This window comes from Aeromonas sp. MTB (assembly GCF_056632455.1).
The window spans coordinates 817,501-875,171 of the sequence record NZ_CP147026.1 but is presented as its reverse complement, the minus strand read 5'-3'; the positions used below and the strand labels follow the sequence as shown (position 1 = coordinate 875,171).

50 protein-coding genes and 2 rRNA genes (2 of these 52 only partly in view) are annotated in these 57,671 nt (G+C 60.0%); 14 read left to right on the top strand and 38 right to left on the bottom strand.

The features are described 5' to 3' along the window. The 3 genes from WBR25_RS04180 to trhA all read right to left on the bottom strand — a co-directional run. A protein-coding gene (locus WBR25_RS04180) for a retention module-containing protein (protein ID WP_479749453.1) crosses the window boundary here: on the bottom strand, positions 1 to 1,684 show its 5' portion. The gene continues 731 nt to the left of window position 1, outside the view; only the first 1,684 of its 2,415 coding nucleotides appear in the window; it begins with the start codon at positions 1,682 to 1,684; the stop codon falls past the left edge of the window. Positions 1,685 to 1,915: 231 nt separating this feature from the next. Next, positions 1,916 to 3,577: a putative transporter gene (locus WBR25_RS04175; protein ID WP_479749452.1), complete on the bottom strand. Its 1,662-nt coding sequence runs from the start codon at positions 3,575 to 3,577 to the stop codon at positions 1,916 to 1,918. Between the two features lie 127 nt (positions 3,578 to 3,704). Next, positions 3,705 to 4,340: a PAQR family membrane homeostasis protein TrhA gene (gene trhA, locus WBR25_RS04170; protein WP_479749451.1), complete on the bottom strand. Its 636-nt coding sequence runs from the start codon at positions 4,338 to 4,340 to the stop codon at positions 3,705 to 3,707. A 174-nt stretch (positions 4,341 to 4,514) separates the two neighbouring features. On the opposite strand from trhA, the gene WBR25_RS04165 reads away from it, so the two are divergent. The 3 genes from WBR25_RS04165 (at position 4,515) to WBR25_RS04155 (ending at position 7,013) form a co-directional block, all read left to right on the top strand. After that, a complete protein-coding gene (locus WBR25_RS04165; protein WP_479749450.1) occupies positions 4,515 to 6,038 on the top strand; it encodes an aminotransferase class V-fold PLP-dependent enzyme in 1,524 nt (507 codons plus the stop codon). A gap of 90 nt (positions 6,039 to 6,128) precedes the next feature. Then, positions 6,129 to 6,692: a septation protein A gene (locus tag WBR25_RS04160; protein ID WP_064335576.1), complete on the top strand. Its 564-nt coding sequence runs from the start codon at positions 6,129 to 6,131 to the stop codon at positions 6,690 to 6,692. A gap of 24 nt (positions 6,693 to 6,716) precedes the next feature. Continuing rightward, positions 6,717 to 7,013: a YciI family protein gene (locus tag WBR25_RS04155; RefSeq protein ID WP_257691798.1), complete on the top strand. Its 297-nt coding sequence runs from the start codon at positions 6,717 to 6,719 to the stop codon at positions 7,011 to 7,013. A 79-nt stretch (positions 7,014 to 7,092) separates the two neighbouring features. Here WBR25_RS04155 and cysQ read toward each other — a convergent pair whose 3' ends face one another. The 11 genes from cysQ to rpoE all read right to left on the bottom strand — a co-directional run bounded on the left by cysQ (position 7,093) and on the right by rpoE (position 16,753). After that, a complete protein-coding gene (cysQ, locus tag WBR25_RS04150; RefSeq protein ID WP_372587415.1) occupies positions 7,093 to 7,860 on the bottom strand; it encodes a 3'(2'),5'-bisphosphate nucleotidase CysQ in 768 nt (255 codons plus the stop codon). A 191-nt stretch (positions 7,861 to 8,051) separates the two neighbouring features. Next, complete coding sequence (gene pdxJ / locus WBR25_RS04145; RefSeq protein WP_479749449.1) at positions 8,052 to 8,789, bottom strand: pyridoxine 5'-phosphate synthase; 738 nt, start codon at positions 8,787 to 8,789, stop codon at positions 8,052 to 8,054. 84 nt (positions 8,790 to 8,873) lie between these two features. Next, on the bottom strand, positions 8,874 to 9,584 hold the full coding sequence (gene recO, locus WBR25_RS04140; protein ID WP_005335391.1) for a DNA repair protein RecO: 711 nt from the start codon (positions 9,582 to 9,584) through the stop codon (positions 8,874 to 8,876). Continuing rightward, positions 9,585 to 10,484, bottom strand: a complete 900-nt coding sequence (gene era, locus WBR25_RS04135) for a GTPase Era (protein ID WP_005335393.1) — start codon at positions 10,482 to 10,484, stop codon at positions 9,585 to 9,587. Continuing rightward, positions 10,481 to 11,152: a ribonuclease III gene (gene rnc, locus WBR25_RS04130; RefSeq protein WP_005335394.1), complete on the bottom strand. Its 672-nt coding sequence runs from the start codon at positions 11,150 to 11,152 to the stop codon at positions 10,481 to 10,483. The genes era and rnc overlap by 4 nt, the downstream gene beginning before the upstream one ends. Next, complete coding sequence (gene lepB, locus WBR25_RS04125) at positions 11,153 to 12,076, bottom strand: signal peptidase I (protein WP_005335395.1); 924 nt, start codon at positions 12,074 to 12,076, stop codon at positions 11,153 to 11,155. Between the two features lie 3 nt (positions 12,077 to 12,079). Continuing rightward, positions 12,080 to 13,873 carry a translation elongation factor 4 gene (lepA, locus tag WBR25_RS04120; protein WP_479749448.1) on the bottom strand — a complete coding sequence of 598 codons (1,794 nt, stop codon included), beginning with the start codon at positions 13,871 to 13,873 and terminating at the stop codon, positions 12,080 to 12,082. 116 nt (positions 13,874 to 13,989) lie between these two features. Continuing rightward, complete coding sequence (locus WBR25_RS04115; protein WP_040068038.1) at positions 13,990 to 14,451, bottom strand: SoxR reducing system RseC family protein; 462 nt, start codon at positions 14,449 to 14,451, stop codon at positions 13,990 to 13,992. Positions 14,452 to 14,544: 93 nt separating this feature from the next. Then, positions 14,545 to 15,525, bottom strand: a complete 981-nt coding sequence (locus WBR25_RS04110; protein ID WP_005335407.1) for a MucB/RseB C-terminal domain-containing protein — start codon at positions 15,523 to 15,525, stop codon at positions 14,545 to 14,547. A gap of 21 nt (positions 15,526 to 15,546) precedes the next feature. Then, a complete protein-coding gene (locus WBR25_RS04105; RefSeq protein WP_257691800.1) occupies positions 15,547 to 16,149 on the bottom strand; it encodes an RseA family anti-sigma factor in 603 nt (200 codons plus the stop codon). Between the two features lie 22 nt (positions 16,150 to 16,171). Then, positions 16,172 to 16,753: an RNA polymerase sigma factor RpoE gene (gene rpoE, locus WBR25_RS04100; RefSeq protein ID WP_005335411.1), complete on the bottom strand. Its 582-nt coding sequence runs from the start codon at positions 16,751 to 16,753 to the stop codon at positions 16,172 to 16,174. 182 nt (positions 16,754 to 16,935) lie between these two features. On the opposite strand from rpoE, the gene nadB reads away from it, so the two are divergent. Further along, positions 16,936 to 18,543, top strand: a complete 1,608-nt coding sequence (gene nadB / locus WBR25_RS04095; protein WP_005354382.1) for an L-aspartate oxidase — start codon at positions 16,936 to 16,938, stop codon at positions 18,541 to 18,543. 155 nt (positions 18,544 to 18,698) lie between these two features. Here the strand turns inward: nadB and WBR25_RS04090 are convergent, their stop codons facing one another. Together WBR25_RS04090 and WBR25_RS04085 are read right to left on the bottom strand one after the other, a co-directional pair. Next, a complete protein-coding gene (locus WBR25_RS04090) occupies positions 18,699 to 19,091 on the bottom strand; it encodes a protein YgfX (RefSeq protein WP_167557014.1) in 393 nt (130 codons plus the stop codon). 19 nt (positions 19,092 to 19,110) lie between these two features. After that, entirely contained in the window at positions 19,111 to 19,380 is a 270-nt protein-coding gene (locus tag WBR25_RS04085; RefSeq protein WP_005335417.1) for an FAD assembly factor SdhE, read from the bottom strand. A 111-nt stretch (positions 19,381 to 19,491) separates the two neighbouring features. On the opposite strand from WBR25_RS04085, the gene ygfZ reads away from it, so the two are divergent. Then, positions 19,492 to 20,400 (top strand): tRNA-modifying protein YgfZ, encoded by a 909-nt coding sequence (ygfZ, locus tag WBR25_RS04080; RefSeq protein WP_479749447.1) that lies wholly within the window; start codon positions 19,492 to 19,494, stop codon positions 20,398 to 20,400. A gap of 6 nt (positions 20,401 to 20,406) precedes the next feature. Here the strand turns inward: ygfZ and WBR25_RS04075 are convergent, their stop codons facing one another. Next, complete coding sequence (locus tag WBR25_RS04075) at positions 20,407 to 21,288, bottom strand: LysR family transcriptional regulator (RefSeq protein WP_479749446.1); 882 nt, start codon at positions 21,286 to 21,288, stop codon at positions 20,407 to 20,409. A gap of 125 nt (positions 21,289 to 21,413) precedes the next feature. Between WBR25_RS04075 and WBR25_RS04070 the strand changes: the two genes are divergently transcribed. Next, positions 21,414 to 21,860, top strand: a complete 447-nt coding sequence (locus tag WBR25_RS04070; protein WP_047436069.1) for a PACE efflux transporter — start codon at positions 21,414 to 21,416, stop codon at positions 21,858 to 21,860. Between the two features lie 162 nt (positions 21,861 to 22,022). Here the strand turns inward: WBR25_RS04070 and WBR25_RS04065 are convergent, their stop codons facing one another. Beyond that, positions 22,023 to 22,379, bottom strand: a complete 357-nt coding sequence (locus WBR25_RS04065; protein ID WP_069529227.1) for a hypothetical protein — start codon at positions 22,377 to 22,379, stop codon at positions 22,023 to 22,025. A gap of 244 nt (positions 22,380 to 22,623) precedes the next feature. On the opposite strand from WBR25_RS04065, the gene cutA reads away from it, so the two are divergent. The 4 genes from cutA to WBR25_RS04045 all read left to right on the top strand — a co-directional run bounded on the left by cutA (position 22,624) and on the right by WBR25_RS04045 (position 25,702). After that, positions 22,624 to 22,941 (top strand): divalent-cation tolerance protein CutA, encoded by a 318-nt coding sequence (gene cutA, locus WBR25_RS04060; protein ID WP_139733334.1) that lies wholly within the window; start codon positions 22,624 to 22,626, stop codon positions 22,939 to 22,941. Continuing rightward, positions 22,938 to 24,737, top strand: coding sequence for a protein-disulfide reductase DsbD (locus tag WBR25_RS04055; protein WP_479749445.1), 1,800 nt, complete (start codon positions 22,938 to 22,940; stop codon positions 24,735 to 24,737). Before cutA ends, WBR25_RS04055 begins: the two co-directional genes overlap by 4 nt. Next, positions 24,727 to 25,218 (top strand): GNAT family N-acetyltransferase, encoded by a 492-nt coding sequence (locus WBR25_RS04050; protein WP_149152276.1) that lies wholly within the window; start codon positions 24,727 to 24,729, stop codon positions 25,216 to 25,218. Before WBR25_RS04055 ends, WBR25_RS04050 begins: the two co-directional genes overlap by 11 nt. Positions 25,219 to 25,288: 70 nt before the next feature. Then, positions 25,289 to 25,702, top strand: coding sequence for a hypothetical protein (locus tag WBR25_RS04045; protein WP_042080037.1), 414 nt, complete (start codon positions 25,289 to 25,291; stop codon positions 25,700 to 25,702). A gap of 54 nt (positions 25,703 to 25,756) precedes the next feature. Here WBR25_RS04045 and WBR25_RS04040 read toward each other — a convergent pair whose 3' ends face one another. The 11 genes from WBR25_RS04040 to WBR25_RS03990 form a co-directional block, all read right to left on the bottom strand. Continuing rightward, on the bottom strand, positions 25,757 to 26,344 hold the full coding sequence (locus WBR25_RS04040; RefSeq protein WP_479749444.1) for a hypothetical protein: 588 nt from the start codon (positions 26,342 to 26,344) through the stop codon (positions 25,757 to 25,759). 236 nt (positions 26,345 to 26,580) lie between these two features. Continuing rightward, the gene (locus WBR25_RS04035; RefSeq protein WP_479749443.1) at positions 26,581 to 27,885 is read right to left on the bottom strand and encodes an NAD(P)/FAD-dependent oxidoreductase; all 1,305 of its coding nucleotides are present in this window, start codon (positions 27,883 to 27,885) and stop codon (positions 26,581 to 26,583) included. Positions 27,886 to 28,043: 158 nt separating this feature from the next. Further along, positions 28,044 to 29,123, bottom strand: a complete 1,080-nt coding sequence (gene fbaA / locus WBR25_RS04030; protein WP_479749442.1) for a class II fructose-bisphosphate aldolase — start codon at positions 29,121 to 29,123, stop codon at positions 28,044 to 28,046. A 115-nt stretch (positions 29,124 to 29,238) separates the two neighbouring features. Continuing rightward, positions 29,239 to 30,402 carry a phosphoglycerate kinase gene (locus WBR25_RS04025; RefSeq protein WP_429028220.1) on the bottom strand — a complete coding sequence of 388 codons (1,164 nt, stop codon included), beginning with the start codon at positions 30,400 to 30,402 and terminating at the stop codon, positions 29,239 to 29,241. A gap of 61 nt (positions 30,403 to 30,463) precedes the next feature. Further along, positions 30,464 to 31,474 (bottom strand): erythrose-4-phosphate dehydrogenase, encoded by a 1,011-nt coding sequence (gene epd / locus WBR25_RS04020; protein ID WP_042080032.1) that lies wholly within the window; start codon positions 31,472 to 31,474, stop codon positions 30,464 to 30,466. Between the two features lie 60 nt (positions 31,475 to 31,534). Then, positions 31,535 to 32,464, bottom strand: a complete 930-nt coding sequence (locus WBR25_RS04015; protein ID WP_421265493.1) for an ROK family protein — start codon at positions 32,462 to 32,464, stop codon at positions 31,535 to 31,537. Positions 32,465 to 32,575: 111 nt separating this feature from the next. After that, positions 32,576 to 33,643: a uroporphyrinogen decarboxylase gene (gene hemE / locus WBR25_RS04010; protein ID WP_005335440.1), complete on the bottom strand. Its 1,068-nt coding sequence runs from the start codon at positions 33,641 to 33,643 to the stop codon at positions 32,576 to 32,578. 180 nt (positions 33,644 to 33,823) lie between these two features. Continuing rightward, positions 33,824 to 34,612 carry an NAD(+) diphosphatase gene (nudC, locus tag WBR25_RS04005; RefSeq protein ID WP_479749441.1) on the bottom strand — a complete coding sequence of 263 codons (789 nt, stop codon included), beginning with the start codon at positions 34,610 to 34,612 and terminating at the stop codon, positions 33,824 to 33,826. 221 nt (positions 34,613 to 34,833) lie between these two features. Then, positions 34,834 to 37,998, bottom strand: coding sequence for a bifunctional proline dehydrogenase/L-glutamate gamma-semialdehyde dehydrogenase PutA (gene putA / locus WBR25_RS04000; RefSeq protein ID WP_479749440.1), 3,165 nt, complete (start codon positions 37,996 to 37,998; stop codon positions 34,834 to 34,836). A gap of 314 nt (positions 37,999 to 38,312) precedes the next feature. Further along, positions 38,313 to 38,918, bottom strand: a complete 606-nt coding sequence (locus tag WBR25_RS03995; protein WP_255912634.1) for a TIGR04211 family SH3 domain-containing protein — start codon at positions 38,916 to 38,918, stop codon at positions 38,313 to 38,315. 146 nt (positions 38,919 to 39,064) lie between these two features. Next, entirely contained in the window at positions 39,065 to 39,817 is a 753-nt protein-coding gene (locus WBR25_RS03990) for a potassium channel family protein (RefSeq protein WP_005354446.1), read from the bottom strand. A 101-nt stretch (positions 39,818 to 39,918) separates the two neighbouring features. On the opposite strand from WBR25_RS03990, the gene WBR25_RS03985 reads away from it, so the two are divergent. The 4 genes from WBR25_RS03985 to WBR25_RS03970 all read left to right on the top strand — a co-directional run bounded on the left by WBR25_RS03985 (position 39,919) and on the right by WBR25_RS03970 (position 46,062). Next, positions 39,919 to 41,169, top strand: coding sequence for a methyl-accepting chemotaxis protein (locus WBR25_RS03985; protein WP_005335445.1), 1,251 nt, complete (start codon positions 39,919 to 39,921; stop codon positions 41,167 to 41,169). An 82-nt stretch (positions 41,170 to 41,251) separates the two neighbouring features. Beyond that, a complete protein-coding gene (locus WBR25_RS03980; protein WP_374996468.1) occupies positions 41,252 to 41,698 on the top strand; it encodes a GNAT family N-acetyltransferase in 447 nt (148 codons plus the stop codon). Between the two features lie 130 nt (positions 41,699 to 41,828). After that, positions 41,829 to 44,702, top strand: coding sequence for a bifunctional [glutamate--ammonia ligase]-adenylyl-L-tyrosine phosphorylase/[glutamate--ammonia-ligase] adenylyltransferase (glnE, locus tag WBR25_RS03975; protein ID WP_479749439.1), 2,874 nt, complete (start codon positions 41,829 to 41,831; stop codon positions 44,700 to 44,702). 265 nt (positions 44,703 to 44,967) lie between these two features. Continuing rightward, entirely contained in the window at positions 44,968 to 46,062 is a 1,095-nt protein-coding gene (locus WBR25_RS03970) for a type I restriction endonuclease (protein WP_021229484.1), read from the top strand. 30 nt (positions 46,063 to 46,092) lie between these two features. On the opposite strand, the gene WBR25_RS03965 is transcribed toward WBR25_RS03970, so the two are convergent. The 9 genes from WBR25_RS03965 to WBR25_RS03925 form a co-directional block, all read right to left on the bottom strand. Then, positions 46,093 to 46,608, bottom strand: a complete 516-nt coding sequence (locus WBR25_RS03965; RefSeq protein ID WP_479749872.1) for a GNAT family N-acetyltransferase — start codon at positions 46,606 to 46,608, stop codon at positions 46,093 to 46,095. A gap of 143 nt (positions 46,609 to 46,751) precedes the next feature. After that, positions 46,752 to 48,953: a glycoside hydrolase gene (locus WBR25_RS03960; RefSeq protein ID WP_479749438.1), complete on the bottom strand. Its 2,202-nt coding sequence runs from the start codon at positions 48,951 to 48,953 to the stop codon at positions 46,752 to 46,754. A gap of 108 nt (positions 48,954 to 49,061) precedes the next feature. Continuing rightward, the gene (locus WBR25_RS03955) at positions 49,062 to 49,826 is read right to left on the bottom strand and encodes a DUF2861 family protein (RefSeq protein WP_429194004.1); all 765 of its coding nucleotides are present in this window, start codon (positions 49,824 to 49,826) and stop codon (positions 49,062 to 49,064) included. An 80-nt stretch (positions 49,827 to 49,906) separates the two neighbouring features. Next, complete coding sequence (locus WBR25_RS03950; protein WP_307896294.1) at positions 49,907 to 50,554, bottom strand: response regulator transcription factor; 648 nt, start codon at positions 50,552 to 50,554, stop codon at positions 49,907 to 49,909. Beyond that, entirely contained in the window at positions 50,551 to 51,933 is a 1,383-nt protein-coding gene (locus WBR25_RS03945) for an ATP-binding protein (protein ID WP_307896293.1), read from the bottom strand. Before WBR25_RS03945 ends, WBR25_RS03950 begins: the two co-directional genes overlap by 4 nt. Positions 51,934 to 52,078: 145 nt before the next feature. Next, positions 52,079 to 54,241: an AsmA family protein gene (locus WBR25_RS03940; RefSeq protein WP_307896292.1), complete on the bottom strand. Its 2,163-nt coding sequence runs from the start codon at positions 54,239 to 54,241 to the stop codon at positions 52,079 to 52,081. 132 nt (positions 54,242 to 54,373) lie between these two features. Further along, positions 54,374 to 54,880, bottom strand: coding sequence for an NUDIX domain-containing protein (locus tag WBR25_RS03935; protein ID WP_201933939.1), 507 nt, complete (start codon positions 54,878 to 54,880; stop codon positions 54,374 to 54,376). 183 nt (positions 54,881 to 55,063) lie between these two features. Next, a 5S ribosomal RNA gene (gene rrf, locus WBR25_RS03930) occupies positions 55,064 to 55,178 on the bottom strand. A 122-nt stretch (positions 55,179 to 55,300) separates the two neighbouring features. After that, positions 55,301 to 57,671 (bottom strand): 23S ribosomal RNA (locus WBR25_RS03925); it runs 518 nt beyond the window's last position.

Here is a 57,671-nt window from a genome sequence, read left to right as displayed (position 1 = left end):
TGCTGGTGTCCAGCTGCTCGTAGTTGCCACCGCTGCTGCCGGTGATGCTCACCGTCAGGCTGCTGCCATCTTTGTAAACGTCGTCACTCGGGGCATCGACCGTCACGCTGCCGCTCAGCTCGCCCGCCTTGATGGTGATGCTGGCGCCGTTGGACAGGGTCAGCACCAGGTCACTCTGCGGGGCGTTGTTGACACTGGCGCTGTAGGTGATCTGCCCACCTTCGTTGACCTGCGCCGGTGCGCTCAGGGTCACCGTGGTGGTGTCCACGGTGTCGGCCACCTCGGTGGTTACCTTGCTGCTGGTGTCCAGCTGCTCGTAGTTGCCACCGCTGCTGCCGGTGATGCTCACCGTCAGGCTGCTGCCATCTTTGTAAACGTCGTCACTCGGGGCATCGACCGTCACGCTGCCGCTCAGCTCGCCCGCCTTGATGGTGATGCTGGCGCCGTTGGACAGGGTCAGCACCAGGTCACTCTGCGGGGCGTTGTTGACACTGGCGCTGTAGGTGATCTGCCCACCTTCGTTGACCTGCGCCGGTGCGCTCAGGGTCACCGTGGTGGTGTCCACGGTGTCGGCCACCTCGGTGGTCACCTTGCTGCTGGTGTCCAGCTGCTCGTAGTTGCCACCGCTGCTGCCGGTGATGCTCACCGTCAGGCTGCTGCCATCTTTGTAAACGTCGTCACTCGGGGCATCGACCGTCACGCTGCCGCTCAGCTCGCCCGCCTTGATGGTGATGCTGGCGCCGTTGGACAGGGTCAGCACCAGGTCACTCTGCGGGGCGTTGTTGACACTGGCGCTGTAGGTGATCTGCCCACCTTCGTTGACCTGCGCCGGTGCGCTCAGGGTCACCGTGGTGGTGTCCACGGTGTCGTTAATCTGGGTAGTCGTTGAAGGTCCAGTGATAATCTGGTTGAAACCACCGCCCTGAGTACCGGTAATCGAAACGGTGATCGTTGACGGGTCGACATAAGGGCTGTCCGCTGGAGCAGCAACAGTGACTGAACCGGAACTCTGGCCGACGGGAATGGTGATCACTACACCATTTGACAGCTGAATAACCAAGTCAGAACCAAAAACAGGTTCATCTAATGTCGCAGTAAAGGTGATAAACCCACCTTCATTCACCTGTGCATCTGCACTCAAGACAAGGTCGGCGGAGGTAAAAAGAGGATCATCTTCACCAACTGCTTCAAGCAGTGGCTCACCATTGGCGTTGTAGGTGGTATCGAAGGTAGCTTCGGCAATGGTTGCGGAACCGGTACGGTCGATGGTGACAAAACCGCCGTTGCCACTGGCACCGGCGACGCCCCCAATACCGCCACCACCGGCGGCAGGTGCACCACCTGCTGCAGAGGCTTCAAAGGCCTGGGTCGGGTCAGCGCCCCCCAAGATCGCCTGTTGCAGGGCATTGATATCATCAGGAGTACCTGCAGCGCCGTTTTGCGCCAGCTGGGGAGCATCTCCCTCTTCGGCAGGCTCACTCTGTTCGCTGGCTGGTTGCACATTGAACGACTGTCCGCCGCCCATGAAACTGGCGCCATCCGGCGACATGATCACCGCCCCTTTCGGCAGCACATCACCTTCAGCCAACAGCTTCCGGCTGCCATCTGCGGCAACCAGATAAATTTGTCCTTTAAGTTGGGTTACGGTTACGCCCAGTTCCAAGGTAACGGCATTGGTGATCATGTTCTCTCCTGAATCCTGATTTGAATGCAATAAGCCACAGCCTACTTTGCAGACTGAGGGGAAAAATAACCAGCTCGAAAATTCGAAAGGATAGACCGATTTGAGGCTGAACTATTCAGCCAGACAGAAGTGTGTAAAACGAGGTTGCGAGAATGGTAAAAACCAAAATTATCAATAAATTACAGAATGATGACGGGAGCATGACAAGGCCTGCTCCCGTCAGGATTAACCCTAGGCTCCCGCCCAGAGGATGATAGCCAGCAGTTGTGGCGAGATGATCCGCAGGAACATCACCAGCGGGTAGACAGTCGCGTATGAGAGCGCACTGGCGCCACTGGTCGGGTGCATGGCGTTGGCAAAGGCCAGCGCGGGAGGATCTGTCATGGAGCCGGCCAGTAAGCCGCACAGGGTCAGATAGTTCATCTTGCCGTAGAGGCGTGCCAGCACACCGACCACCACCAGCGGGATCAGGGTGATCGCCATACCGTAGAGCATCCAGGCTGGGCCATCACCATTGATCAGGGTATCGACGAAACCGGCACCGGACTTGAAGCCGACCACAGCCAGAAACAGCACGATGCCGATCTCCCGCAGCGCCAGGTTGGCACTGGGGGGCATGAACCAGTAGAGCTTGCCGATGCTGCCGATCCGCGACAGGATCAGCGCCACCACCAGCGGCCCACCCGCCAGACCCAATTTGAGGGCGGCCGGAAAACCGGGCAGATAGAAGGGGATGGAGCCGAGCAATACGCCAAGGCCAATCCCGATAAATACTGGCAACATCTGCACCTGTTGCAGCTTTTGCTGCACGTTGCCGACCACATTGGTCACCGCTTCGATGGCGTCGAGACGGCCAACAAGGTTGAGGATGTCACCAAACTGCAGGCTGGTCTGGCTGGTCGGCACCAGCTCGATACCGGCACGGTTGAGACGGGAGATCACCACGTCATAGCGCTGTTTGATGTCAAGATCGCGGATCTTCTTGCCAAGAACCTGCTCGTTGGTCACCACTACCCGCTCGACGCGCAGATCGGTGCCACGGGTCGAGAGCGAGGTCTCCACCTCCTCCCCCAACACCAACAACACCTTGTGCAGCGCGTGACGCTCACCCACCAGATGCAGCAAGTCACCCAGTTCGATACGGGATTCCGGCCGTGGCACCATCAGCTCGTCGCCCCGTTTGAGCCGTGAACAGATGACATCAGACTCGTCGAGACTCGGGATCTCGCTCAGCATCAGGCCGTGCATGTTGGGGTTGCGCACCGCGATGTTGATGGTCTGCAAGCTCTCCTTGGTTTTACCGGTTTGTAGCTCGAACTGGGCGGCTTCATCGTCGATCTTGATGCGAAAGAAAACCCTGACCAGCCACATGGTGAGCAAAATGCCACAGATGCCAAACGGATAGGCAACCGCATAGCCCATCCCCATCAGGCCGGTAGAACCGGGCGCGGCGCCCAGCTCGGCCAGGATCTGCTGGCCCGCACCGAGGGATGGCGTATTGGTGACAGCACCGGAGAAGACCCCCAGAATGACCGGCAACGGCACATCGAAAAATTGATGCAAGCCAGCGGCCACCACGCAGCCAAGGATGACCAGCAAAGCGGCAAAGGCGTTGAGTTTGAGACCTGAACTGCGCAATGACGAGAAGAAACCCGGCCCGACCTGGATGCCGATGGTATAGACAAACAGGATCAGGCCAAATTCTTGAATAAAGTGAAGCGTTTGTGCATCCAGCGCGAGATCGGAGGCGCCTGCAAAGTGACCCACTATGATGCCGCCGAACAGCACCCCCCCTATTCCCAAGCCAACGCCATAGACTCGCCAGTTTCCCAGCCAGAGTCCCAGCACTGCCACCAGCGACAACATGCTGATGGAAAGCGCGATTTCACTCATTTCGTGCATCCTTTGCGAATTGAACTGGCCCTAGCTTGTCAGCAAACGCTGATGCCAACTGTGTGATACCGCACGAATTTATCCTTTTACGCGCCCAAAATACCAATTAAGGGCTAGTTGCAAGACGTTAGGCGACGTAGCCGTAAATGGCCATAAAGTGACAAACGCTGCCACCCAGCACAAAGAGATGCCAGATGGCGTGGTTATAGGGGATCTGCTTGGCCACATAGAAGATGACCCCGAGGCTGTAGATAAGGCCGCCAAGCCCGAGCAGCAGCAGCCCCTCACCGGCCAGATGGATATAGAGCTGATAGATGACCACCAGCGACAGCCAGCCCAACATCAGGTAGGTAAAGAGCGACAACTTCTTGAAGCGGTTGATAAACACCAGCTTGAACACCACACCAGCCAGCGCCAGGGCCCAGATCACCACCATCAAGCCCTTCGCCAGCGGCGTGTCGAGCGCCACCAGCAGGAAGGGGGTATAGGTGCCGGCAATCAGCAGATAGATGGCGCAGTGATCAAACACCTTGCACCAACGTCTGGCCCGCCCTTCCGCCATGCTGTGATAGAGGGTCGAGGCGAGATAGAGCAGCACCAGACTGCCGCCATAAAGGCTGTAACTCACCAGCGCCTGCGTACCCTGCCCCCATCCTTTGATGAGCAACAACACCAGCCCGACAATCCCCAGCAACAATCCCGCACCGTGACTCAGCCGGTTTGCCAGCTCCTCCCGGGGGGAGTAATCAATCACACCACTCATAACATCGACTCCACAATAACTGCGGCTCACTCTACCCAGCACCATTTCAGAGTACAAGTGTTCACTTAAAAATGGGGTGGCTGTCACCCGCCCCCCTTTGGTGTATGCTCTGCCGCCGATGCCCGAGACAAGCGGCATAGACACCTAACCCGGTGACCTGGTCTGGAGAACCTGATGAAGTTGACTGAGTTGTTTGCACAAGCGGATCCCGCCTTTGGCGAGGCGATGAACACCTTGCTGGAGAGCTTCCACCACTCCGACGACAGTCAGGCCCCCTATCAGCGCGACCTGTTCACCCACCAGCTCGATCAATCCCGCATGCCTGCAGTCGGCCAACCTATCGAGGAGTATCTGGCGCGGCTGGCTACTCTGGTGCCCGGCGCCTCGCACCTCACCTCGCCACGCTATATGGGCCACATGACGGCACCACTGCCGGCCTATACTGCCGAGCTGTCGCGCCTGCTGGTGATGCTGAACCAGAATCCGATGAAGATGGAGTCCTCCCGTCTGCTCAGCTTTCTGGAGCGGGAGGTGCTGGCCAAGCTGCACCGCCTCATCTATGGCAGGGATGATGCCTTCTACGGCGAGCAGATGCATGCCAAGGATGCCGCCCTCGGCGTCATGACCAGCGGCGGTACCATCGCCAACGTCACCGCCCTCTGGCTGGCCCGCAACCGCGCCTGCGGCGACAACCTGTTCGCCCTCTATGAGCAGGGCTATCGCGGCGCCGTCATTCTGGGCTCCCGGCTGATGCACTACTCCTTCGACAAGGGGATGGATCTGCTGGGACTGGGCGCCCGCAGCGTCTGGCGCCTTGAGACTGACGAACAGAACCGGCTCAGTCTGGCTGCGCTGGAGCAGGCGCTGATCCAGTGCAAAGAGCAGAAATTGAAAATACTGGCATTGGTCGGCGTGGCTGGCAGTACCGACTTTGGCTCCATCGACCCCCTGCCTGAGCTGGCCGCCATCGCCGAGCGCGAGCAGATCCACTTCCACGTGGATGCCGCCTGGGGTGGCCCGACCCTCTTCTCCCCCCGCTATCAAGGTCTGCTGGCCGGAATAGAGCACGCCGACACCGTCACCCTCGATGGTCACAAGCAACTGCTGGTGCCGCTCGGTACCGGCATGCTGCTCTGCCGCCAGCCAGACTTGATGATGGCGGTCAAGCGAGAGGCGCCCTACGCTATTCGCGCCACCTCGTTTGATCAGGGTCGCTTTACCCTGGAGGGCACCCGCCCGGCCAATGCACTCTATCTGGACGCCGCCTTCCAGGTCTTCGGCCAGCAAGGCTATGCCGAGCTTATCGAAGCCAACTACGACCGAGCCAGATTGATGGCCGAGCTCATCGAAAGCGACCCCGCCTTCGAGCTGATGTCGGCACCGGTGATGAATCTGCTCTCCTATCGCTGCATCCCACCCCATCTGCAGGGCAAGGTGCTGGATGAGACGGCCAATGCGCAGATCAACGACTTCAACGTGTCTCTGCAAAAAGCCCAACGGGCCGAGGGGCACAGCTTTGTCTCCCGCACCCAACGAGCGGTGGTACGCTACGGTGCCCAACCGCTCACCCTGCTGCGCGCCGTGCTGCTCAACCCTCTGATTGAAGAGCGCCATATCCGCGACCTGCTGGCCGATCAGCAGCGACTGGGGATCTCTATTGCACGCCAACTGTTTGGCGACGGCGCGGAACCGGCGTAAAAATGAGCGGTCTTATTCATTTGCCGTTGTCTGCTGTACAGGTAGACTGGGCGAAATTTGCAGGCCATCTTTGAGGACTAGGCGCCAACAATGAAGCAATTTATTGAATTTATTCCACTTATCGTTTTCTTCGCGGTCTACAAGTTCTACGACATCTACATGGCTACCGGTGCACTGGTGGTGGTCACCGGTCTGCAGCTCGCCTATAGCTGGATCCGCTATCGCAAAGTCGAGAAAATGCAGCTGTTCACCTTCCTGCTGGTCGGCTTCTTTGGCGGTCTCACCGTGTTCTTCCACGATGACACCTTCATCAAGTGGAAAGTGACTGTCATCAACGTGCTGTTCGCACTGGGCCTGCTCATCAGCCGCTACGGCTTTGGCAAAAATTTGATCAAACAGATGCTGGCCAAAGAGCTGCAAGCACCCGATAAGGTCTGGGACACAGTCAATCTCGGCTGGGTCGGCTTCTTTACCGTCTGTGGCCTGCTCAACCTCTACGTGGCGTTCAACCTGCCGCAAGAGATGTGGGTCAACTTCAAGGTGTTCGGTCTGCTGGGGATGACGCTGGTCTTTACCCTGCTGAGCGGCGTCTATCTCTATCGCCACATCCCTGCCGAGCAGTTGTCCCAGCAAAAAGACGAACCAAAAAAATAACCCTCATCAGAAAAGGATTGTCTCATGTGGTATCTCATCTACTCCGAAGATGTCCCCGATAGCCTGCCACTGCGTAAGCAGGTTCGCCCTGCCCATCTGGCTCGCCTGCAAGCCCTGCAGGGTGAAGGGCGCCTGCTGACCGCCGGTCCCAACCCGGCCATCGATGCCGAGGATCCAGCAGATGCAGGCTTTACCGGCAGCACCGTTATCGCCGAGTTTGCCTCGCAAGCTGACGCCAAAGCCTGGGCTGATGCCGACCCTTATGTGACCGCCGGTGTTTACGCCAAGGTCACCATCAAGCCGTTCAAAAAGGTCTTCTGACCCGAAGCGAATAGCGAAATAAAAAAGGCCGGACTGGAAGTTCATTCCAGTCCGGCCTTTTTGCATCCCGATATCTCGTTTATGCCTTGGCGACAAACCAGGGATTGAGGATATCGGGCTTGTTGTAGGCAAGGGATGAGCCATCGAGTTGGGTGACGCTGCCACCGGCCCCCTCCAGCAAAGCCTGCGCCGCACCGGTGTCCCACTCGCAAGTAGGAGCAAGGCGCGGATAGAGCTCGGCGCCCCCCTCGGCAATGATGCAGAACTTGAGGGAGCTGCCCATGGAGACCAGCTCGAGCTCGCCAAAAGGAGCCAAGAAATCGAGGGTCTCCTGCGACAGGTGGTTGCGACTGCCCACCACTCGCCACGCCTCGCCTTCACGATGAGGCCGGGTCTGGATAGGCTCGCGCTTGCCATCGGCGATGCGCCAGGCACCGAGACCCTTTCCGCCATACCAGAGCTTGTCCAGCACAGGGGCATAGACCAGCCCCCAGCGCGGTGCCCCCTCTTCAATCAGCGCGATATTGACGGTGAACTCGCCGTTGCGGGAGACAAACTCCTTGGTGCCGTCGAGGGGATCCACCAGCCAGTAGCGGGACCAGCCGTGGCGCGCCGCCATCACCTCGGGCCCCGACTCCTCAGACAGTACGGGAATATCCGGAGTCAGCCGTGCCAACGCCTGAACGATCACCGCATGAGCCCCCTTGTCGGCTGCGGTCAGCGGACTCTCGTCACTCTTGTACTCCACCGCGAAGGGCTGGCTGTAGATGGCCATGATGGCCGCTCCCGCCGCGCGGGCGACAGGCTCAAGTTCGGTGATATCGGGGTGGTACAAGGGATGATCCATAACAATCTCGTCCAGCTCACAGGGTCAACCAGTGTAACCCTTTTGACATCAACTGCTTATAGCCGATTGTGCTGGGTTATTACGGCGCGGGAGTCGCCATTGTTTGAACAGGGCCAAAAACAACAAGGGACGCCACGGCGTCCTTTGTTATTTCTAGCGGCCGGTCTCAGGCCGCGGGCCTATTTTGCAACTCAGATCCCCTGACGGGCTTCCTTCATCAGCAGGCGCATGTCGCTCACGGCTTTGGCCAGACCATCGAAGGCGGCGCGGCCGATGATGGCGTGGCCGATGTTGAGCTCATAGAGCTCGGGGATAGCTGCGATAGCCTTGACGTTGTGGTAGTGCAGGCCGTGGCCGGCATTGACCTTCAAGCCCTTGCCAGCGGCATAGGAGGCGCCGGCGGCGATACGCTTGAACTCGGCGTTGCGCTCGGCATCTGTGGTGGCATCGGCATAGCGACCGGTGTGGATCTCGATAAAAGGGGCGCCACTCTCGGCAGCCGCATCGATCTGGATGGGATCGGCGTCGATAAAGAGGGATACCTGCGCCCCCACCGCGGAGAGGCGGGCAACGGCATCAGTCACCTTGTCCAACTGGCCGGCCACGTCCAGACCGCCCTCGGTGGTCACTTCGGTGCGCTTCTCCGGCACCAGACAGACGAAGTGGGGCTTGATGCGGCAGGCGATGCCGATCATCTCTTCGGTCACTGCCATCTCCAGGTTCATCCTCGTCTGGATAGTCTGGCGCAGGATCTCCACATCACGGTCGGTGATATGGCGGCGATCTTCTCGCAGATGCACGGTAATGCCATCAGCCCCGGCCTGTTCGGCCACGAACGCGGCCTGTACCGGATCCGGATACTGGGTGCCACGGGCGTTGCGCAGGGTGGCGATATGGTCGATGTTCACACCCAGATAGATTTCACTCATTGAGAACTCCTTGAAAGGCTTCATCTGTTGACTGCGCGGTCAGCGAATCACACCGCGCCAATATCCGTATGTCTGTAATCTGTGTCAGCCTTGCATACTGGCTTTGCGTTTTAAAAACAGCTCCCGGCTCTTTAGCTGGCGCTTGCCCAGATAGGGTTGCAGTGCCAGTCGGCTGAAACGTTTGGCCGCCTGCAGCAAGGGAGGGGTATCGAAACGTCCCTCGGCAAAGGCGAGCAGGTGGGCACCGAGAAACAGGGTACGGGGATCCGGCGCCCGCTCGCAAGCAACAAAGCCCAATTCACGCTCGAAGCCATAGAGCAGGGTCGGCTCGATGGGCGACTCGTCGTCCGCCGTGTATTCGAAATCCACCGCATAACCGAGCGCCTGCAACAGCAGGAACTCGAAGCGACGCAGCGGCAGCTCCGGCGTCTCGCCGTCGGCCAGCGCCATGATGGCACGAGCATAGGCGTCGAATACTTCGGGGAACGGGGTGTGCGCTTCCAGCAGGTAGTAGACCAACTCGTTGAGATAGAGGCCGTAGAAGAGGCGATCGCCACCGAGACGCAGGGAGTGATCCGGGCATTCGACCTGGGTGAGGTTCTTGAGATCCCCCTTGCCGCGCCAGGCGATGGTGAGCAGGGTAAAGGGTTGCAGCAGCCCCTTGAGAGGGGAGCGTGGCCCGCGAGAACCGCGAGCCACCAGAGTAAATCGGCCACTATCCTGGGTGAAGACCTCGACCAGCTGGCTGGTCTCCCGATAGGGCCGACTGTGGATGACGAAAGCCGGGGTCAGCAATCAGTCGTCGCCATACCCGAGGCTGCGCAGGGCGCGCTCATCGTCAGCCCAACCGGATTTGACCTTGACCCACAGCTCGAGGTGCACCTTGTTCTGGAACAGACGTTCCATATCGAGGCGCGCTTCGGTGCCGATGGTCTTGATCTTCTCGCCCTTGTTGCCGATGACCATCTTCTTCTGGCCATCGCGCTCGACCAGGATCAGGCCGTGGATGTGGTAGAGGCCGTTCTCTTCCACCTTGAAGCGCTCGATCTCCACCGTCACCGAGTAGGGCAGCTCCTCACCGGTAAAGCGCATCAGCTTCTCGCGGATGATTTCGGAGGCCATAAAGCGGGAGGAGCGGTCGGTCACGTAATCTTCCGGGAAGAAGTGGACGTTTTCCGGCAGCAGATCCTTGGCCCACTCGCGGATCTTCTCCACGTTGGTGCCCTTTTCGGCACTGATGGGCAGGATATGGGCGAAGTTCATCTGTTGGCCCAGCCACTCGAGGTGGGGCAGCAGATCTTCTTTCTCTTTGACGTTGTCAATCTTGTTGACCGCCAGCACCACCGGGCACTTGAGATTGCGCAGCTTGCCCAGCACCATCTCGTCGTCTTTGGTCCAGTGGGTACCGTCGACCATGAACACCACCATGGCCACATCACCCAGCGAACTGGTGGCGGCACGGTTCATCAGGCGGTTGATGGCCCGTTTCTCTTCAATGTGCAGACCCGGGGTATCTACATAGATGGTCTGGTAGTTATCCTCGGTGTCGATCCCCAAAATCCGGTGACGGGTTGTCTGGGGCTTCTTCGAGGTGATGCTGACCTTCTGGCCAAGCAGCTTGTTGAGCAGGGTGGACTTGCCCACGTTGGGGCGGCCCACGATGGCGACAAAGCCGCAGTAGGTGGTATCTGTCATGACAGTTTTTCCAATGCTTGCTGCGCCGCGGCCTGTTCGGCCTTGCGACGGCTGGTGCCGACCCCGACGAGGGGACCATCCAGACCTTCCACGTCACACTGGACGGTGAACTCCTGGTTGTGGGCCTCGCCCTTGACGTTGGTCACGGTGTAGGTCGGCAGGGATTTGCGGCTTCCCTGCAAAATTTCTTGCAGACGGGTCTTGGGATCTTTCTGCTCGATGCCCGGCTTGATCTCTTCCAGGCGGCTGGCATACCAGCTCAGCAGCAGTGTCCGCACCGTCTCAAGATTGGTATCCAGATAGACGGCACCGATCACCGCCTCGACCGTGTCGGCCAGAATAGATTCGCGGCGAAAACCGCCGCTCTTGAGTTCGCCGGGGCCGAGGATCAGGTGATCCCCGAGGTCAAACTCCCGGCCCAGTTCGGCCAGGGTCTTCTCGCGCACCAAGGTGGCGCGCATCCGGCTGAGATCCCCTTCCGCCGCTTGCGGGAAACGGTGGAACAGATCATCGGCAATCACCAGACTCAAAATGGAGTCCCCCAGAAATTCCAGTCGTTCATTGTGACGGGAACCGGCGCTGCGGTGAGTCAGCGCCCGGGTCAGCAGTTCCAGATCCGCAAAAACATGCCCGAGACGGGACTGCAGTCTGTTCATCTTGATATTCATTTACTTGATTCCGCCAATGCGGTTGAAGCGCACACCTGTCGGTACCCAACTTGGCAGCAGGGAGCCTTCTTCGCGCTCGAATTCAAAACTTATCCAGATAGCGACCGCCTTGCCGACCAGATTCTGTTCGGGCACAAAGCCCCAGAAGCGGCTGTCGGTGCTGTTGTCGCGGTTGTCGCCCATCACGAAATACTGACCTTCCGGTACCACCCACTCGTCGGGGTAGGTGCCGGGCTGGCGATAGTAACGGCCAACCATGTCGGGCATCAGCGGATTGCGCAGGGTCTCGTGGGAGACATCACCCAACTGCTCGGTATAGCGGTCAAGGGGGATCCCCATCTGGGTAAATTCGCCTCTTTGTTCAAACTTGACGTCGAGCTTCTTGAAGCCCGGGCACGTTTTCCCTTCCTGCTCTTCGCACTTGGGCCGGATCATCAGCTCCTTGTTGCGATAGATGACCCGATCACCCGGCATGCCGACCACCCGCTTGATGTAGTCAACGCGCGGTTCAAGGGGATACTTGAACACCACCACGTCGCCACGCTTGGGCTCGCCAGTCTCGAGGAACTTGGTGTTGGTCACCGGGTCCCGCAGACCATAGGCAAATTTTTCCACCAGGATGAAGTCGCCCACCAGCAGGGTGGGCATCATGGAACCTGACGGGATCTGGAACGGTTCAAAAATGAACGAACGCAGGATCAGCACAAAGGTGATGACCGGGAAGACCCCGGCGGTCTGCTCAATCCAGACCGGCACGGGGGCCACCTTGGCCAGGGTCTTCTCATCCAGGTGGGCACCGCCATGGGCACGAGCCACGGCAATCTTGGCGGCGCGCTGCTTGGACCAAATCATCTTGTCCAGACACCAGATAACACCGGTGATCGCGCAGACCACCACCAGGATCAGGGAAAACGTGCTTGCCATCTATTAATCCTTTCCGACGTGGAGAATCGCGAGGAAGGCTTCCTGCGGCACGTCGACACGGCCGAGGGACTTCATCCGCTTCTTACCTTCTTTCTGCTTGTTCAGCAGTTTCTTCTTACGACTCACGTCACCACCGTAGCACTTGGCGGTTACGTCTTTACGCAGAGCCTTGACGGTGCTGCGAGCGATGATCTGGTTGCCGATGGCCGCCTGAATGGCGATATCGAACATCTGGCGCGGGATCAGCTCGCGCATCTTCTCCACCACCTGACGACCGCGATACTGGGCGTTGTCTTTGTGGGTGATGATTGCCAGGGCATCGACGCGCTCACCGTTGATCATGATGTCCAGACGGACCATGTCGGAGGTTTCGAAACGCTTGAAGCCGTAGTCCAGCGAGGCGTAACCGCGACTGGTGGATTTCAGACGGTCGAAGAAGTCGAGCACCACTTCCGCCATCGGGATTTCATAGGTCAGTGCCACCTGCTTGCCGTGGTAGACCATGTTGGTCTGCACGCCACGCTTCTCGATACAGAGGGTGATCACGTTGCCCATGTACTCCTGCGGCAGCAGGATATGACACTCGGCGATCGGCTCGCGCATCTCCTTGATGCTGGTGATGGCAGGCATCTGGGCCGGGCTGTCGATGTGGATGGTGGAACCGTCAGTCAGCTCGATCTCGTAGACTACGGTCGGCGCCGTGGTGATCAGATCCAGATCGTATTCACGCTCCAGACGCTCCTGAATGATCTCCATGTGCAGCATGCCGAGGAAGCCGCAACGGAAGCCGAAGCCCAGTGCAGTAGAGCTCTCCGGTTCGAAGAACAGGGAGGCATCGTTCAGGGAGAGCTTGTCGAGGGCGTCACGGAACGACTCGTAGTCATCGCTGGAGATAGGGAACAGACCCGCATAAACCTGCGGCTTCACCTTCTTGAAGCCGGCCAGCGCCTTGTCGGCACCGTTCTTGGCCTGAGTCAGGGTATCGCCCACCGGCGCGCCGTGGATGTCCTTGATACCGCAGACAACCCAACCTACCTCGCCACAGCCCAGACTCTGGGTATCCACCTGCTTGGGCGTGAAGATACCGATACGATCGACACCCCACACCTGACCGGTGCTCATCACCTTGATCTTGTCGTTCTTCTTCAGGGAACCGTTCTTGATCCGCACCAGAGAGACAACACCCAGATAGGAGTCGAACCAGGAGTCGATGATCAGCGCCTGCAGCGGGGCATCCGGATCACCTTCCGGCGCCGGGATCTTGGCGACGATCTCTTCCAGCACCAGATCAACACCCAGACCGGTCTTGGCGGAGCAGCGCACCGCATCGACCGCATCGATACCGACGATGTCTTCGATCTCCTCGGCAACCCGCTCGGGTTCTGCGGCCGGCAGGTCAATCTTGTTCAGCACCGGCACCACTTCCAGATCCATTTCCATGGCGGTGTAGCAGTTGGCCAGAGTCTGTGCCTCAACCCCCTGGCCGGCATCCACCACCAGCAGCGCCCCTTCACAGGCCGCCAAAGAGCGGGAGACCTCGTAGGAGAAATCCACGTGGCCCGGGGTGTCGATAAAGTTCAGCTGGTAGGTGTTACCGTCTTGTGCCTGGTAGTTCAGGGTCACACTCTGTGCTTTGATGGTAATGCCGCGCTCGCGCTCCAGATCCATGGAGTCAAGCACCTGAGCCTGCATCTCGCGGTCGGACAAGCCACCGCAAGTCTGGATCAGACGGTCCGACAGGGTCGATTTACCGTGGTCGATGTGCGCAATAATCGAAAAGTTACGAATGTGTTTCATCGAGCAAGAGTCACTCAAAATTAGTTAAGGTCAGTTATGGAGGCGAGATTTTACTGGATAACCCGGCTGACGGCCATTCTTTAGTCGCCAGCGCCAGTGAAATAGCGCCTGTTCAGTCAGGGGAGAATGCGGACAGGGACGACCACGCCGAGCATCTGCGGGCCGTAGCGCCCCTGATCCAGGCGGTTGGAAAAGTAACGAACCAGTAAAAAGCCCAGCACGCCCCCCAGCAGGCAGCAGAGAATGGTAATTCCCTCCCCGCCCGAGAGCAGCGGTGCCAGCCAGAGCTGCCCCAGCAAGGCGCCGGCCAACAGGCAGAAAAGCGGCAGCACATAGACCAGCGCCGCCCCGCGCAGCAGACTCTCCTGCGGGATACCGAGCCTCACTTGCTGGCCAACCCGCACCTCGGCGGTCAGCCTGACCCGCAAGCGGGGAGCTTTCAGGGGAAACGCCTTGGCCACGGTGCCGGTACCGCAGTTGGATTGCTGCTGACAACCACTGCAGGCGGAGCGACGCTCACACTCCACCCAGGCATGGTCACCCTCAATGGCCACCACGGTCGCCAGCTCTTCACTCATCTCATTCACGGCAACACCTCGGGTTCACACAATCAGGGGATCTGACCACGACTCGCCACGCTCGGCAAGCGGTGAAGAACCCCGCATCCCCCGTTACTGCACCGCTTCGTTGCGGGCCAGCGGCTGGACCGACTCGGCGATGCGCTTGGCGGTTTCGGCAGGCACCTCACCGACCACGGTGATCTCGACCCCCACCTCGTTGACATAGCTCACCAGCGAGGTCGCCCCCTGGCGGATCAGCTGCTGGCGCACCGCCTGCTTGGGATCCACCCGGGAGACGTAGACCGAGAGATCCACCAGCCCGTCGGAGAGCATCATGTAGTCCACCGGCATACTGGTGGTCACCAGCTGGTGCCGGTCTTGCGACAGCACCTTGAAGCCATCGGGCAGCCAGGTGATCTGCCAGTTCAACTGCTGTTGTGGCGCCGGATAGGCATCCTCCAGCGCCAGCGCCGGAGGCTGCTTGCTGTTGGCCAGCTTCACCAGCCAGGGGGCCGGTTTGCTCTGCAGATCCAGTTCGACACCGAGCACCTGCTCCACCAGATTGCCTTCCCGCTCGACCATGTCGATCCGCAGCAGCAAGTGGCTCTGCTCATCAATCCAGAGCACGAAACCATATTTGTCGGCCTCTTTAGGCACCAGCCTTACCACCTGCGCCACCACACCGGCAACCCGGCTGCGGCCGGCCAGCACAGGATCATAGCTCTCCAGCACCTGTGCCAGCGGCATCTTCACCAGGGTCGACCAGATGCCGGGGAAGCGGGCATCCTTCAGGGTGTAGGGATCGTGGCTGTTTTCAAAGAAGGTGTATTCGTTCTGGCGCTGGAGATACTCGATCGCCTTGCCGTCGAGGTAACTGAGGTGGGCCACTTCCTTGCCGTTGATCACGGCATGGCTGATCCGGATCGGTTCAAGACGCCCCTGACGGGCCTTGACCATGGACAACTCGAAATTCTGTTGCTGCACGGCACTCTGCATCTGCTGCAACAAGGCCTCGGCCGACTTATCGTCGGCCGAGGCCTTGGCACTGATCAGCAGGAGAGAGGCCAGCAAAATACGGCTGGACTGGCGCACGTTTGTATCCCTGACAATTCGTTATTGTTGGATCTGTCTGTCTTGCAACAGGCGCTGCTGCAACTGGTGGTCACGCAGGAAGGCGTTGATCCGCTCCCGCTGCTCCTGCATCTGCTGTTCGGTCAGCCCCTGCTGACGGGCACGGGCGCCATCCTGTTGCGGATAGTGAACACTCACAGGTGCAGCACTGCCACCGATTGGAATGGTATTGAGCACCGGATTGGCCGGAACGCCATCCTGTCCCTGATACTGCTGCACCCCGAAGATAACGGCAGCGGCCACGGATGCCGCAATGGCATATTGACCCAGTTGCTGACCGACCCGGCGGAACAACGGAACCACATTGGCATCTGTCTTGACCGGTGCAACGACAGGTTGCAGCACAGGCAGAACCTCAACCGGCTTGGGTGCCAGTATGGTGGGCTCATCCTCCAGCGCAGCCATGATGCTGTCACTGAGATCCAGTTGCAGATTGACCGGCAGGTCACCCCGCATGGCATCGCCGATCAGGTGGTAACGACCCCAGGTATCTTGCAAGTCGGAGTCCATCTCCAGCTCGTTCAGTACCTCTGCGTCACTCAGGTCACCATCCATCAGGGCAGAGATTTGCTCTTTATTTGCCATAAGTTAACCCGTCTTTCCCCAGTTAATTCTCGATCAGAGGTTGCAGCTTTTTATCGATTGCTTCCCTCGCCCGGAAGATACGGGATCTGACCGTACCCACGGGGCAATCCATGATTTCGGCAATCTCTTCGTAGCTCAGCCCTTCCAGTTCGCGAAGGGTGATAGCTGTCCTCAGGTCTTCCGGCAATGCCTCTATGGCTGAAAACACGGTGCGTTTGATCTCGTCAGTCAGCGCCAGGTTTTCGGGGGTTGAGACCTCTTGCAAGGCTTCACCACCGCCATAAGACTCCGCTTCGTCAGCCTCCACATCACTGCTGGGCGGCCTGCGCCCCTGGGAGGTGAGATAATTCTTCGCCGTGTTCACGGCAATTCGGTACAACCAGGTGTAAAAAGCACTTTCGCCACGGAATGTCGGCAATGCACGGTAGGCTTTTATAAAGGCCTCTTGCGCCACATCGGGCACATCACCGGGATTGTTGACATACCTGGCAACCAGGTTGACCACCTTATGCTGGTATTTTTTTACCAACAGGTTGAAAGCTGCTTTATCGCCGCGCTGGACCCGTTCAACCAGCTGTTCGTCCAGTAGATTCTGGTCGCTCATCAGAGCCGTAAAACCCCCATCAGGTTATCGTTTTTCTTTTCCGGCCCTTCCTAAGCGCACAAGTTCAGACAGGGAGAATCAAAGAAAGTTCGCTTCAATTGAAAAAAATGTGATGCAGGCTGCATCCTCGCCCTCGCTTGGGCTACCATGGTGCCAGTTCTTAATCCAGGCCAATGATACTTATGAAAGCAAGTGTTGAATACCTTTGCGATGTACTGATCATTGGCAGCGGTGCCGCTGGTTTGTCCCTCGCGTTGCGATTGGCAGACCACGCCAAAGTCCTGGTTCTGAGCAAGGGGCCCATCAGTGAAGGGGCCACTTTCTATGCGCAAGGAGGCATCGCTGCCGTTTTCGACGAAACCGACAGCATCGAATCCCACGTGAGCGACACGCTCAACGCGGGCGCCGGGTTGTGTGACCCGGCAGTGGTGGAGTTCACCGCCCGCCACGCCCGCGAGTCCATCCAGTGGCTCATTCAGCAAGGGGTCCCCTTCGATCAGGAGGAGAACGCCGACGGCGAGTCTCAGTACCACCTCACCCGGGAAGGGGGCCACAGCCATCGCCGCATCTTCCACGCGGCCGACGCCACCGGCAAGGCGGTGCAACTGACCCTGATCGATCAGGTGCGCGCTCACCCCAATATCCAGCTGATGGAGCGCTTCAACGCGGTCGACCTCATCACCACCCGCAAGCTCAACCTGCCGGGCAACAAGGTACTGGGCGCCTACGTCTGGAACCGCAATGCCGAGCAGGTCGAGGTGATCCGTGCCCGTTTCGTGGCACTGGCCACCGGAGGTGCTTCCAAGGTCTACCAGTACACCTCCAACCCGGATGTGAGCTCTGGCGATGGCATCGCCATGGCATGGCGGGCCGGCTGCCGGGTGGCGAACCTGGAGTTCAACCAGTTCCACCCCACCAGCCTGTTCCACCCGGACGACCCCAACTTCCTGCTGACCGAAGCACTGCGTGGCGAGGGGGCCTATCTACGCCGCCCGGACGGCAGCCGCTTTATGCCGGAGTTTGACGAGCGGGCCGAGCTGGCGCCGCGCGACATCGTCGCCCGCGCCATCGACCACGAGATGAAGCGGCTCGGGGCGGATTGCATGTATCTGGATATCAGCCACAAACCGGCCGACTTCATCATCAAGCACTTCCCGACCATTTATGAGCGCTGCCTTGCGGTCGGTATCGATATCACCAAGGAGCCGATGCCCATAGTGCCGGCCGCCCACTACACCTGTGGCGGCGTGATGATCGACAACAACGGCCAGACCGATATCCCCGGCCTCTACGCCATCGGTGAAGTGACCTACACCGGTCTGCACGGCGCCAACCGCATGGCCTCCAACTCCCTGCTGGAATGCGTGGTCTATGCCCATCAGGCGGGGGCCGACATTCTGGCCAAGCTGCCGATGAGCGTGGAGCCACCGCGCCTGCCGGTGTGGGACGAGAGCAAGGTGGAAGATTCCGACGAACTGGTGGTGATCCAGCACAACTGGCACGAGCTGCGGTTGATGATGTGGGATTACGTGGGGATAGTGCGTACCAACAAGCGCCTCGCCCGCGCCAAGCGCCGCATCGACCTGCTCAAGCAGGAGGTGCAGGAGTACTACGCCAACTTCCGCGTCTCCAACAACCTGCTGGAGCTGCGCAACCTGCTGCAGGTGGCCGAACTTATCGTCAACTGCGCCCTGCAGCGCAAGGAGTCGCGCGGCCTGCACTACAACCTGGATTATCCGGATATGCTGCCGGACTCCAAGCCGACCGTACTGACCCCGGAGCGGGATTAATCCCCCTTCCTGTCAAACGTTACAGCAATCAGTGACCCCGCCCCGGCGGGGTCACTTGTTTTCAACCGCTTTTCAGCCACAAAAAGAGTGCCGCCAGCCACATTGCAGCAGCTTATCGCGATAAATCAGCGCATGGTCATCACGGAAAGCAGGCGTCAGCGCCGGGACGGCAGAAAGTGGATGGCTCGCGCCAGCAGGCGGTAATGTTCGGGGGGAAGGGCATCGGAGAAGAGCCACAGTTGCCGTGGCGACACGGCTCCACTCTCTTGCGGATCGGGACAAAGCGCCAGCCTGAGCACACCGGGCAGAATGCGGCTTTTCTTGTCAAGCTGATAGCGACGACCTTGCCACTGTAGCCACTGGCCATCCCAGACGAGCTCGCACGGGGGCGCGGCGAGCGCACGCCAGCTCAGCCAGAGCGACACCAACCAGACGGGCAGCCACAGTGCCCACTGCCAACCGGCAATCAGGCCAGCCACCGGCCAGAGCAGCAACAAAAAGAGGGCCACCAGCAAATATTGCTGATGGCGGGAGGGGTGAACCGTCATGATCACCCGCTCCACGGTATTACCCCTGGCGGTCGTGGCGCGCCTGATTGCGCTCCAGGATCATCGGGATCATGGCGGCAAATGCGGGATCGGCAGGGACACCATGACCCATGCACCATTTGAACAGATCCGGATCGTCGCTCGCCAGCAGGCGGATAAAGGTCTGCTGATCGGCTTCGCTCAGGGAGTCGAACTCGTGTTCGAAAAAGGGCATAAAGATCACATCCAGCTCGAGCATACCGCGACGGCAGGCCCACTTCAGGCGGGATTTTTCAACTGGGCTCAACATGGCACTCTCCTTACAAAGACCGGGGGATGGTACCAGCTGGATTTTCCGGCTGACAAACATTAGTTACGTCTTTACCATGCAGCTCACATACTTTCTCTCTGGAATACCATCGTGAGCCTGCAACCACCTGTTTTTCCTGCCGAGCCGACCCGCTTCCCCCTGACCAAGCTGGCCATCACCCGTATCAGCGGCCAGGATCGCGCCAAATATCTGCAAGGTCAGGTCACCTGTGATGTCAACGCCCTGCAACCGGGGCAACAGACCCCGGGCGGCCACTGTGATCCCAAGGGCAAGCTGTGGAGCAATTTCCGCCTGCTCTGCCTCGACGACAGTCTGCTGCTGCTGACCAGCCCCTCTGTACTGGAGCGTCAGTTGCCGGAGCTGAAGAAATTTGCCGTCTTCTCCAAGGTCGAGATCGCCGCCGATGAACGCCACGCCACCGGGATCGCCGGTGCGGGCAGCGATGAGTGGATCGCCGAGCAGTTTGGCCTTCTGCAGAGCGGTCTGATCGACGGCGGCATGGCGGTGAAGATTGAGCAGGATCGCTGGCTGCTGGTGAGCAATCAGCAAGCCGACGCCTTGCCGCAAGGTGACGAATCACTCTGGTGGGGGCTCGAGATCAAGGCGGGCCTGCCGCACATGGAGGCGGTGCATCAGGGGGAGTTCATCCCGCAGATGCTCAACCTGCAGGCACTGGACGGCATCAGCTTCAACAAGGGCTGCTACATGGGGCAAGAGACGGTGGCCCGCGCCAAGTATCGCGGCGCCAACAACCGCGCCCTGTTCCTTCTGGCGGGGACTACCGGCGAGCCGGTCGCCAGCGGCGATACCCTGGAGCTGCAACTGGGTGACAACTGGCGCCGCAGCGGCATGGTGCTCAACGCCTGGCAACAGGCCGGGCAGGTGTGGCTCACCGCCGTGCTACCAAAAGATACCGAGGCTGACGCCCAATTCCGCCTCAAGCAGGACGAAGGCTCCCGCCTCACCCTGCAACCCCTGCCTTACGCCCTGACCGAGTAAGGTCGGCTAGCGAGGCACGCGCGCCAGCAGTGCCTCCTTCAGCCAGCGCCCCGCCTGCCCCAGCGGGCGGGCGCGATGCCACTGCAGCTCCAGCGCCAGCGCGTGGCTGGCGATAAAGTCCGGCTCCAACACAACAACCTCGCCCCGCTTCAGCGGTTGATGCAGCAGAAATTCCGGGATGGCGGACCAGCCAAGGCCCCGCTTGACCAGCTCCAGCACCCCGAGATCCCCCTCGACCCACCACACCTGAGCCGAGATGCGAAAACGCTGGCGCTCGCTCCCTTCCCGTCGGCCGGTCACCATCAGCTGGCGTGCCCCCTGCAGATCGACCTCCCGCAGCGGCTGCTTGCGGGCCAGCGGATGATCCGGTGACACCACCAGCGGCATGGTCACCTCCCCCAGCGAATGGGCGACAATCTCTCGCTGGGGATGCACCTTCTGATAACTGATGCCGAGCTGGGCCCGGCCGGTCACCAGCATCTCGGTCACATCCTCCATCAGCGGGAAGAGCAGCTCCAGCTCCACGGTCGGGTAACGAGTGGCGAAATCCTCCAGCAGGGTGCCGAGCCAGGGGAGGTGGGAATCATCATCGATGGCCAGGGTGAGGCGCGTCTCCACCCCGGCCGCCAGCTCTCCGGCAATGGATTGCAACCGTTCACTCTGCGCCAGCAGGATCCCCGCCTCCTGCACCATGCGTGCCCCCGCCTCCGTCAGCTGCGGATAGCGGCCGCTGCGGTCAAACAGGGTGAGCGCCAGATCGATCTCCAGATTGGCGATGGCGCTGCTCACTACCGACTGCGCCTTGCCCAGCTTGCGGGCGGCAGCGGAAAACGAGCCGGTTTCGGCGGCCGCCAGCAAGATCCTCAGTTGTTCCAGTGATGGCGTCATCTTATGGCCCTCCGGCAAGCCCTCTCATCAATCTATTTTAGCGATGGATACCAACATGAATCTATCGCTAAAGATCTATAGATTAACCTGCAATTCGTGAATGAACCTGATTGAGAGAGTGACTTATGCGTACCCGTAACGATCGCCTGCGCCATGCCATTGGCTTTGAATTCATTGGCCTGCTGATTGCCGCCCCGCTGGCCAGCTGGGTTACCGGGGTAGGGCTCAACCATATGGGCCCGCTGGCACTGTTCTTCTCGGTGCTGGCCACCGTCTGGAACTACATCTACAACATCGGGGTCGACAAGCTGCTGCTCAAATATCAGGGCCATACCCACAAAACCCTGTGGCAACGGGTGCTGCATACCTTCGGCTTTGAGGGCGGTCTGCTGATCGTCGCGCTGCCGGTCATGTCCTGGTGGCTGAGCGTCAGCCTGCTGGAAGCGCTGGTGCTGGATCTGGGCTTCGTCGTCTTCTATCTGATCTATGCCTTCGTCTACAACTGGGGCTATGACAAGGTGTTCCCCATCCCCCGCGAAGTGCCGCACGGCATGCCACAAGAGGCGCGCTAAGGCACGAATCAGTTGGATTGAAACCGAGAAGTGAAGGTCAACAAGGAAAGACTACAGAAGAAACGACACGGCCCCATCATGACAGACATGATGGGGCCGCAACAGGGATCAGCGCTGGCAGGCCGGCTGATTCAGAGGTAAGGATTCAGGCCTGCCCGTCGCTCAAGCCTGGGCCTTGAGCTCTTCGCCGCTCTCGTCAGTTGCGACAGCCTCTTCAGGCTGCGCCTGAGCGGCCTGCAGCGCTTCCAGCTCGCTCTGATAATCGCTCAGGATCTGCTGGGCAACCGCCATATCTCCCTTGTGTTTGCGCTCGAACAGATGGTGCTGCACCACGCCGTTGAGATACTCCACTGTAATGGGCTGCTCCAGGGTGGCCATCAGCTCCTCTTTCTCCAGCTCGGCATTGATTTCATCGGCGGTCGTGCGCAGCAGCCCGGCCAATTGAACCAACATGCGGCGCTCACCTTCGCGCAGCAGGCTCAACATGCGGTTTCTCTGCTGCTCATTCTGTTGGGTCATACATTTCCTTACGTCAATTGGGAACAAGCCCGCTCATTCTGCCCTGTCCCCATGACAGCGTCTATCTCATGCCCCCCACAAATTTTTGGCGCTGGCTCACAAATGGCTACAGATGCTATTTGAAGCGCCTCTGGGGTATAGTAGCCCCTGATTTTCAGGCGCTTTTTTCACCTTCATCCACAGACAGGGATGAGACGGCAAGGGCGCCTGCCCGGTTTACCCCAACGAGGTGAAGATCCGCTTTATGACCGACGCCATTGTGGTGCTCTGCACCTGCCCAGATCAAACCAGTGCCGACCTTCTCTGCGAGCAGCTGCTGAACCAGCGGCTGGCCGCCTGCATCAATCAACTGCCGGGCGTCACCTCCGTCTATCGCTGGCAAGGCAAGGTGGAGCGCGCCACCGAGATTCAGCTCATCATCAAATCCCGCCAGCCACTCTTTGCCGAGTTGCAGGCATGTATTCAAGCCAATCACCCCTATGAGGTGCCCGAGCTGCTGGCCCTGCCGGTGAGTGCCGGACTACCTGCCTATCTCGACTGGCTCAATGGGGAGACCTCATGACGTTCAATCGCTTGCTCTTTCCCCTGTTGCTGCTCTGTGCCCTGTTGATGACAACAGTGGGCAGCTCCCCTGCCCGCGCCAGCGGCGCCGATCTGCTCAGCTCGCTGGGTATTGAGGCCAACGCCAAGCCCAAATTTTTGCAGGTCGATGAGGCCTTTCAGATCGAGAGCGAACAGCGTGGCGATCAGCTGCTGCTGACCCTCCATATCGCCGACGACTACTACCTCTATCGCCACAGCCTGCGCTTCAAGGGAAGCAATCTCACCTTCAGCGAGCCGACCCTGCCAGAAGGCACCGAGCACGAGGATGACTTCTTCGGCAAGACCCGGGTCTACTACCAGCAGGTGAGCATCGCGGTGCCGCTCAAAGACGTGGGTGACGGCGCCACCCTGCGGGTGCGCTATCAGGGCTGTACCGACGGCCTCTGCTACCCGCCGACCGACAAACTGATCGACGTGGCCCCGCTGGTCACGGCAACCACAGCGTCCACTGCTGAAACGGCACAAAGCGTCGCACCGGTTAGCCAGCAGGATCAGCTGGCCGCCGCCCTCGGCCATCAGGGGTTCTGGCTCAGCATCGTCGCCTTCTTCGCCCTGGGATTGGGGCTCGCCTTCACCCCCTGCGTCTTCCCCATGTATCCCATTCTGACCGGCATCATCGCCGGTGCCGGCCATCGCCTTTCTACCGGTCGTGCCTTCCTGCTCTCCATGGTCTATGTGCAGGGGATGGCGGTCACCTACACCCTGCTGGGTCTGGTAGTGGCCTCGGCGGGTTTGAAATTCCAGGCGGCGCTGCAACACCCCTATGTGCTGATCGGCCTCTCGGTGATGTTCGTGCTGCTGGCCCTCTCCATGTTCGGACTCTATACCCTGCAACTGCCGAGCAGTTTGCAAACCCGTCTCTCCGGCCTCTCCAACCGCCAGCAGGGCGGCTCGGTAGTCGGGGTCGCCATCATGGGGATGATCTCCGGGCTGGTCTGCTCCCCCTGCACCACGGCGCCGCTCTCGGGGGCGCTGATCTACGTGGCCCAGAGCGGTGATCTCTGGCTTGGCGGGGCGGCGCTCTATGCGCTGTCACTGGGGATGGGGCTGCCGCTGCTGCTGCTCGGCACCTCGGGTGGCAAGCTACTGCCCAAGGCGGGCGCCTGGATGGATGTGATCAAGCAGCTGTTTGGTTTTGCCCTGCTGGCAGTGCCGATCCTGCTGCTGTCACGGCTCTGGAGCGATCAGATTGCTACTCTCGCCTGGCTCGGCTGGGGGCTGCTGCTGTGCGGCTATCTCTATCACCACAACCAGCACCAGCCCCACTCGGTGGCCAAAAGCGTGCGCGGCTTCGTGCTGTTGCTGGCGATGATCAGCGCCGTGGTAGTGGGCAAGGATCTGCTGCAACCGGCCCCCCCTGCTGCCGTCACGGCGGATGCCAGTCAAACGGCGCCGCAGTTTATCCGCATCAAGACCCTGGATGATCTCAAGGTGCAGCTAGCCGCCGCCCGCGGCAAGCCGGTGCTGCTTGACCTCTACGCCGACTGGTGCGTCGCCTGCAAGGAGTTCGAGCACAAGACCTTCAGCGACCCGGCAGTGCGCGAGCGCTTCGGCCAGATGGTGCTGCTGCAGGCGGATGTCACCGCCAACGACGATGCCGATGTCGAGCTGCTCAACGGTCTCAATGTGCTGGGGCTGCCGACCCTCATCTTCTTCGACCGCGAGGGCAAGGAGCTGACAGGCCAGCGGGTCACCGGTTTTATGGCGCCTATTCCCTTTGCCAAACACCTCGAGATGGTAAGTGATGCACACTGAGTTGCGTCGGCTGCAGACAAGCGATGCACCTGCCTTGCAGCGGCTGTTCGAGCAGACCCCCTCCTATCAGGCGGCGGTGAGCAATGACCCTCTCTCTGCACAGGCAGGAGAAGAGGAACTTGTCGCCTGCCCATCCGGCCTGCCTCTCTCCGACAAACATCTCATCGGCCGCTGGGAGCAGGGAGAACTCACCGCTGTCATTGATCTGCTGCGCGGCTACCCCAATCCAGACACCGCCTATCTGGGTCTGTTACTGGTGGGGGAACCCTGGCAAGGGAGTGGCCGTGGTCAGTCGCTCTATCTTCACGCCTGCACGCTGGCAAGCTCATGGGGGGCTACCCGGCTTCGCCTCTCAGTGATTGCCAGCAATGAGAGTGCTCTATCCTTCTGGCTGCGCAGAGGCTTCACCGAGTGCTATCGCCGCGAGCTGGCTGGTTATCGGGCCGAGGCCATCGTGCTGGAACGTTCACTGGAACCGTGAGCCGAGGTTTGCCGCCGCGCATTCGCGTGGCACAATCGCCCCTCTCGTTTTGCACTTGTCCGGAGTTTTGATGAAAAAGTGGTTCATCCCCCTGCTAGCCCTCTGGCTTTATGGCTGCAGTGCAGGGCCCGGTGAAGAGGATATCCGCCAGCAGGTCACCGCCAAGCTACTGGCCGAGACAGACGCCAACCTGTTCGATATCAGCGACTTCACCATCCTCGGCAAGGAGGAGCGGATGGAGGGGGTCTATCTGGTCAAGGTGAGTTACCAGCTCCACTTCAAGCAGGGGCTCGATCAGTTGCAGGTGTTGCACGACGAGGACCTGGTCTACGACCGGGTTGGCCCCTTCCAGCAGGAGATGGGGCTGATGGAGCTCGAGCGAAAATATGGCGAGTTCGAGGCGGGCCAGGTGCTGCCACAAGAGGCCGAGGTGTGGATGATGAAGGACGAACAGGGATGGCGGCTGGCGGAACCGGCCCAATAAAGGGCTGCCCACCCCTTACGCACTGCAACGACTGGACTGCCGTTGCCAACCAGCTCAAACCTGGGTATCGACCCGATACCCTTTTCGCTCGGCGGTTTCGCTCGGCAACTTGCTGGCCAACCCTGACAGCACCTCCTTGAGGGTGACCCCTCTCTCTGCCGCACCACTGCTCTCCAGCAGCTTGGTCAGCTGGTTCTGCAAGGGGTTCAACGCTTCGCTTTCGGCTCCTTGCTCGCTCTCTTTTCCCTGTCCGCCCTGCTGATCCAGCGTCTCCAGCAGGCGCTCCAGATCCCGTTTGAGCGGGTTTTCGCTGCTGTCGGCGATGGCGAGTTTGCGCTGTTCCTGCTCTTGCCGCTGTTGTTGCTGCAATGCCAACTGCTGCTCCTGCTGCTGTTGCAGGGAGCCCATCATGGTGTTGATGAACGCTTCCAGCGAATCCCTGATTGAAACAGTGCCACCGCCGCTGCTCTCCCCTTGCGGTGACAGCCCCAGCTCATCCAGCACAGCGCCAAGGTCGCGCACCAGGCTGTCACTGCCCGTTGATGGTGAAGTCACAGCCCGCTCCTGTGCCTGCACGGCGGGAGAACCCTGCCGTTGCGCCAGCGGGGTGAGCCCGCCTGACGCGACCACATTTATCTCCATCTTGGCCCTCCTCTCCCCGTCCTCGGCCCTTTCTCGGCAAATATTCCGGCAATCTGACAACCCCTTGCCCCTTGGCAGATAACCGCTCTCACACCTAAAAGATAGCGCCAATCGGACGAGATTGGCGCGAATGCATCTTTTGGTCTATCGGGCGGAACGATAGTGCTAACCCGCTATAAACAAGGGCTGGCAAGGGGGCTTAGTTCAGCCATCACTGCACAGGCTGACAATGGGGGTCAGAAGATATCCTTCATCCGGTGCCACAGCATACCCAGTGCCAACAGCGGGGAGCGCAACGCCGGGCCGCCGGGGAAGGTGATATGGGGCACGCTGGCAAAGAGATCGAAACCCCGGCTTTCGCCGCGGATCGCCTCGGCCACCAGCTTGCCCGCCATATGGGTAGAGTTGAGGCCGTGACCCGAGTAGGCCTGGGCGTAGAACACGTTGGGGTGTTCCTTGAGACGGCCAATCTGCGGCAGCCGGTTGGCGCCAATCCCGATCATGCCCCCCCACTGAAACTCGATGGCAGTGCCAGCCAGCTCGGGGAATACCCGCAATAACTTGGGTAGCATGAAGGCCTTGATATCGCGGGGATCCCTTCCCGAGTAGTTGCAGGCCCCACCAAACAGCAGACGACCGTCGGCGGAGAGACGGTAGTAGTCGAGCGCCACATTTTGATCGCACACCGCCATGTTTTGCGGCAGCAAGCGCTGGCGCAAGCGGCGATCCAGCACCTCGGTGGCGAGGATATAGGAGCCCGCGGGCAGCACCCGCCCTCCCAGCTCTGGGTTGAGGTCGTTGAGATAGGCGTTGCAGCCGATCACCAGATAATCGGCGGTGACCCGCCCATGAGCCGTGGTCACCTCCACCTGCTTGCCGTAATCGATATGGGTCACTCGGGAGTGTTCAAACAGGGAGACCCCGAGGCTGGCGGCGGCACGTGCCTCGCCGAGCGCCAGATTGAGGGGATGGAGATGGCCGGAGCCCATGTCGATGAGGCCGCCAATATAGCGATCAGACCCCACCACGCTATGGATATCTTCCCGCGGCACCAGTTTGAGTTCGTGCTCATAGCCAAGGCTCGCCAGATGGTCGAGATCCTCCTCGAAGCCGGCCAGATGGCGCTGACGGGTGGCCAGATCGCAGTAACCCCAGGTGAGGTCACACTCGATATTGAAACGCTCAACCCGCTCACGCACCAGCTGCACCGCCTCCAGCCCCATCAGGTCGAGCTCGCGTACCCCTTCCTCACCAATCCAGCGGGCGAACTGGCTGGTATCGTGGCCGATACCGCGAATAAGCTGGCCGCCGTTGCGCCCGGAGGCGCCCCAACCGATGCGGTTAGCCTCCAGCAGCACCACCTTGTAGCCTGCGTCAGCCAGGTTGATGGCGGTGTTGAGACCGGTAAAACCGCCGCCGATAATGCAGACATCCGCTTTCAGCTCGGCCTCGAGTTCCGGCCACTGCTGCGGATCGTTGCGGGTCGCGGCGTAGTAGGAGGCCGCGTGCTCCTGATATCCGATGTGCTTTCCTGCCTGCATGTTCAGCATCCTGCCTTGTTGCAAATTGTTTAATAAAATAAGCAAACTTGTTTCGATAATACCCAGCAACGGCACGGCAAACCAGCTACCACGGATCACAGAAATGCAAAAGGCGCCCCGAAGGGCGCCTTTTCATGCAATCAAGGTGCTGTAACGAATTACAGTACGTCGATGGCGTTCAGGTCGGAGAAAGCCTGTTCCAGACGCTTGATCATGGAAGTCTGACCTTCACGCAGCCATACGCGCGGATCGTAGAACTTCTTGTTCGGCTTGTCGGCGCCTTCCGGGTTACCCAGCTGGCCTTGCAGGTAAGCTTCGTTCTTCTTGTAGAAGTTCAGCAGACCTTCCCAAGTTGCCCACTGGGTGTCGGTGTCGATGTTCATCTTCACTACGCCGTAGGAGATGGACTCGCGGATCTCTTCCAGAGTGGAACCTGAACCACCGTGGAATACGAAGTCCAGAGACTTGGCTGGAACGCCAAACTTCTCGGAAACGTACTTCTGGGAAGCGTCCAGGATGGACGGGGTCAGCTTGACGTTACCCGGCTTGTATACACCGTGTACGTTACCGAAGGAGGCAGCGATGGTGAAACGCGGGCTGATTTTGGACAGACGCTCGTAAGCGTAAGCAACATCTTCCGGCTGGGTGTACAGAGCGGACTGATCCATGTGGCTGTTGTCGACGCCGTCTTCTTCGCCACCGGTGCAACCCAGTTCCAGCTCCAGAGTCATGTTCATCTTGGCCATGCGGGTCAGGTACTCGCAGCAGATGTCGATGTTCTCTTCCAGAGACTCTTCGGACAGATCCAGCATGTGGGAGGAGAACAGCGGCTTGCCGGTTTCAGCAAAGTGCTTCTCGCCCGCTTCCAGCAGACCGTCGATCCACGGCAGCAGCTTCTTGGCAGCGTGGTCGGTGTGCAGGATTACCGGCACGCCGTAGGCTTCGGCAACAGCGTGAACGTGCTTGGCACCAGAGATGGCACCCAGGATGGCAGCTTTCTGACCTTCCAGCTTCAGACCCTTACCGGCGGTGAACACGGCACCACCGTTGGAGAACTGAACGATAACCGGCGCTTTAACCTTGGCGGCAGCTTCCAGTACGGCGTTCACGGAGTCGGTACCAACGCAGTTTACGGCCGGCAGAGCAAAGCCGTTCTCTTTAGCGATGGCGAACACTTTCTGAACGTCATCACCAGTGATCACGCCGGGTTTTACGAAGTCGAAAATTTTCTTAGACATGTTTAATCGTCCTGTCTCGTATGCCGTTAATAAAAAATGGGGGGTTCATCATGAACCGGCACAGCGGGCACATGATAAACGAAACGGGAGGCTTTTGCCCCCCGTTCCGGGTCAATTAGGCTTTGGCGCGCTGTTCCAGAATCGCAACAGCCGGCAGTACCTTGCCTTCTACGAACTCCAGGAAGGCGCCGCCGCCAGTGGAGATGTAGGAGACTTTGTCAGCGATGCCGAACTTGTCGATAGCAGCCAGGGTGTCGCCACCGCCAGCGATGGAGAAGGCCGGAGAAGCAGCGATGGCTTCAGCGATAACCTTGGTGCCTTCAGCAAACTGGTCGAACTCGAACACACCGACCGGACCGTTCCACAGGATGGTCTTGGCGTTCATGATGATGTCAGCCAGAGCCTTGGCAGAATCCGGGCCGATGTCGAAGATCATGTCGCCGTCGGTCACATCGTTAACAGACTTGATGGTGGCCGGAGTGGACTCGGAGAACTCGGCACCTACAACCACGTCGGTGGTCACCGGAATGTTGGTCTCGGCAGCCAGTTTCTTGGCGGTGTCGATCAGGTCGTGCTCGCACAGGGACTTGCCGACGTTGTGACCGGCAGCAGCGATGAAGGTGTTGGCGATGCCACCACCGACAACCAGCTGGTCAGCGATTTTGGAGAGGGATTCCAGAACGGTCAGCTTGGTGGAGACCTTGGAGCCGCCAACGATGGCAACCATCGGGCGCTCGGGCTTCAGCATGGCTTTGCCCAGCGCTTCCAGTTCACCCGCCAGCAGCGGGCCGGCACAAGCAATAGGTGCGAACTGAGCAACACCGTAGGTGGAACCTTCGGCGCGGTGAGCAGTACCGAACGCATCCATTACAAAGACATCACACAGGGCGGCGTATTTTTTGGCCAGCTCTTCGGTGTTCTTCTTCTCGCCTTTGTTGAAGCGGCAGTTTTCCAGCACAACCAGCTCACCGGCAGCGACTTCTACGCCATCCAGGTAATCCTTGGCCAGGCGAACCGGGCAGGACAGAGCGTCTTTCAGATAGTTGACAACCGGAGCCAGGGAGAATTCTTCGTTGTATTCACCCTCGGTCGGACGACCCAGGTGGGAGGTGATCATCAGCTTGGCGCCCTTTTCCAGAGCCAGCTTGATGGTCGGCAGAGTCGCAACGATACGTGCATCGGAGGTGACCTTGCCGTCTTTTACCGGTACGTTCAGGTCAGCACGGATCAGAACGCGTTTACCCGCCAGATCCAGGTCAGTCATCTTGATAACAGACATATTCAGTCCTCTATATTTTCCAGGTAATGTTAAAAACAGTAACCTTTCGCCCGGGGCAGGCTCAGCCTGCGGCCATCATGGCCCGGGTGGTATCCAGCATCCGGTTTGCGAAGCCCCATTCGTTATCGCACCACATCAACATCTTGACGAGGTTGGCATCGCTCACCCGGGTCTGGGTACCATCAATGATGCAGGAGTGTGCATCATGATTGAAGTCTACGGAGACCAGCGGTTCTTCCGTGTAATCCAGAATACCGTGTAATGTACCTCTGGATGCCCGTTGCAGGGCTTGATTTACGTCAGTAACTGTCACTTTTTTACGAACAGTAATACTGAGATCCATCGCTGTTACATTGATGGTCGGCACCCGCACCGCGATCGCCTCAAACTTGCCGGCGAAGTGGGGCAGGATACGCTCCAGCCCCTTTGCCAGCTTGGTGTCCACCGGAATGATGGACTGACTGGCAGCGCGGGTTCGGCGCAAGTCACTGTGGTAGGCATCGATGACTTGCTGATCGTGCATGGCCGAATGAATTGTCGTAATAGTACCACAATTTATCTCGAATTCTCGATGCAATGTTTCAATCACCGGCACCACGCAGTTGGTGGTACAGGAGGCGTTGGAGACGATTCGCTCGCGACCCGTCAGCACCTGATGATTGACCCCGTAGACCACGGTGGCATCCACATCGGCATCCGCCGGGTGGGAGAAGAGCACCTTGCCCGCCCCCGCCGCCAGATGCAGCTCGGCATCGGCCCGCGAGCCAAACACCCCGGTGCAATCAAGCACCACATCCACCCCCAGCGCCCGCCACGGCAGCTTTGACGGATCCCGTTCGGCAAACAGGGAGATGAGATCCTCCCCCACCAGCATGCTGTTGCCCGCGAGTTGCACCGGATGGTGGAAGCGACCGTGACTGGTATCGTAACGGGTCAGGTGCACCATGGCCTCGGGGGCCGCCAGCTCGTTGATGGCGACGATCTTGATGGTCTTGTCGCGCCCGCTTTCATAGAGGGCTCGCAACACGTTGCGACCGATCCGCCCGTAACCATTGATGGCAATCTTGATCATCGAGAATCCGTTTCCTTGAACCAGCAACAGGGCGGCGCACCGGCCGCCCGGGAGCCCCGGCTACGACAGCAGGGCCTCCTTGAATTCACCGCGGGCCAGCAGTGCGGCCCCGAATACCCCGGCACTGTCACCAAGGGCAGGAGCAATAATGGGGGCTCTGAAGCGGGGATTAAAGAGGAAGGGCAAAATTGTCTGCCGTCCGGCGCTGTAAAGGCTCTGCACATTGCCCACCCCGCCACCGATGACGATCACATCCGGGTCGAGAATGTTGACCACGTTGGCCAGCGCCTGACCAAACAGCAGATGCAGCCGGTCGATGGTGAGCTTGGCCACATGATCGTGAGCCGTGGCAGCCGCGATTTGGGCAAGCGAGAGGTGGCGCTTGGCCTTGGCCTCGTACCAAGCCTCCAGCGCCGGACCGCTGATCAGGGTCTCGACGCAGCCGCGCTTGCCGCAGTAGCACTCGGGGCCATCAGGGGAAAGCACGTTGTGGCCCCACTCACCGGCGATGCCGTGGTGGCCGTTGAGGATCTGGCCGTTGATGACGATGCCGGAGCCGACCCCGGTGCCCATGATGATGCCGAACACCACTTTCGCATCGGGATGGTGCTGGCGCACTGCACCGAGATGAGTTTCTGCCAGCGCGAAGCAGTTGGCATCGTTGGCGATCAGCACCGGCACACCCAGCTTGTGCTCCAGATCCTCCTTGAACGGCTTGCCGTTGAGCTCGGTGGTGTTGCAGTTCTTCATCAGGCCGGTCTGCGGATCCCGCGCCCCCGGCGTGCCCATGCCGATGACGGTCGGGCGTTGACCAATCTTCTCAGCGCACTCAGCTACCAGCTTGGCGATCTGGCCGATCATGTGCTCATAACCGCCAGCCCGCTCGGTGGGGATGCGGTGGCGCAGCAGCACCTCGTCACCATCCAGCACCACGCATTCACACTTGGTACCACCAAGATCGATACCCCAATCCAGTGACTTGCTGCTCATCTTGCCTCCTGCACGGGCGCCACTTTCTCGTCGTTGCAGCGCCTATTTCAATGTAAAACGGGGCCTGACGGCCCCGGATTTCAAACAAACTCTTCTTCTCTCACCCCGGCCTTAGCGACCGTGATACTGAGCAGAGAGCTCGTGTACCGCGTTGACGAACACACCGGCGTGCTCCGGGTTCACATCCTGATGGATGCCGTGGCCGAGGTTGAAGACGTGGCCATTGCCGTGACCGAAACCGGCCAGAATGGAGGCGACCTCTTCACGGATGCGAGCGGGAGTGGCGTAGAGCATGGAGGGATCCATGTTGCCCTGCAGCGCCACCTTGTCGCCGACCCGACGCTTGGCGTCGGCGATGTCGGTGGTCCAGTCCAGACCCAGCGCATCGCAACCGGTGGCGGCAATCTGCTCCAGCCACTGACCGCCGTTCTTGGTGAACAGGGTGACCGGCACACGGCGACCGTCGTGCTCGCGGATCAGGCCATCGACAATCTTGTGCATGTACTGCAGGGAGAAATCGCGGTAATCGCGCGGGGTGAGCACGCCGCCCCAGGTGTCGAACACCATGACCGCCTGGGCACCCGCCTTGATCTGGGCGTTGAGATAGGCAATCACGCTGTCGGCCAGCTTGTCGAGCAGCAGGTGCAGGGTTTGCGGCTCTGCGTACATCATCTGCTTGATCTTGGTGAACGCCTTGGAGCTGCCCCCCTCCACCATGTAGGTGGCCAGAGTCCATGGGCTGCCGGAGAAGCCGATGAGCGGCACTTCGCCCTTCAGCTCGCGGCGGATGGTGCGCACCGCATTCATCACGTAGCCCAGCTCATCTTCCGGATCCGGAATGGGCAGCGCCTGCACGTCGGCCATGGAGGTGATCGGACGCTCGAAACGCGGGCCTTCACCCTGCTCGAAGTAGAGACCGAGCCCCATGGCATCGGGCACGGTCAGGATGTCGGAGAAGAGGATGGCGGCATCGAGCGGGTAGCGGCGCAGCGGCTGCAGGGTGACTTCACAGGCCAGCTCGGCATTGCGGCACAGGGACATGAAATCCCCCGCCTGGGCGCGAGTCGCCTTGTATTCCGGCAGATAACGGCCAGCCTGGCGCATCATCCATACCGGGGTCATGTCTACATCCTGACGCAGCAAGGCGCGCAGGTATCGATCGTTCTTCAGCTCTTTCATCCCAGTTCCTGAGTTCGTATCACGCATAAAATGGCGACCATAATACCACTTTGCCCACCGGAGCGGACTGCCCAAAACGTGGCAAATGGGCGCGCGGTTGCAAAGATGTGAAGGGGCGCAAACCAGAGCGCCCCGTTTTTAAAATGAAGTGCAAAAAGGTTGGCGAAAAGATAAGCGCCGTTACCCCTCGCCAGCCAGTGACAACTCGATCAGCCGCCGGGCAATGGTGCCGTGGGGTGGCAAACGCGGCAGTTGGTCGGCGGCAAAGAAAGCGGCAGCGACCAGTTCGTCATCCTGCACCTTGATTTCGCCGCTCTCGTAGTCGGCGGTAAAGCCCATCATCAGGCTGTGGGGGAAGGGCCAGGGCTGGCTCGCCACATAGCGCACATTGCGCACCCGGATGCCGCTCTCCTCGAACACCTCCCGTGCCACGCACTGCTCAAGGTTCTCTCCCGCCTCCACAAAGCCGGCCAGCACGGTATACATGGGATCGTCCGCCTGATAGTGACGGCGATGGGCCGCCAGCAGGATCTCCGGCCCCTTGCGCACCGCCACGATAATGCAGGGTGAAATGCGCGGATAAGCCGTATGGCCATGGTGGCACACCTGCGCCCACTCCCCTGCCTTCGGGGTAATGGGGGCGCCGCACTCGCCGCAGAAGCGGTGGGTACGCCGAAAGGTGACGAGCTGCCAGGCGCGGCCAGCGAGACGAAAACCCTCCTCGTCCCCCGCCACCATCAGCTGGCGCAGCGGGCTCATGGGGCTCATGGCGCTCGTGTCGGCCTCAGCCCCCAGATCGAGCAGATAGCAGGGCAGCCCCTGCCACTCATCAAAACGCTCGAAATGGGCGTCAGCCAGCGCTGTGGGCAGGCACGCTTTACTGCCCTGTGGCACCTCTCCCTGCTGATCGAGCAGTACCAGATGATCGCCCCCCAGCACGAACCAGCGGGCTTGTTCGGTTAATGACATCAGATAAACACTCTCGTTAAAACAAAACCTTGGCTACGGCGGGCCCGCCAAGGGGCAAACGCCGCGCGAATGGCTCCCATCTTACGACCAGCACAGGTCGCTGACGACCCCGCTGTGGCCGATTGTCCCATTCGTAAAAAACGGATGGTGCAAATAAAGAGGCCGCCCGAAGGCGGCCCGTTGTTATCCGGTATCCCGTATCCGGCCTCTATCGACGCGGATCAGGCATCGCCCATCGCCAGCAGGGAGGCGTTGCCGCCCACCGCCGTAGTGTTGATGGTGCGGGTCTTTTCGGTGACGAAGCGGCTCAGGTAGTGAGGGCCGCCCGCCTTGGGGCCGGTGCCGGAGAGCCCCTGGCCGCCGAACGGCTGCACCCCGACCATGGCGCCGATCTGGTTACGGTTGATGTAGACGTTGCCCACGTTGATACGGCTCGCCAGTTCCTCGGCGTGAGATTCGTTGCGGCTGTGGATCCCGAGCGTCAGACCGTAGCCGGTGCCGTTGATATCGCCGATCACCTTGTCCAGATCCCGGGTGGCGTAGCGCACCACGTGCAGGATGGGGCCGAACTGCTCCTTGACCAGCTCGCGGATGGAACCGATCTCCAGTGCGGTCGGCTGGACAAAGTGCCCCTCCATGGTCGCGGCCGGCATCGGCGCCTGCGCAATCAGGCGAGCTCGCGGGATCATCCGGGCCAAATGGGCATCCAGCCCCGCCTTGGCATCGGCATCGATCACCGGGCCGACGTCGGTGTTGTGCTCGGCCGGGTTGCCCACTTTCAGCTCCTGCATGGCGCCGGTGAGGATCTCCAGCACCCGCTCTGCGATCTCCTCCTGCAGGTAGAGCACCCGCAGGGCAGAGCAGCGCTGACCGGCGCTCTGGAAGGCGGCGCTCACCACGTCCCGCACCACCTGCTCCGGCAGGGCGGTGGAGTCGACGATCATGGCGTTCTGACCGCCGGTTTCGGCGATGAGCGGCAGGATGGCGCCATCGCGCTGGGCCAGGGTCATATTGATGAGCTTGGCGGTCTCGGTGGAGCCGGTGAAGCAGACACCGCCGATGCGCGGATCCGCTGTCAGCTTGGCACCGACGGTAGCACCGTCACCGGGCAGCAGTTGCAGCACGTCGCCCGGAATACCGGCCTGATGGGCCAGAGTCACCGCCAGATGGGCGATAAGGCCGGTCTGCTCCGCCGGTTTGGCGATGACGGTGTTGCCGGTGGCCAGCGCAGCTGCGATTTGGCCGAGGAAGATCGCCAACGGGAAGTTCCACGGGCTGATGCAGACAAACACCCCGCGCCCCTGCAGGAACAGCTCGTTCTGCTCGCCGGTGTAGCCCGGCAGCAGGGTCGCCTGCCCCATCAGGCTGCGGGCCTGCACCGCATAGTAGCGGCAAAAATCCACCGCTTCACGCACCTCGTCGATGCCATCTTGCAGCAGCTTGCCCGCCTCACGGGTACAGAGGGAGACAAACTGCTCGCGGTTCGCTTCCAGCAGATCTGCCAGCTTCTCCAGCGCGGCAGCCCGCTCGCTCACCGGGGTTTCACGCCAGCGCGGGAAGGCCGCGTAGGCGGATGCCAGCGCCTGCTCCACCGCCTGCTCGTCGGCCCAGTGGATCTTGCCGACGGTGAGGCTCACATCCTGCGGGCTCAGCACGGTGCGGGCTTCGCTGCGCTTGAGGGTCTCGCCATCGACGATGGGGCCCGCCAGCCACTGCTTGCTCTCCAGCTCTTTCAAGCGGGCGAAGAAGGGGCGCTGGATGGAGAGGATGTTCATGTTGACGCCGCTGGAGTTCTTGCGGTCGCTGAACAGGTTCACCGGCTGCGGAATGCGGTCGTTGGCAAAGCCGGAGTAGCGCTTGAGGGTCCGCAGCGGATGCTCGGCCAGCGAGTCCACCGGGGTATTGGGATCCACCAGCTTGTGAACGAAGGAGGTGTTGGCCCCGTTCTCCAGCAGGCGGCGCACCAGATAGGGCAGCAAGTCCTTGTGGGCGCCGACCGGCGCGTAGATGCGGCAGTGCAGACCGGGATTGTCGCTCAGCACGGCGTTGTGCAGCTCCTCGCCCATGCCGTGCAGACGCTGGAATTCAAACTGGCGATCACCGGCCATCTCCAGAATGCTGACCACGGTATTGGCGTTGTGGGTGGCGAACTGGGGAGCGATAAAGCCGCGGGTCGGCTCGCTCAGCAGGTAGCGGGCGCAGGCGAGGTAGGAGATATCGGTACCCGCCTTGCGGGTAAAGAGCGGGTAGCCGGGCAGGCCCGCCTGCTGGGCATATTTCAGTTCGCTGTCCCAGTAGGCGCCTTTTACCAGTCGCACCGGAATGAGGTCACCCTGCTCGCGGGCCAGCGCGGTGAGCCAGCAGAGTACCGGCAGGGCGCGTTTGGAGTAGGCCTGCACCACCATGCCGAGCTTGCCCCAGCCGCGGTTGGCATCGGAGCGGTAGAGCTGCTCAAACAGATCCAGCGACAGCTCGAGGCGGTCCATCTCCTCGGCATCGATACTGATGGCCACATCCTTGTCGCGGGCGAGACGCACCAGCCCCACCAGCCGCTCGCACATTTCGCCGAGCACCCGTTCGCGGTTCGCCACGTCATAGCGCGGATGGAGCGCCGAGAGCTTGATGGAGATGGAGGGGGCCGGGCCGCCGTCGCTGATCCGCTCGTTGCCGACAGCCTCGATGGCGTTGCGATAATCGGTCAGATACTTGTCGGCATCCTGCATGGTCAGCGCCGACTCACCCAGCATGTCGTAGGTGTGGGTGTAACCCAGCTCGCGGGATTTGCGGCTCGCCTTGAGCGCCTCTTTCATGTCGCGCCCCAGCACGAACTGCTTGCCCATGATCTTCATGGCGGCATACATGGCGGAGCGCACCACCGGCTCCCCCAGCTTGTTGACCATCCGCCCCAGCAGGTTGGCCGGGTTGCCGTCGAGCTTCTTGTCCAGCTTGATGATCTTGCCGGTCAGCATCAGTCCCCAGGTGGAGGCGTTAACCAGAGTGGAGTCGCTCTTGCGGAAATGGGATGACCAGTTGGCGCCGGAGAGCTTGTCCTTGATCAGGGCGTCGGCGGTCTCGGCATCGGGAATGCGCAGCAGCGCCTCGGCCAGACACATCAGGATGATACCCTCCTGGGTATCGAGGCTGTACTCCTGCAGGAAGGCGTCGATACCGTCACCGGAGCCGCTCTCCTTGCGCACCTTGGTCACCAGAGTACGGGCACGCTGGGTCACCTGCTCCAGCGAGGCGCCATCCCCCGGCAGCATGGCCGACAGTTCGGCCAGATAGGCATTTTCATCCACCACATAGTTCTGGGTGATGGCTTCGCGCAGGGCGGCCAGATCAGAGGGGATATAGTCAGCGGCAAGCACTTGAGTAGCTTTGAACATATGGGGTCTTCCTGTACGCCCTAGGGCTGATATCGACAAAGGCGGACGCGCCGCCGAAACGCCGATAATGTATACAATGTTGCACCCTATATGAAATGAATTTGTTGCCACTCTTTAACAAAGATCGCTCATTCCCCCCATGAATTCCCTTTTGAAGCTAATACGCCAGCATGCGTGAGGGTCATCTGACTTCATTTTGTATACGATCTGCCGCCGCTCTATCGCAAAGCAGCCACGCATTCCGCCCAATACGCCCCAAAAAAAGAAGGGCCGCCACGGCGACCCTTCTAAGCAATTCATTCAGCCAGATGTAGTCAGTTCATCCAGCGATCGCCGCGGCTGCGACGACGGGGCAGCATCGGCAGCAGGATGCCAAGCAGAATACCGGCCCCCACCATGGCACCACCACGGATAAACCAGTCCATCTGCATGTCGTGCTCCTGGTTGTCGTAGCTCTGGGTCAGGGCATCATTCTGCTCTTTGAGATTGCTCATCTCCTCACCCTGACTGACCAGCTGAGCCTTGAGGGCGGCGATCTCCTTGCTCTGGGCAGCGATCTGGCCATCCTTCTCGGTGAAGCGTTTCTCGTTGTCACCGTTAAGGTTCTGCAGGCGATCTTTAAGCTCATCGCGCTCTTTTTCCACCTGGGGCAGACGCTCGCGCAGGCTGATCTGGCTCTGCAGTTCGCTGTTCTTGATCCACCCCTCGCGGCCACGACCGTCCACCACCTGGGTGAAACCGGCCTCGCTGTTCACCGCCTTTACCTCCAGCGGTTCACCAGCCTTGACGCTGCCAAGGATCCGGTACTGGGTACCCGGACCATTGTGGATATAGGTAAAGATGTTGTCTGAAACATAACGGGTATCGGCCAGTGCCTGTTGGGCACATAAGCAGATAAAAATCCCGAGAAGGGCGCGCATGGTCGATCGATTCTCTTTTTCAGGTTTGGACAAGAGGTTGAATGTTAAGCCGCCAGCAGGTTAAAGGACAAGCAAAGAAAAAGCACCTCCCCCGGATTAAAGAGCGCAGAGTTGCGAGTCACCTCGCAACTTGCCCGTCCGCGGCCTCACTTGTTTTTCAGCTCCTGCACCTCGCTGCGCAGGGCGCGGATCTCCCGCAGCAGCTCCTCTTGCTGGTTGTTGTAGTGATGACGCCACTTGTCGGTCTCGCCATCCCCCTTGTTAGGCTGCAAAAACAGGCTGGCCATAAAACCGCTGATGGCACCGAACAGACCGACCCCGAACAGGATCAGCAGGCTGGCGACAAACCGCCCCTCCTCGGTCTTGGGCACCAGATCCCCGTAACCCACTGTCGAGAGGGTCACCAGCGTCCACCAGAACGCGTCGTAAGGTGTCTCAATCTGGCTGCCGGGCTGGCCTGACTCAATCCAGTACATGACGCCGGAGCCCACCCCCAGCAGCAGGAAGAACAGAAACAGGATGCCGGAGAGAGTGGTCTCGTTGCGCTCGCGACGGAACATGGCCCAGAGATCCGGGTGCTCCTTGAACAGCTGATAGACCCGCCAAAGCTGGATCAACCGCGCCCAGCGCAACTGCTCCGCCATCGGCAGGCTACCCGGCAGATAGATCCAGTTGGCCTTGAAATAGGCCTTGCGATCGGAGGCCCGGATCCAGCCATAAGCAAAGTGCGCGAGGAAGAAGTAGCAGATCAGACTGTCGAGGTCATAGAAGAGCTGCAGGGTCTGTGGTGTCAGGCTCTCATGGCCCCACCAGCGGGCCGTCACCAGCACAACCGAGATAATCGACAGAAATGCCATCAGCAGATCCATCGCCCGCAGATGAGTTAAGTGATGTCGCATACATTTTCCAACTTTAAGCACAGTGCAAATTAATAAAAGAGAAGATAATGCCGATAGTCCTGAGGGCAAAGGAAAAAACGGCTTTTAAAAGGAGAATGACAATGCAGCTGAACCTGCTGGAGAAAAGAATGAGCAACATCCGGTTGGTACCCAAAGTGGTGCTGCTGATGGTGTTCAGTACCCTCCTGCTACTGACAAAACTCTGGTTTGACGCCAACAATCTGGAAGCGACCCTGCTCAGCGAAGGGCTCGATCCCGCCAAGGCGGATGCGATCTCCAATCGCCTGCTCTGGACCGGTCTGATGGAGACCGCCATCATGGGGCTGCTGTTCGTGATCCTGCTGCTCACCGGCTCCCGCCTGATGGTCAAGCAAGTGCACTATCTGGTGGGCCTGCTGGAGCGCTTCGCCAAGCGGGACCTCAGCCACAAGGTACTGCTCAAGTCTCGTGACGAATTCGGTGACATCGCCAAGGCAGTCTCCCACTCGCAGGAGAACCTCAAAGAGGTGTTTGGCAACCAGCGCGCCGCCTGCAAGGAGCTCAACGACATCGCCTCCCAGGTGACCCTTTGCATGGAAGAGGCCAACGAAGCGATCAACGAAGAGTTCACCCAGATCGAACAGCTGGCCAGCGCCATGAGCCAGATGGTCGGCGCCATTCGCGAAGTGGCCGCCCATGCGGATCAGGCCTCTCACGCCACCGCCGAAACCAGCCAGCTGGCGGAAGAGGGGAGCCGCTGCGTCGCCGACACCGTCAGCACCATCGACACCCTCTCCGGCAACATCCAACGCTCCGCCACCGTGGTCAACGAGGTGGAGCAGGGGGTCGAGCGCATTGGCTCTGTGGTCGACACCATTCGCGGCATCTCGGAGCAGACCAACCTGCTGGCGCTGAACGCGGCCATCGAAGCGGCTCGCGCCGGTGAAGCGGGTCGCGGCTTTGCCGTGGTGGCCTCCGAAGTTCGCGAGCTGGCCAACCGGGCTCAGGCCGCCACCGTCGAAATCCAGAAGATGATCGAACAGCTGCAGGGCAATGCCCATCAGGCTGGCGAGCTGATGGCCCAAAGCGTACAGCAGGCCGACAAGGGGGTGGAACAGGTGACCCAGGCCGGTACCCAGCTCGCCACCATAGTGCAGCGGGTACAGGGTGTCGCCGACATGAACCGCCACATCGCCGCCGCCTCCGAGCAACAAAGCTCGGTCGCCGAAGAGATGCGCGGCAATCTGGAGCAGGTCAAGCAGATCGCCGAAGGCTCCGTCGTGGTGCTGCGCGAACTGCAAGAGGCCTCCGAGCTGGTCGAGCAGCACAGCAAGGAGCTCGACAGCCAGATCCAGTCCTTCAAACTCGTCTGACTGTTTTCATGCCCCAATCCGGTTAGACTGGAAGGCCCCTTGAGGGGCCTTTCTCATTTCCAGCGCACGGCAAGGAGCCAATATGCAGCAGAATGCAACGCCCCCACCACTCGAGCTCAGTGACGACAAGGGGCGGCTCGATGTGCCGCTGATCCACCGTTTTCTCTCCGAAGAGGCCTACTGGTGCCGCGGTATTCCCCACAGCACTGTGGTGCGGGCCATCAACCACTCCCTCTGCGTTGGCGGCTATGTCGACGGTCAGCAGGTTGCCTTCGCCCGGGTCATCACCGACAAGGCCACCTTTGGCTATCTGGCCGATGTCTTCGTGCTGCCTGAGTACCGCGGCCGGGGTTACAGCAAGGCACTGGTGGCAACCATTGTCGACCATCCCGAGTTGCAGGGATTACGGCGTCTCGCTCTCGCCACCTCTGATGCTCACGGCCTCTATGCCGGTTTTGGCTTTGCGCCCCCAGCAAGCCCAGACAGCCTGATGGAGATCTACAACCCTGCCATCTACCAGCGCACCTGATTGACTGGCGGCCAATAATTCCCACCGGATCATGCTTCTCGCCCCTGCGCTGTGACGCGGGGGCCTGACAGTGCTAGATTGGCAGCCAGCTTTTTATCCGGCAGTTTCGTTAACCACAAGGACGGCAACCGTGGCCCAGCACTCTCCCTCTTTCTCCGCCCTCTCCCCCCTGCTGCAAGAACAGGCCGAGCGCCAATGGCAGCGACTGGTCGAGCTAGCCCCCGACTATGGCTCGCTGCCCGAGCCCGTTCGCCAGACCCTGCTGACCCTGCTTGGCCTCTCCGATTTTGTCGCCGACTCCCTCTTCAAACAGCCGGAGTTGCTGACCGAACTGCTCGCCTCCGGGGATCTGGAGCGCTCCGAGCGCTGGCCCGCCTACCAGAGCGATCTGACCGCCCTGCTCGCCGAGGTGAGCGATGAAGAGGCGCTCAAGCGCATCCTGCGCCAGTTCCGCCGCAGCCGCATGCTGGTGATCGCCTGGCGCGAGCTGCTGGGCCATGCGGCGGTGGAAGAGAGCTTTATCCATCTCACCAAACTAGCGGATGCCCTCATCTGCTCCGCTCGCGACTGGCTCTACGCCAAACAGTGCAGCGAGCTGGGTACCCCGATGGATGGCAACGGCAACCCGCAGCCGCTGCTGATCCTCGGCATGGGCAAGCTCGGCGGTGGCGAGCTGAATTTTTCCTCGGATATCGACCTTATCTTCACCTTCCCCGAGAACGGCTACACGGTCGGCGGGCGGCGCGAGCTCGCCAACCAGCAGTTCTTTATCAAGCTGGGCCAGCGCATCATCAACGCCCTCCACCAGCCCACCCAGGATGGTCAGGTGTTCCGGGTCGATATGCGCTTACGCCCCTTTGGCGATGCGGGCCCGCTCGCCATCTCCTTCGCCGCCATGGAGGATTACTACCAGCACCACGGCCGCAACTGGGAGCGCTACGCCATGGTCAAGGCGCGGGTGCTGGGCCCCCAATGCGAGCACGCAGTGGAGCTCGCCGAAATGCTGCGCCCCTTCGTGTTTCGCCGCTATATCGACTTCGGCGTTATCGACGGCCTGCGCCAGATGAAGGCGATGATCGCCGCCGAGGTGCGCCGCAAGGGGCTGGAGGGCAACATCAAGCTGGGGGCTGGCGGCATTCGCGAGGTGGAGTTTATCGCCCAGGCGCTGCAACTTATTCGCGGCGGTCGTGAACCGGCGCTGCGGGTGCGCCACCTGCCGGAGGCGCTGGCCGCCATCGCCCAATGTGGCGCCCTCGAATCTGCCCATTGCGATCGCTTGCTGGAGGCCTATCGCTTCCTGCGTCGGGTCGAGAACATATTGCAGGAGATCGGCGATCAGCAGACCCAGACCCTGCCCACCGAGGAGCGGGATCGCCAGCGGCTGATCGCGGCTCTGGGTTTTGCTGACTGGGGCGCCTTTATGGCTCATCTCGATGAGGAGATGGCCGCCGTCCATCAGGAGTTCGCCGCCGTGGTGGGGGAAGAGAAAGAGGCTCCCGCCCATCTGGAGCAGCTCTGGCTCGATCTGTGGCGTACCGAGCTCGACGCCACCGAGCTGGAAAAACTGCTGACCGCGCAGGGGGTGGCCGAGCCCGCCCCGCTCTGCGCTGCGCTGCTGCGTTTCAAAGAGGAGTACAAACGCCGTCAGGTCGGCCCGCAGGGGCGTATCGCGCTGGATTGGCTGATGCCGGAGTTGCTGCGACTGGTGGTCGCCAGTGAGCAACCCGCCCGCCTGTTCGAGCGGGTGTGCGAGTTGCTGACCCGCATCTTCACCCGCAGCGCCTATCTGCAACTGCTGGCGGAAAACCCGGGCGCCCTGCGCCAGCTGGTGCGGCTGTGCGATGCCAGCCATCTGGTGAGCGAGCAGCTGGCCCGCTACCCGATTTTGCTGGACGAGCTGCTCGATCCCCAGCACCTCTACCACCCCACCCCGCTCGATCAGTACAAACCCCAGCTGCGTCAGTTCCTGCTGCGCATCCCTGAGGAAGATGTGGAGCAGCAGATGGAGGCGCTGCGCCAGTTCAAGCAGGTGCAGCTGCTGCGCATCGTGGCGGCCGATATCGCCGGCGCCCTGCCGCTGATGAAGGTGAGCGACCACCTCACCTGGCTGGCGGAGGCGATCACCGAGGAGGTGGTCAATCAGGCCTGGGCCCAGATGAGCGATCGCTACGGGGTGCCGCCCGAGGTGGCGGTGAGCGGTCAGCGCGGCTTTGCGGTGGTGGCCTATGGCAAGCTGGGTGGTATCGAGCTGGGTTACGGCTCGGATCTGGATCTGGTGTTCCTGCACGGCGGCGACCCCAACAGCTACACCGACGGGCGCAAGCCCATCGACAGCCGCCAGTTCTACCTGCGCCTCGCCCAGCGGATCCTGCACCTGTTCAGCACCCGCACCCCCTCCGGCATCCTCTACGAGATCGATATGCGGCTACGCCCCTCCGGCGACTCCGGCCTGCTGGTCTCGTCGCTGTCGGCCTACGAGCAGTATCAGCAAAACGAAGCGTGGACCTGGGAGCATCAGGCGCTGGTGCGGGCCCGCCCTATCTATGGCGATGACGCCATCGTTGCCGAGTTTGCCCGCATCCGCCGCGATGTGCTGGCCAGGGAGCGGGAGCTGCCGACTCTGGCCCGCGAGGTACGCGAGATGCGCCACAAGATGCGGGATCACCTGCTCAAAGCAGGTGCCGGCGAGTTCGACCTCAAGCAGTCACCCGGCGGCATGGTGGATATCGAGTTTATCGCCCAGTATCTGGTGCTGGCCCACGCCTGCGGCGAGCCCGATGCCCTCACCCGCTGGTCCGATAACGTGCGCATCTTCGATGAGTGCGTGATGGCGGGGGTGCTGACGCTGGAGCAGGCGGAGGGGCTGAAACAGGCCTATCTGGAGATCCGCAACCTCGGCCATCGCCTCAACCTTTCGGAGATCTCCCGCAAGGTGAGCGACGATCAGCTGCAAAACGAGCGCAGCCATGTGCTCGCCGTCTGGCACAAGCTGCTGGGGGAGTGAGATAAACCACAGCAGGTTCAACGAGAAAGGGGCGCTTGGGCGCCCCTTTCTAATATAAATATCAGCTACAAGCTCATATTTTCTTCATATAACACTCAATAGCGGTGAGCTGGATCCTGTTTCAGGCATACCAGCCTTGGAATCGTATGGCACTTTGCTGAATATACGTAGAGATAAACCGTCTCTATGACCTCACCTGATTTTGGCCAGATATGACGGGTGAATATCAACTCAACAATTCCAGTCCCAGCGCAGAGAGGAAACAATGGATTTTTCAGAGCAGCTACAGAGTCTAGCCAAAAAGATTGCTCAACAGTCATCGATGATCACCACAGAAGAAGCAACCAAAAACGCATTTGTCATGCCATTTCTCAATCGTGTACTTGGTTATGATGTGTTTGATCCTACGGAGGTGATTCCGGAATTCACCGCAGATACAGGCATCAAAAAAGGGGAAAAGGTTGACTACGCCATTCTCAAAGATGGCCAAGTGCAAATTCTGGTTGAGTGTAAAAAATACAGTGAAAAACTCTCGGCCAAGCACTCTGGTCAACTCTTTCGCTATTTTTCAGTTACCAATGCTCGAATCGGCATTCTTACCAATGGGGCACAATATGAGTTCTACACAGACCTTGATGCCCCAAACAAAATGGACGAAAAACCATTTTTGACGCTCGATCTGGAAGACATAGATGAACACATAGTGCCTGAGGTATTAAAACTAACCAAAACCTCTTTCGATGTTGATTCAGTTGTCGATGCAGCTGGTGAACTGAAGTACCTTAGCCAGATCAAAAAATTGCTAGCCGAACAATTTGGCTCACCGGAAGAAGACTTTGTTAAGTTTTTTGCATCCAGAATCTATGACGGTGTACTGACGGCAAAGGTCAAACAGTCCTTTACCGACATTACCAAGAAGGCACTTAGCCAATTTCTGAATGACAGCATCAATGCAAGATTGAAATCTGCGATTGGTGGCAGTGTCAACTCCTCAACTATCCAACCGGCATTTGATAGTAATCCATCAAGTGATAACAATAATGCCGAAGGCTGTAGTGAGGAAAAATCAAAGGTCGATACAACGATTGAAGAGATGGAAGGCTTTAATGTTGTCAAAGCAATTCTGAGACAGCGATTTGATGTAACAAGAATCGCGGCAAGAGATACCCAAAGTTATTTTGGTATTCTCCTCGACGATAATAATCGCAAGCCGTTATGCCGGTTGCATTTTAATGCAAGACAGAAATATATCGGTTTATTCGATGCAGACAAAAAAGAGACTAGGCATCCTATTTCCTCGATCGATGAAATCTTTACCTTTGCAGATCAGTTGCTGACCGCGACATCAGTCTATGAATAGTTGAAATTAGGAGGGGGGATAATCCCCCCTTCATCTCGCAATGAACATCCCCGTTTTACAACTCAAGCCGTGCTCCATCACCGTCTCCACCAGCATCTGGTTGAAACGCTGATAGGCCTCTTCCTCAAGGAGCCCCGGATAGCTCAACACCCTCAGCGCATGTCCTTGATAATCAGGATGATAGGGCGGGTGGAGATGGGCATAGTCGTTGAGACAAAAACCCAGCCCCTGATAGAAGCGCAGACGGCGAATGGCAATCTCATCTTCTGGCGGATCGATCTCGAGAATGACGGTTTTGCCTTCCCGCGCGCAAAATTCGGCCAGCAGGCGGCTGCCGTAGTTGCGGCCGCGCAGCGCCGGATTGATGGCCAGATGCTCGATATAGATCTGCTCACCGCACGCCCACCAGAAGATGAAACCGAGCAGCAGGCCGTCCTGATAAAAGATTTGGCAGTGATAGCGAGGATCCCGCATCTTCTGGGGCTGATGCTGTGACTGGCGCTGCTCGTAGCGGGGAAAACTCTCGCCATAGATCTGCCAGACCAGCGGCCACGCCGGATGGTTTACCTATCTAATCACTTCACTCTCAATCATCAGAACTGCCTCTCATCTATTTTGCAGAACGTTCATCTATACATAAAAAGTTCCGCCACATCATCCTCTAATGAAATAAAAGCCAGAACGCCAGATTAGCGGGCGCCATCCGGTTGCGAGACAAACTGCTGCTGACTGCCATCGGGCAACAGCGCCAACACGCTTTGAGCGGCCAGTTTTATCCCCGCCTGCTCGGTGGCCGGGCCGAAGTTGGCTATCAGTCGAGTGCCATCGGCAAACTCGCTCTGCTGCACCACTCCTCGTTTGTCGAGCCAGCGAAAACCGGTGAGGGGCTGGTTGTAGAGCCTTTCATGCAGCGGGCGGAAGAAAGCATCGAGCCCCTTGAGGTAGGGAATGCGCGCGCTGGCGCTATCCAGACTGAGATTGAGCAGCGGCGGCACGTTGTAGAGCTGCTGCAACAGCTCGGTGACCTGACGGCTCTCCTTGAACTTGAGGCTATCCATAGTCCAGTGGTGGGTGGTCACTATGCTGTCGTGAAAAACGCTCTGGAGCAGCGGCAACCGCAGCGCCGGATCGAAGTAGAGCCCCTCATACTCGGGCTTGAGGTGGCTCTGGCGAAAGAAGAACGCAGGCTGATGCTCCGGATACCAGGCTCCCAGATAGTAGGGAGAGCGCTTGTTGCGGCGCATATCGGGATCCTGCCAGCCAAAGCCGCTGGTCTGGGGGCCGTGGGCAAAGGCCGCGGTGCGATTGGCAACCGCCCCGCCCTCCTCGGAGCCCACCAGTACACCCTGACTCCTGGCAATCCACGCCATCCCGGCCATCCGGTTTTGCGCATCCTGCGCCTGACTGGTCGGCTTGGCCGGGTCGAAGTCGTCAAACACCATGCCGGTCGCCGCCACATCGAGGAACCAGCTGTTGTAGTGGCTCGCCTGCTGCAATTTGGGCACTCGCTGCTCCATCACCGGGCGCACACAGGCCTGATTGGTGTAGACGCCGCTATTTTGAAAGCCGCTCTTGCGCCGTCCGTTCTCCTGCATGATGCCGCAGCGCAGGTAAATATCCTGCCCCATCTGGGCGGTGAGCCAGCTCTGCTGGCGATTCCCCTCCGGCAGCGCGGTATCGTAGGAGTCGTAGGGAGCGATGAGATAGCCCGCCTGTTTGGCAAGCGCTATCCCCTCTGGCGCGGCAAAACCCGCCGTCCACTGGGGCAACCCCAGCCAGAGTTTTGGTAGCCCAGCCTGTTTGAGGGCATCAATCATCTTGGCCGAGCTGCCATCGCCCCAGCTCTCTGGCTCGTTGAGCGCTGCACCCAGTTGCGTGGCCGCCAGCGTGCGCCGGGCTTTGATATCGGCCAGTTGCTGACCCGGATGGCGCAGCGCCAGCGCCTGCTCTACCCCGGCCAACACCAAATTTTGCAGGTAGCGGTTGCGGGCCAGAAAGGGCGCTTGCAGCGCACGCTTGCTCTCCCCCTTGAGCCAGTCGGCGGGGATCAGGCGGCGCAGCGCGGGCCAGCTCTTCACATCCTGTGGCACCAGCAGTCGCTCACCCCAGAGATAGAGGTGAGAGGCGCCGATCAGCCGCTTGCCATCCTTTACTGCCGCCAGCTTGCTCTCGAGCGAGACCAGCTCGCCCCGCTCCTGCAACCAGCTGCGATAGGCCTTGGCCGCCGCTAGCCAGTCGTTGCCCGGTTGCAACGACACTGCCACCTCATAGGGGTCAGCCAGATTGAGGCGATTGACGCTATGGGTCGCGGTGAGGGCAATGCCATCTTGCTTGGGCGCAAAGGTGAGCCGGTTGTTGAAAGGGTTGGCAAAGAGGATCGCCAGCTGCTGATCGCCGTGATCCAGCCCAACCACCGGCAGGGTCAGATTATCCGTGGTGTTGATCCCCTGATACTCCTGCGCCAGCGCCTTGCGCCACGCAGTGTGCGTAGCCGGAATGCGAAATCCCTCGTGGATCGGCAGTATCAGCGCCTGCGCCCCTGCCGGTACCCGCGGCCACACCAGCTCGCCAGCACTCGCACGGCTCAGGGTGAGGATCAGACGATTGCCCTCGAGGCGAGCCAAGGCCCGCACCTCGCCATCGGCACGGGTCAGCCAGCTGGCGCGCTCCCCCTCCTGCTGCAGAGCGGTGACCGGCTGACGCGGGCCGGGAGAAGAGATGAGAAGGTGCTTGCCCGATGGCAGCACAGCCTCGGCCGCCAGGGTGGCGGGATCCAGCTCGATGCGCCACTGATCGTTGGCAAGGGTCAGCGCCTCGGCAGGCAGGGAGAACAGCGGCGCCAACAGCAGCAGCGGGCGGATCCGGCTCGTTAGCACGGGAAGAAGAGTCATGGTCGGTGATTCCTGATAACACACGGGAATCGCCATTTCAGCAGATTGGCCGCCTGCGATTGTCAGGCCAATGTCAGGATTGCGTGCAACTGACCATCACGACGACCATTACTCAACCGGCCCAGCCTGACTGTGGCTTAGCTGCAACACCAGCTGGCCGCGCTGGCTGGTCTGCACCAGCGAAAGGGTACGCCAGCTGTCGGGCGTGGCAGCAGGCCAGTTCACCGGCTCATCGGGCGCAATGCGGTGCCACCAGAGCAGGGAATATTGCGGGCGGGCCAGCACAGTCTGCTCAAGCCAGAGCGGCGTACAGGAAGCGGGATTGGCGGGGGGATTGGCTACCGCCTGTGGCGAGCGGGAGAGCCAGTCCAGATCCTGCACCGCAGGCAGCGGCAGTGCCACCTGCCACTCCTTACCCGCCACCGTCAGCCGCAGCTGATAGAGCCCGACTGGTAAAGGCGTCGGTAGATCGGACCCCACGACCCTGACTCCGGAGTTCTCTTCCGCCTCCCACTGGGCACCTGCCAGTCGGTCACGGCCAGCGGAATCGATAAGTTCCGCGGTGGTGATGGGCCCCTCCCCGGTCAACTGCACCCGATAGTCCCGCAGCAGCGGCGCATCGCGCTGGATCAGCTCAAGGCGCAGCTCGCTCACCCCATCAGGCAGAGTGAGCGGGAAATCCTTGCCGCAGTGCTGGGCACTGAGCGCAGCCAGCATCCCCTGACAGCTACGGCGCTCGGCATCACTTGTGAGGGCGGGCCATGCCTGCTGCAAAGATTGCCAGGCGTGCCGGTTATCCCCCTGCAACAGCGCCAACGTAGCCGGTTGCAGCGGGTCGGCGCGATCGGCTTCCAGGAGGAGTTCGGTTGCCATCACGCTGCTTACGTTTAGAAGGCCCAGGTTCAGAAGGCCGACGCTTAGAGCCAACAGCAGCCCAACCAGCGTGGCACGCTTCACGCTGTCACCTCCAGCCGGTAGCCGATACCGCGCACCGTCTCAATGGCCAGCCCAGGCAGCTTCTGGCGCAGCTGCAGAATATGGGTATCAACGGTGCGGGTGGAGGGAAACGCCTGATAGCCCCATACCCGGTTGAGGATCTCCTCCCGGCTCAGCACCCGCCCCGCCATCCGCACCAGCAGGGTGAGCAGGGCAAACTCGGTGGGGGTAAAGCTCACCTCCGCATCCTGCCAGCTCGCCTGCATCCGGGCGGGGTGGAGCTGCAAGCCGCCCACCGCCTGAGTGCCATCCCCCAGCTGGCGCAGCTGAGCCCGGATCCGCGCCAGCAGCTCGTCGTGGGAGAAGGGCTTGGTCAGGTAGTCGCGCGCCCCCGCATCGAGCCCGGCCACCCGATCGCTCACCTCCACCCTTGCGGTGAGCACGATCACCGGCAGCGCCTTGCGCGACAGCCACTGGGGTAGCCAGTCGAGGGCATCCCCCTCCGACATGGTGCGATCGAGCAGCACCAGATCCGCCGCCAGCCACTGCTGCTCCGCCGCAGCTAGAGTGTCACACCAGAGGCAGCGATACCCCTCACGGGTCAGATAGCGTTGCAGGTTCTCCGCCAATAGCGCCTCGTCTTCGACAAGCAAGATGGTCTTCATGATTCGGTGTCGCTCCAGAGTTGGCAGGACAGCGTCAGGGTGAAGGTAGTGGGCGGGCCGGATAGGGTGAGGCGCCCGCCAAGACGGCGCAGCAGATGGCGCACGATGGCAAGCCCCAACCCCAAACCCTCGGCACGGGCACCGCGGCGCAGCAGGGTGGCGAGCCGGTAACTCGGCAACTCGCCGCTATCGCTAACCGCGAGGATCAAACGCCCCGCCTGCCAGCTGGCATTGACTCGAACCGGTGCACGGCCATGCTGGCTGGCGTTGCGCAGCAGGTTGTCGAGGGCAAGATCGAGCCAGTAGAAGGGGAGCGCCAGAGTCATCTCACGCTCAAGGCAGAAGGTAGCGCCATGCCGCTCGCAGGCCAGGGGGAGCCACTCGGCCAGACTGACCGCCACCCGCTCATCCTCGAGGGTCTCTGCCGCCAGATAGTGGCGACTGGCCTGCGCCAGCTGATGCAGACGGGCGACACAGCCCAGCAGTTGACCCACGCTCTGCTGGGCGGAAGGGGGCAGCCGATCGAAATCGTGGCGCAGCTCCTCGCTGATGCCGGAGAGCGCCATGATGGGGGTGCGCAGCTCATGAGTCAGCATCTGCAACGCGACGCGCCGCTCCCGCAGCAGGCGCCAGCGCTGCCAGCTGGCCCACCCCAGCAGCAGAATGAAACCAAGGGAACTGGCCAGCGCCAGCCACTGCCAGCCAAGCGTGGGGCGAGTATTGAAGCAAATCGCTCCGACTCGCTCTTCACAGGGACCATCGGTACGGCTATCCAGCGTCACGCCAAGCCGCTCGGCCAGCGGCTGCCACTGCCCGGCGCCGTAACGACGCCACTGCCCATCGGCAAGCAGCCAGAGCTGACCCGATTGCAGCAGCCAGCGCTCCCCCCGCAGCAGGGCGTCGAGGTTGTCATCATCAAGCTCGCCAAGCTGCCCCAACCGATCGCGCCGCTCCCGCACATGGAGCAGAGCGTTGAGCCCGGCCGCCGGATGACCAGCCTGCCAGCGAGCCACGCTGGAGCCGCCCAGCGGATAGATGGGGTGAGCGGCAAACCAACTGGTCGAGGGCGCAGCCCCTTGGCCACAAAGCGCCTGCAGCAGTGGCAGCCACTCGGCAGGCAACGCATTCTCTGTCCCGCACTCCTGCTGATAGCGATAGATGGCTTGCAACTGGCGCAGTGGATAACGCTGCCAGGCGGGATATAGGGAGTCGGGAGCGATCAGGCGACGATCGAGCCGCTGCACCTCGTCAAGAGGCAGCGCCTGTTCGGGAGCCTGCTTGGCCAGCTCGCCCGCCAGACGATCCGCCAGCGGCCCGGCCAGCACGGGATACGTCATGCCGTAGCAGATCAGGGAGCAGAGCAGCAGGATCAGGCGCATGGGTTCAACTCGAGATGACTCCGGATCAAGGCGCAGCAGATCACTGCGCCATAAAAAATGTCAGCGCCATTTTTCAATGGCGCTGACATCCGGTCAACCGCTAACGGCATTGGCGCGGCTCGCGCCAGCCCATATGAACCGTCATCTATTTGAACAGCCCCTTGAGCAGCTGGTCGGCCACCCCTTTGACGGCCTCGTTGTCGGCCTTGTCACCCAGCAGCTTCTTGAGGCCGCGTTCGGCCTCCTTGCGGGCCTTATCCTCCAGCAGCTTGTTGTTGCTGAGCAGCGCCTTCACATCGAGCTGGTAGCTGGGGGCCTGCCAGTGGCCGCCTATCCGCACCGGAATGGTGATCTCCTTGAGCTCGTCCACATCCTTGCCTCCCTGCCCCTTGCTGCTCTCGACGATGGAGGTGAGGAACAGGAAGTCGAGGCTCTCCGGCACCAGCGCCGTCTGCCCCTCGCCCTTGACCCGCAAGGCCGGCGCAAAGAGCTGGATGTCGTTGCTGCGGGCGATGCCGTTGGCAATCTGGAAGCTGGCGGTCAGGGCGCTGAAGTCGGTCTTGCGCGCCTCCTTCACCTGCTCGGCCCCCTTGCCGGTGAGGGTAGCCCGCGCCTCGCGGATCATCTCCGGCAGGTTGATGCCATGCAGGGCACCGTCGCTCAGTTTCAAGGTAACCTTGCCCTGCATCCCGTTGCGCAGTGCCAACGCGGAGAGACCACGGCCCTGCACCTGCACATCGAGATCGCCCTTGCCCTCCAGCAGATCGCTCTGAGCCAGAGTCTGCAACAAGGGGCGAATATTCACTCCGGCCACCTGCTTGTGCACCTTGTAGGTGGCGGGCTGCTGGCGCGCGTCGAGTACCCCGTTCGCGCTTACCTGACCGCCAGCCACGGTCGCGCTGAACTGCTTGAGCGTCAGCAGTCCCTTGGCCAGAGCCACCTGCAGATCGACAGCACCGAGATCCAGCCCTTTCAGACGCAGGCTGCCGAGTTGCAGCCGACCATCCAGATCCATCCCCTTGAGCGCGCCCAGATCCGGTTCGACCGCGGAGAGGGTTTCGCTCTTGCCGGTTACCGCTTTATTGCCACTTGCAGCGGTGTTGGCAACACCGGCCGCCGGTTTGTCCTCTTTCGGCTGTGCGGTCGTGGTCGGTGCCGATTTGGCGAGCCATTTGTCGAGATCCAGCTTCTCCCCCTTGAGCTCGAAGCTGATTGCGGGAACAGCGCCAAGCTGCACGGTTCCATCACCACTCAGCAGCGCCTCATCGGCACTCATCACCAGCTTGCTCAGGGTAATCAACTGTTTGTCGAGCTCAGCACGGGCAAACCCGGCCAGTTTCAGCTTCATCTGCGGGCGTGGCAGCGCATCACCTTCCAGCGCTGCCGTCAGCAGCACATCGGAGAGCTCGGCCAGCTTCATCTCTTTATCGAGCCGTCCCTTGAGTGTTCCTTCCAGCGAGCCAGCCAATGAAGCTTGCTGCCCCTCACCCTTGGTCCCCTTCAGCGCCAACGTGAGGTTGCTCCACTCACCAAGGGCCAGTCGGTCTCCCTTGATGGAGAAACTGTCGAGTCGCAGGGACGGATCACTCAGGCTGCCACTGAGGCTCAAGTCTTTCAGTTCACTGGCCATCACCTCCTGCGCCAGCTTGATCTGGGTCTGACCCTTGATATCGAAAGCGAGCTTGTCGGCACTCCCCTTGGCGGCCAGCGTTACGGGTACCCACTGACCGGTGACCAGCTGCCCCATATCGAGATCGAGGCGATCCAGTCGCAGCGAGGTGCCGCTGCGATCATCCTGTACCAGCGCGCTGGCCTGGGAGAGCGCGACACCCTGCAAGCTGATCTGCCAGGGCTTGCTATCAGCGGTTGGCGCAGGGGTTGCGGGGACGACCGGTTCGCTTGCATCAGCAGTGGCATCTTTGATCAGTCCGCTCAGATTGGAGCTGCCATCCGCCTTGGTCTGGATAAAGAGATGAGCGCCACTCAGGGCCACCTTGCCGATCTCCAGACGATGTGAGAGCAGCGGTAACAGGGCCACCGAGGCCTCACCCTGTTCGAAACGAATCAGATCCGGCTCGGCAAAACCGGCCGGATTGCGCAGAGCCACCTTCTCCAGCGAGAGGCCGAGACTCGGCCAGAAACGCCAGTCAATCTCCCCCGCCATCACCAGCTCCCGGCCCGTGCTCTTGCGCACCTGTTCAGCCAGTTGGGGCTTGAATTGATTGGGGTCGATAAGGCTTATCAGCGTCACTATGGCCAGCAAGGCCGCCACGGCGATGCCGAGCAAGATGAGAACTATCTTCTTCACGATATGCTCCTTGAATCCGGATCCACTGCAGACTATACCACTCACCGTCTGACGAATGGGGTCTGCGGGACAAAAGCGGACAAGGATGAGACAGGGATGGTCGCTGCCAATCCCCATCGTCATCAGCAAGGATCAGGCTTGCAAAGGGGATTGCTGCAACCGCGCCATCGCGGTGCGCGTCGACTCGAACGCAAAGCGGGGCAAGGGGATATCGCTGATCTTCAGCCACTGACAGGCGGCCACATCGTCAGCCGGCTGGATAACCGGTTTTTCGCTCAGCATGATGGCAAAGAAAGTGTCACAGGTGTGATAGGTGATGCCATCGTAGGGGTAGATATTGGGGAAGGAACCGAGATAGGTAAAAGGTTGGGCGCTAACATCGAGCCCCAACTCCTCCTGCAACTCGCGCACCAGCGCCCCCTCCAGCGACTCGCTGGGATCGACAAATCCCCCCGGCAGATCCAGCAATCCCTTGCCCGGATTGCGGGCACGCACCGCAACCAGCACCTCATCCTGCCAGCAAAGCGCCACCATTACAGCCGTCGCCACATTCTGGAAAAAATGAAAACCGCAGCCACAGCTAAACTCTTTGGGGCTGACGCTCTGCAGGGTTTGACCGCCGCATTTTGGGCAAAACATGGGCTATCTCCGACGAAATAAAGCGCCATTTTAAGCTGTTGCGACCGTTTTTTATGAGTAAAACAGACGGGAAAGACGAGGAATTCAAAGGGAGAGGAATAAAACGGAGCAATTATCAGGCTATTTGCTGAATTGCAGGCAATAAAAAACCCCGCTCATTGAGCGGGGTTTCTTGTATTGGGTGCCTGGCAGTGTCCTACTCTCGCATGGCGAATGCCACACTACCATCGGCGCTACCGCGTTTCACTTCTGAGTTCGGCATGGGATCAGGTGGTTCCACGGCGCTATGGCCGCCAGGCAAATTCTTAATCTAGAAAGCTGACGTGAATAACGACTTGGCTACTGTGCTTTGTCATTACCACTGAATTTGAGTAGTTCGTTCTATTTGCTACAAGTCTTAGAACACTTCTTGGGTGTTGTATGGTTAAGCCTCACGGGTAATTAGTATGGGTTAGCTCAACACGTCGCCGCGCTTACACACCCCACCTATCAACGTTGTGGTCTCCAACGGCCCTTTAGGACCCTCAAGGGGTCAGGGATGACTCATCTCAGGGCTCGCTTCCCGCTTAGATGCTTTCAGCGGTTATCGATTCCGAACTTAGCTACCGGGCAGTGCCACTGGCGTGACAACCCGAACACCAGAGGTTCGTTCACTCCGGTCCTCTCGTACTAGGAGCAACTCCCTTCAATCATCCAACGCCCACGGCAGATAGGGACCGAACTGTCTCACGACGTTCTGAACCCAGCTCGCGTACCACTTTAAATGGCGAACAGCCATACCCTTGGGACCGACTTCAGCCCCAGGATGTGATGAGCCGACATCGAGGTGCCAAACACCGCCGTCGATATGAACTCTTGGGCGGTATCAGCCTGTTATCCCCGGAGTACCTTTTATCCGTTGAGCGATGGCCCTTCCATTCAGAACCACCGGATCACTATGACCTACTTTCGTACCTGCTCGACCTGTCCGTCTCGCAGTTAAGCTGGCTTATGCCATTGCACTAACCTCCTGATGTCCGACCAGGATTAGCCAACCTTCGTGCTCCTCCGTTACTCTTTGGGAGGAGACCGCCCCAGTCAAACTACCCACCAGGCACTGTCCGCGAGCCCGATTCAGGGCCCTGCGTTAGAACATCAAACATACAAGGGTGGTATTTCAAGGACGGCTCCAGCGCAACTGGCGTCACGCCTTCAAAGCCTCCCACCTATCCTACACATGTAGGTTCAATGTTCAGTGCCAAGCTGTAGTAAAGGTTCACGGGGTCTTTCCGTCTAGCCGCGGGTACACCGCATCTTCACGGCGAATTCGATTTCACTGAGTCTCGGGTGGAGACAGCATGGCCATGGTTACACCATTCGTGCAGGTCGGAACTTACCCGACAAGGAATTTCGCTACCTTAGGACCGTTATAGTTACGGCCGCCGTTTACCGGGGCTTCGATCAAGAGCTTCGCTTGCGCTAACCCCATCAATTAACCTTCCGGCACCGGGCAGGTGTCACACCCTATACGTCCACTTTCGTGTTTGCAGAGTGCTGTGTTTTTGATAAACAGTCCCAGCCATCTGGTCACTGCGACTCCCGACAGCTCCATCCGCAAGGGACTTCACCATCAAGAGCGAACCTTCTCCCGAAGTTACGGTTCTATTTTGCCTAGTTCCTTCACCCGAGTTCTCTCAAGCGCCTTGGTATTCTCTACCCGACCACCTGTGTCGGTTTGGGGTACGATGACTTGTAATCTGAAGCTTAGAGGCTTTTCCTGGAAGCAGGGCATCAATGGCTTCCGCACCGTAGTGCGTTCGTCTCGTGTCTCAGTGTTGTGTCTCCGGATTTGCCTAGAAACACCACCTACGCACTTTCACCAGGACAACCGTCGCCTGGCCCACCTAGCCTTCTCCGTCCCCCCATCGCAATTACAAGTCGTGCAGGAATATTAACCTGCTTCCCATCGACTACGCCTTTCGGCCTCGCCTTAGGGGTCGACTCACCCTGCCCCGATTAACGTTGGACAGGAACCCTTGGTCTTCCGGCGAGGAGGCTTTTCACCCCTTTATCGTTACTTACGTCAGCATTCGCACTTCTGATATCTCCAGCATACCTCTCGATACACCTTCGCAGACTTACAGAACGCTCCCCTACCACTCACACATAAGTGTGAATCCGCGGCTTCGGTGCCTGGTTTGAGCCCCGTTACATCTTCCGCGCAGGCCGACTCGACTAGTGAGCTATTACGCTTTCTTTAAATGATGGCTGCTTCTAAGCCAACATCCTAGCTGTCTGAGCCTTCCCACATCGTTTCCCACTTAACCAGAACTTTGGGACCTTAGCCGGCGGTCTGGGTTGTTTCCCTCTTCACGACGGACGTTAGCACCCGCCGTGTGTCTCCCGGATATTACTTACTGGTATTCGGAGTTTGCATGGGGTTGGTAAGTCGGGATGACCCCCTAGCCCAAACAGTGCTCTACCCCCAGTAGTATTCGTCCGAGGCGCTACCTAAATAGCTTTCGGGGAGAACCAGCTATCTCCGAGTTTGATTGGCCTTTCACCCCCAGCCACAGGTCATCCCCTAACTTTGCAACGTTAGTGGGTTCGGTCCTCCAGTTGATGTTACTCAACCTTCAACCTGCCCATGGCTAGATCACCCGGTTTCGGGTCTACACCTTGCAACTAGACGCCCAGTTAAGACTCGGTTTCCCTACGGCTCCCCTATACGGTTAACCTCGCTACAAAATGTAAGTCGCTGACCCATTATACAAAAGGTACGCAGTCACCCCGAAGGGCTCCCACTGCTTGT

Bases quoted from the DNA above. Each gene is read 5' to 3' on its own strand.
- lepB (WP_005335395.1), bottom strand. From the start codon at position 12,076: ATGGCAAGCACGTTTTCCCTGATCCTGGTGGTGGTCTGCGCGATCACC.
- WBR25_RS03945 (WP_307896293.1), bottom strand. From the start codon at position 51,933: ATGCGCCTGATCCTGCTGCTCTGCTCCCTGATCTGCTACGGCATGACG.
- cysQ (WP_372587415.1), bottom strand. From the start codon at position 7,860: ATGGATCATCCCTTGTACCACCCCGATATCACCGAACTTGAGCCTGTC.
- WBR25_RS04015 (WP_421265493.1), bottom strand. From the start codon at position 32,464: ATGAGCAGCAAGTCACTGGATTGGGGTATCGATCTTGGTGGTACCAAG.
- WBR25_RS04165 (WP_479749450.1), top strand. From the start codon at position 4,515: ATGAAGTTGACTGAGTTGTTTGCACAAGCGGATCCCGCCTTTGGCGAG.
- WBR25_RS03980 (WP_374996468.1), top strand. From the start codon at position 41,252: ATGCAGCAGAATGCAACGCCCCCACCACTCGAGCTCAGTGACGACAAG.
- nadB (WP_005354382.1), top strand. From the start codon at position 16,936: ATGAAAGCAAGTGTTGAATACCTTTGCGATGTACTGATCATTGGCAGC.
- WBR25_RS03995 (WP_255912634.1), bottom strand. From the start codon at position 38,918: ATGCGCGCCCTTCTCGGGATTTTTATCTGCTTATGTGCCCAACAGGCA.
- WBR25_RS03985 (WP_005335445.1), top strand. From the start codon at position 39,919: ATGCAGCTGAACCTGCTGGAGAAAAGAATGAGCAACATCCGGTTGGTA.
- WBR25_RS04045 (WP_042080037.1), top strand. From the start codon at position 25,289: ATGAAAAAGTGGTTCATCCCCCTGCTAGCCCTCTGGCTTTATGGCTGC.
- WBR25_RS04025 (WP_429028220.1), bottom strand. From the start codon at position 30,402: ATGTCTGTTATCAAGATGACTGACCTGGATCTGGCGGGTAAACGCGTT.
- WBR25_RS04155 (WP_257691798.1), top strand. From the start codon at position 6,717: ATGTGGTATCTCATCTACTCCGAAGATGTCCCCGATAGCCTGCCACTG.
- lepA (WP_479749448.1), bottom strand. From the start codon at position 13,873: ATGAAACACATTCGTAACTTTTCGATTATTGCGCACATCGACCACGGT.
- WBR25_RS04160 (WP_064335576.1), top strand. From the start codon at position 6,129: ATGAAGCAATTTATTGAATTTATTCCACTTATCGTTTTCTTCGCGGTC.
- fbaA (WP_479749442.1), bottom strand. From the start codon at position 29,123: ATGTCTAAGAAAATTTTCGACTTCGTAAAACCCGGCGTGATCACTGGT.
- cutA (WP_139733334.1), top strand. From the start codon at position 22,624: ATGACCGACGCCATTGTGGTGCTCTGCACCTGCCCAGATCAAACCAGT.
- era (WP_005335393.1), bottom strand. From the start codon at position 10,484: ATGACAGATACCACCTACTGCGGCTTTGTCGCCATCGTGGGCCGCCCC.
- WBR25_RS03955 (WP_429194004.1), bottom strand. From the start codon at position 49,826: ATGGCAACCGAACTCCTCCTGGAAGCCGATCGCGCCGACCCGCTGCAA.
- WBR25_RS03950 (WP_307896294.1), bottom strand. From the start codon at position 50,554: ATGAAGACCATCTTGCTTGTCGAAGACGAGGCGCTATTGGCGGAGAAC.
- putA (WP_479749440.1), bottom strand. From the start codon at position 37,998: ATGTTCAAAGCTACTCAAGTGCTTGCCGCTGACTATATCCCCTCTGAT.
- pdxJ (WP_479749449.1), bottom strand. From the start codon at position 8,789: ATGAGTGAAATCTATCTGGGTGTGAACATCGACCATATCGCCACCCTG.
- trhA (WP_479749451.1), bottom strand. From the start codon at position 4,340: ATGAGTGGTGTGATTGATTACTCCCCCCGGGAGGAGCTGGCAAACCGG.
- WBR25_RS04050 (WP_149152276.1), top strand. From the start codon at position 24,727: ATGCACACTGAGTTGCGTCGGCTGCAGACAAGCGATGCACCTGCCTTG.
- WBR25_RS04105 (WP_257691800.1), bottom strand. From the start codon at position 16,149: ATGGCAAATAAAGAGCAAATCTCTGCCCTGATGGATGGTGACCTGAGT.
- WBR25_RS04040 (WP_479749444.1), bottom strand. From the start codon at position 26,344: ATGGAGATAAATGTGGTCGCGTCAGGCGGGCTCACCCCGCTGGCGCAA.
- WBR25_RS04075 (WP_479749446.1), bottom strand. From the start codon at position 21,288: ATGACGCCATCACTGGAACAACTGAGGATCTTGCTGGCGGCCGCCGAA.
- WBR25_RS04085 (WP_005335417.1), bottom strand. From the start codon at position 19,380: ATGTTGAGCCCAGTTGAAAAATCCCGCCTGAAGTGGGCCTGCCGTCGC.
- WBR25_RS04035 (WP_479749443.1), bottom strand. From the start codon at position 27,885: ATGCAGGCAGGAAAGCACATCGGATATCAGGAGCACGCGGCCTCCTAC.
- WBR25_RS04065 (WP_069529227.1), bottom strand. From the start codon at position 22,379: ATGACCCAACAGAATGAGCAGCAGAGAAACCGCATGTTGAGCCTGCTG.
- WBR25_RS04175 (WP_479749452.1), bottom strand. From the start codon at position 3,577: ATGAGTGAAATCGCGCTTTCCATCAGCATGTTGTCGCTGGTGGCAGTG.
- WBR25_RS03990 (WP_005354446.1), bottom strand. From the start codon at position 39,817: ATGCGACATCACTTAACTCATCTGCGGGCGATGGATCTGCTGATGGCA.
- WBR25_RS04055 (WP_479749445.1), top strand. From the start codon at position 22,938: ATGACGTTCAATCGCTTGCTCTTTCCCCTGTTGCTGCTCTGTGCCCTG.
- WBR25_RS04090 (WP_167557014.1), bottom strand. From the start codon at position 19,091: ATGACGGTTCACCCCTCCCGCCATCAGCAATATTTGCTGGTGGCCCTC.
- WBR25_RS03970 (WP_021229484.1), top strand. From the start codon at position 44,968: ATGGATTTTTCAGAGCAGCTACAGAGTCTAGCCAAAAAGATTGCTCAA.
- epd (WP_042080032.1), bottom strand. From the start codon at position 31,474: ATGATCAAGATTGCCATCAATGGTTACGGGCGGATCGGTCGCAACGTG.
- WBR25_RS04070 (WP_047436069.1), top strand. From the start codon at position 21,414: ATGCGTACCCGTAACGATCGCCTGCGCCATGCCATTGGCTTTGAATTC.
- WBR25_RS04115 (WP_040068038.1), bottom strand. From the start codon at position 14,451: ATGAGTGAAGAGCTGGCGACCGTGGTGGCCATTGAGGGTGACCATGCC.
- WBR25_RS03960 (WP_479749438.1), bottom strand. From the start codon at position 48,953: ATGACTCTTCTTCCCGTGCTAACGAGCCGGATCCGCCCGCTGCTGCTG.
- hemE (WP_005335440.1), bottom strand. From the start codon at position 33,643: ATGAAAGAGCTGAAGAACGATCGATACCTGCGCGCCTTGCTGCGTCAG.
- nudC (WP_479749441.1), bottom strand. From the start codon at position 34,612: ATGTCATTAACCGAACAAGCCCGCTGGTTCGTGCTGGGGGGCGATCAT.
- rnc (WP_005335394.1), bottom strand. From the start codon at position 11,152: ATGAATATCAAGATGAACAGACTGCAGTCCCGTCTCGGGCATGTTTTT.
- rpoE (WP_005335411.1), bottom strand. From the start codon at position 16,753: ATGAGCGACCAGAATCTACTGGACGAACAGCTGGTTGAACGGGTCCAG.
- WBR25_RS03935 (WP_201933939.1), bottom strand. From the start codon at position 54,880: ATGTTTTGCCCAAAATGCGGCGGTCAAACCCTGCAGAGCGTCAGCCCC.